Raw genomic sequence first — 57671 nt, forward strand, 5'->3', positions numbered from 1 at the left:
CTTGTGGTGATGGGCGGATTCGAACCGCCGACACACGGATTTTCAGTCCGATGCTCTACCAACTGAGCTACATCACCGGGAAACTATTTTAGAGTCTTGTTTAACCTTTAGACTTGTGGTGATGGGCGGATTCGAACCGCCGACACACGGATTTTCAGTCCGATGCTCTACCAACTGAGCTACATCACCAGATACTAGAAAAGTACCTTTTTCGCTTAAAGCGATGCAAAAGTGGGGAAAAAAGTTGTTTAATCAAACTATCTGCCAAAGAAAATTTCATTTTTAATTAAACAGTAGTTAACAAGCTTTCTCGTGATTTAAGTTGTTAAGAAGTTTTACTTTGGCTAAGGAGTTGATTCTAAATTGTTTGCCGGTAGATTTTTCTGTGCATAAATAATACTTACGTAATTTTTTATTTCTAATAAAAATTCTTCCATCTTCCATAGAAAAAGCATCATTGTCATGAATGTCGTCTAAATAGATGGTGGTATGATCTTGTTCTTGGTCGTAAAATGCCAATGCTTTTTTTAATGTAATGTCATTTCCACTTGATGCAGAAGGATTTTTTTTATGCTCTTTTACTTCTTTGATTAAGTTGGAAGGGAAGATTTTATGGTCCAATAAAAAATCCAATAATCTTCTAAAATTACTTTTCCATTCTTTTCCATGAGGAGCAACCCTATTTTGGTATTCATCCCAAGTGAGGAGGTGTGCCACTTCATGGGTAAAAGTGATGATAAACTGATATGGATTTAAGGTCGAATTAATACTGATTTTATGGCCGTGCCCTCTTTGAGGAGGTCTATAATCGCCGTTGATGGTTTTTCTTCCTCCTTTAATAGTCACATAAATCTGATATTTCAATATCCAATGTGCAAAAATCGTTGCAGCCTCAGGAGTCGTATATTTAGATAAACGTTCTGTAATTTCTGTATGGGTCATTGATTGATTTTGAGGTTGTGCGGACTTCATTTTCATATAGAATTTATTGATTTCTTATTTCTTTATTCAATTTTTACTTGATTAGTACAATAATGTGTTTCTAATTGACAATATTAAACGGAATCTTTTGAAATAAAAGTAAAAAAAAATGAAAGGAGATATGACGATTGAAGATCCAAGGTTAAGAGCATTTAAAAGGTTGTTGGATATTATGGACGAATTGAGAGAAAAGTGCCCTTGGGATCAAAAACAAACTTTAGAATCACTTCGTCACCTTACCATAGAAGAAGTATACGAACTTTCAGATGCTATCATTGAGGATGATAAAGCAGAAATCAAAAAAGAATTAGGAGATGTAATGCTTCATTTGGTGTTTTACGCAAAAATTGGTTCAGAGACAGGAGATTTCAATGTTGAAAGTGTACTCAATTCTATTTGTGAAAAACTGATCGTGAGACATCCACATATATATGGAGATACAGAAGTTGCAGATGCTGAAGAGGTAAGTAGAAATTGGGAGTTGATTAAACTTAAGGAAAAAGAGAATAAAAATAAAACAGTGTTGGGAGGTGTACCAAAATCACTTCCAGCATTATTGAAAGCGTTAAGAATTCAGGACAAAGCAGCAGGTGTTGGTTTTGAATGGGATAACAAAGAAGATGTTTACAAAAAAGTAGAAGAGGAGTTACAGGAGCTTCAAGAGGAGGTAATAGCTAATGATAAAGGAGCTGATAATTTAGATAAAATGGAAGATGAATTTGGAGACGTCATGTTTTCAATGATCAACTATGCACGCTTTTTAAATATCAACCCTTCTGATGCATTAGAAAGAACGAATAAAAAGTTCATTGATAGATTTAACAAAATGGAAGAAAGAATGAGTCAGGAAAATGTTGATTTTGAGGCTCTTTCATTAGAAGAGATGGATAGGTATTGGGATGAAATCAAAAAAAATGAAAAAAAATAGGAACTTTTTTGTCTATATCTTAAATCTAATTGTCTAATCTATACAAAAGCTTTATCTGGATATTTATAAGTTTTTAGTCCAATTTGTTATTCGTTAATTATGGTGTTATGGTAACTTTTAACTTTAAAAAGAAAAACAATTCATCTCATTCTACAAAGCATAAAAACTATGCAGACCGTTTTGAGACTGCTATCAAAAATCTTGACTTGTATGTTGAGGAGGAAAAAGTTAGAAATAAGATGGAATTGAATAAAAAATTTGAGGGATATATCCTCTAATTCATTGTCAATCGAAAACTATAGATAAAGTATACTTTTATGTATACTGAGAAGGTTGCTTGTGAGTCAAAAACTTTACAAGCAACCTTTTGTGTTTAAAGAGATTTTGGTCTATTACTCTTCACTAGAGTCAATAATGTCAATATCCGAAATCAGTACTTTTTTGGAAATGCTCTTTCCTGTAGGAGTAGCTGCCAAACCACCTAAAGCAGTTTCTTTATAACGGTCTTCCATGCTTTGTCCTACTTCTCCCATTGCATCTACACATTCATCAACAGGAATGACACCGCTTACATTTGCAATAGCAATTTGTGCTGAAGAATTGGCAATCGCAGCAGCACTTGCATTTCTTACCACACAAGGAACTTCTACAAGACCTGCAACAGGATCACATACCAAGCCTAACATACATTGAGTAGTGATAGCTACTGCATTAAAAATCATGTCAATGCTACCACCAAGGCAATGCACAATTGCACCAGAGGACATTGCGGCAGCAGTTCCTGTTTCAGCTTGACACCCACCTACAGCACCAGCAATACCTGATTTTTTCTCCATAATTAGAGCTATACCGGCGGCAATGAGCAATCCTTCATAAATTTTTTCGTCCTCAATATTGTGGAGCTCTTGTAAAGTGACAAGTACACCAGGTAAAATTCCCGACGCACCAGCAGTTGGTGCTGCCACAACTCTACCCATGCAGGAGTTGACTTCTTTGGCGGCCAAAGCACGTGCTACCAAAAGTTTAAATTCTTCAGAAAGTACGTTGATTGGAGTTTTCATTACCTTTTTGCCTCCATTTTCGATCATTCCAGATCGTGAGGTCATATCTTCATGAAGACCTGTTTTTACAGCGTCTTTCATGACTAGGAAAGCGTTCTTTAGTGCAGCTTGGATTTCATCTTTGGTGCGCTCCTTTTCTCTGATTTCATACTCAAGAACAGGTTGATAAAGAGGAATATTTTTCTTTACACAATACTCTTTCCATTCTAAAAATGTCTCAAAAAGTACGGCCATGTTATGATAGTGTTTATATGGTTAGTATTTTTATCCCGAAATTTATACAAAAGAAATAATTCAACCTCGAATTTTCTATTTTTATGAGCAATCAAATCCTAACAGACTTCGGGAATATAGCTTTATTCGTCATAGTAGGTGTCATTTTTGTTTTAGGCGGTTTAATCGCTTCTAGTTTATTGCGTCCCAACAGACCAAGTCATGAAAAGTTGACTACCTATGAATCAGGAGAGGATCCGGTAGGTTCAGCATGGGGAGGTTTCAATATAAGATTTTATATTATCGCCTTGATTTTTCTTCTTTTTGAAGTAGAGATTTTATTCTTATTCCCATGGGCAACAGTATTTGGTGATGCAGAAAAAATAGAACAAACCAATGGCGTTTGGGGTTGGTTTGCTTTAGTGGAAATATTTCTTTTTGTGGGAATATTGATTGTGGGCTTAGCTTACGTTTGGAAAAAAGGCTTTTTAGATTGGGTGAAACCAACAACTACAGAAAGCTCTTCTCAAATCGCTAAAGGTTTTGATAAGAACCTTTACGATCAATTTAATAAGCAATACACTAAATAATATTAGTTTGAAATCTATTCATCTATTTTTTTATATAGCAATAGGGGTCTGTTTTTTTGTTTCTTGTGATCCTAAAGACGAGATCTTATCTTCTGACCCTAATATAAGATTATCGTTTTCTCAAGATACCATTTTCTTTGATACCTTGTATACATCAAAAGTGGATGAAGGGATAGATATGCCCAGTATTACACAGCGTTTTAAAGTCTATAATAGTAGCGAAAATGCCGTGAACATTGCCGAAATATCACTTTCCGATCCAGACAATGTATATCAATTGCTGATTAATGGTCAGGCATCGGATAAAGTAGAGAATGCTTTCTTAAGAGGTGGAGATAGTATGCTGATTTTTGCTGAAGCTAATATTCCACATGAAAATAACGATGAAATCCGAGAGTTTATCGGAAGTGTCAACCTCTTCACTAACGGAAACAGACAAGAAGTAATCTTAAGTGCTTTTGCAGAAGATCCCTATTACATCTCTGGCGGAGAAATAATTAATGGAAACGTTATTTGGTCAAAAGGAAGACCTTATGTGATTGTGGATTCTTTATTTGTTTCCGAGTCATCTTCATTGACGGTAGAGGCGGGTTCAAGATTAGTTTTTAATAATGATGCAAAAATCCATATAAGCGGTTCTTTAAAACTACAGGGTACAGTTGAAGATACAATTCGTTTGGAGAGTATTCGTGTAGATGGAAGGTACTTCAATTCACCTGGACAGTGGGGAGGTTTAATATTTGATTCATTGAGTAATAACAATGAGGTAAAGGGAGTTCATTTAAAAAATGCTACCTTTGGGCTCTATATTTATCACCCAGACGAAGATGATATTATTGATTTAACTGTAGAAAATTCTACAATTGAGAATATTTCTCAGGTAGGGATCAATGCTATTGGGGCAGATGTTTCTGTCGTTAATTCAATTATTAGCCATACAGTAAGTAATGCATATAGTCATTCGTCAGGCGGTAAATGTAATTTTATCTACAATACAGTCGTTAATGAGAATACAGGCTTCTTCAGAGAAGGACCATCTGTAAGTTTTGGAACATCGGAAGATGAAACAATAAATACTATCGATTTAACACTAAAGAACAGTATTATCTGGGGTAGTTTAAGAGAAGAAATATTAATTCTTGATGGGGTAAATAGTATAAGTGTAATGCATAATTTACTGAAATCACCTAGAGAGGATTTTGATCAATCAAATATTTTAAATACCGATCCCTTTTTTAAAGTACCCTATTCTTACAATTATCAACTATCAGAAGAGAGTCCTGCTAGAGATGCAGGAGTGGATGTTGTTGGGATTGAAACCGATCAAGTTGGTGTATCAAGAAACTCACCTCCAGATATTGGAGCTTTACAATATGTACCTGACCCGACTGCTGTTCCTGTAGAGTAAATAAATGCTTTTTAAATCAGAAACATAAGTACGTTTGTACTGTATAACTTTATCGAAATTGAAGAAACAAATTCTAATTTTATTTTATTTCCTATCTATCTCATTATTATCATTCGGACAGAAGATTCAGGAGCTTAAACTACTTGATATTAAACAGATGACTCAATATAAGGGTCGTTTCGATTTAAGTGGTATTTCTTATCAAGAAGATAATATTTATGTTATCGCCGATAAAAAGGAAAATAATCATATCTATAAGTTGAATTGGGAAGAAGAAAATTGGACTATTTCCCTAGAAGTAACTTTTGATTTAGGTGTTGATATAGATATAGAAGGTATTGCATTGTATAATAAGGATGCTTATTTGATAAATGAAGCCAATAATGAAGTTTATAAGGTGGATTTAAAAAATGGGAACTCTTCTAAATTGTCAATTGATTGGAGTAAATTAAAACTTCCTAAGAAGAAATGGCAAAAAAATGCTGGTTTTGAAGGGATTACCATTGACGAAGAAAAGCACATTCTCTACTTAGTAAAAGAAAGAGATCCAAGATTTGTAATAGAAATTGATTTAAAGAACAATACAATCATAGAGGAATACGATGTTAAGAAGACGTGTTCTAAAGATTTTGCGGATTTATATTTCTATGAAGGATTTATTTATGGAATAGAACGAAATGCTTTATGTATTGCTAAAATAGATCCTGTAACGCATAAGGTTGTACAGCATTTAAGTTATAAAAACGTTGCAAGCAGAGACGGAGAAAAATTATACGAACCTGTAAAATACGGTATGGCTGAAGCATTAATGATCAAAGATGGCGTGATTTGGCTCGGTTGGGACAATAATGGAGAAGAAGTTTCTGATTTTGCGAAAGAAAAATATAACCTAACAGGAAACCTTCCAGTGATAATGTTGCTTGAATTACCTGATGCTGAGTAATTAAATATTCAAACAAATGTCATTAAACCTAACTTTTTCTCACTAGAATCGGTTTGATTCATTAGCAAAACATAAAATTTGGCTGTTAAATGTAAAAGATTTTAAATTCATGTAGATATTTTCGCTAACTACTTGGATTACAAAAAAAAGTGTTATACTTTTGCAGTCCAAACCTCGGGAAACTACGTTTATAATTTAGACATGAGCGCAAGTCCTAAACTACTTAATAATAAGAAACATTGATTCTGTTATAAAAGAATTTAGCGTCAAACGCTTTAAGTTCTCCGAGAAGTTTGTGCACTTAGGCATAAGAAATCGCAGGAGGTCCCTGCGTGTAGGTAAATAACAGAACGAAAATGTTACAGCCAAAAAGAGTCAAGTTCAGAAAGAGACAAAAAGAAAGAAGTAGAAGCCATGGTATCGCGCAACGCGGTCATAGCGTTTCTTTCGGTAGCTTCGGTTTGAAAGCTCTTGAAGGTGGTTGGATCACTGCTCGTCAAATTGAGGCATCTCGTATTGCGATGACTCGTGCGATGAAGCGTGAAGGTCAGGTATGGATCCGTATCTTCCCTGACAAGCCAGTTACTTCAAAGCCAGCCGAGGTACGTATGGGTAAGGGTAAAGGTGCCCCTGCTTATTGGGTTGCTCCAGTGAAAGCCGGAACAATCTTGTTCGAATCTGATGGAGTATCAATCGAGAGAGCTCAGGAGTCAATGAGATTGGCTGCACAAAAGCTCCCAATCAAAGTGAAGTTTGTAGTTCGACCAGACTACGTAGGATAAGCTTAGAAGATGAAAACACTAGATTTAAAAAAGCAGGTGAACGCAATGTCTTCAGAAGAGTTAGCAGAGAACATCAAAACTTCTCAAAAGCAACTTGAAGATTTAGCTTATGCTCATGCAGTATCACCATTGGAGAACCCAATGCAACTTAGTTCACTAAGAAAGCAAGTAGCTCGTTTAAAAACAGCTTTACATGCGAAAGTGACTGTTGAGTTGGAGGAAAAGGTTAAAGCTGAGAACGTAACTCGTGAGTCAATCACTGAGTTTTTGAACAAATCAACGTTTTTAGCACCTGTAAACAAGAAGATGGTCTTAAGAGCCATCGAGAAAGTTAACAACTAAGATACCTGACAGAGGATCATGGAAAGAAACTTCAGAAAGCAGCGTACTGGAATCGTTGTAAGCGACAAAATGGATAAGTCAATCACAGTGCAAGTGGAAACACGTCAAAAGCACCCGATGTACGGTAAGTTCATCAAGACGACTAAGAAATTTATGGCGCATGACGACAGCAACACTGCAGGTATCGGAGATACCGTTAGAATCATGGAGACGCGCCCAATGAGTGCGCGTAAACGTTGGAGATTGGTGGAGATCGTAGAGAAAGCGAAGTAATTCCTTTTTCGATCCATCGAAAATTAATTTTTTACAATCACCAAAAAAAGAATCCTTAATAGGATAGGAGAATGATACAACAGGAATCAAGACTGTCAGTAGCAGATAACTCAGGAGCAAAAGAAGTTTTATGTATTCGTGTATTAGGCGGTACTAAAAAACGCTATGCTTCAGTAGGCGACAAAATTGTCGTTTCTGTGAAGTCAGCTATCCCTTCTTCAAACGTTAAGAAAGGGACTGTATCTAAAGCGGTTGTTGTAAGAACAAAAAAAGAAGTTCGTAGAAAGGACGGTTCTTACATTCGTTTCGAAGACAACGCTGCGGTTTTATTAAACCCGCAGGACGAGCCAAGAGGTACTCGTATCTTCGGACCAGTCGCAAGAGAGCTTCGTGAGAAGCAATTTATGAAAATCGTTTCGTTAGCACCTGAGGTACTCTAAGAGTTATGAATAAGAAATTCCATATCAAAAAAGGCGACAAAGTTACGATCATCTCTGGTAACCATAAAGGTTCAGAGGGTGTAGTACTTACTGTCGACCGTGAGAAGGAACGTGCTACTGTTGAAGGTGTGAATATGGTAACTAAGCACATCAAACCAACAGCTGAAAAGCCTGAGGGCGGTGTGAAAAAAATGGAAGCACCAATTCACGTTTCTAACATCATGTTAATCGATCCTGAAACGGGAGAATCAACTCGCGTAGGTCGTAAGCAAGACGAAAACGGTAAGTTGAAAAGATATTCTAAGAACACTGGAAAATTTATCGACTAATGGCTACAGCGACAAGATTAAAGGACAAATACCAGGAGGAAATCGTTCCAGCATTAAAGGAGCGTTTCAATTACAAGTCTGTAATGCAAGTTCCAAAATTGGAAAAAATCATCATTAACCGTGGTGTTGGTGAGGCAGTTGCAGATAAAAAACTTGTAGACATCGCAGTAGAAGAACTTTCTACTATCTCTGGTCAAAAAGCAGTTCCAACGATGTCTAAGAAATCAATCTCGAACTTCAAATTACGTGAGGAAATGCCAATCGGTGCTCGTGTAACATTAAGAGGTGACAGAATGTATCAATTCTTAGATCGTTTGATCACAATTGCTATTCCTCGTGAGCGTGACTTCCAAGGTATCAAAGATAAATTGGACGGTCGTGGTAACTACACTTTAGGTGTGAAAGAGCAGATCATTTTCCCAGAGATCAAAATTGATCAAGTAAAGAAAGTGACAGGTATGGACATCACGTTCACTACTTCTGCAAACACTGATGAAGAAGCTTATGAGCTTCTGAAATTATTTGGAATGCCTTTTAAGAAAAAGTAGTAAACACGAAAAATTATGGCAAGAGAAGCGATAAAAGCTAGAGAGCGTAAGCGTGAAAGACTTGTTGCAAAATATGCAGCAAAACGTAAAGCGTTAAAAGAAGCAGGTGACTGGGAAGGTTTAGATGCCCTACCAAAGAACTCTTCACCGGTTCGTTTACACAATCGTTGTAAATTAACTGGACGTCCAAAAGGTTACATGCGTAAGTTTGGTATTTCACGTGTTACATTCCGTGAAATGGCATCAGCAGGTAAAATCCCAGGCGTTACAAAATCGAGCTGGTAATTAAAATTTAGGAACCTACGACATTTAGTGTTGTAAAAATATTTGCAAGCAATGGCAATGACAGATCCTATAGCGGACTACCTTACGAGACTTAGAAATGCGATCAGCGCTAACAAGCGTATCGTAGAAGTTCCTGCTTCTAACATTAAGAAGCAGATGACTAAGGTACTGCATGAGAAAGGCTTCGTTCAAGGCTACAAGTTTGAGGATGGTGTAAATACTCAAGGCGTAATTAAAATCGCTTTGAAATACCACCCAGTAACTAAGCAACCTGCGGTTGTTGACTTAGAGCGTGTTTCACGTCCAGGTCTCCGTAAGTATGCTAACGCTAAGAGCATGCCGCGTGTATTAAACGGTTTAGGTATCGCAATCCTTTCTACTTCGAAAGGTGTGATGACTGACAAAGAAGCACGCGAATTAAACGTTGGTGGAGAGATTCTTTGCTACGTATACTAAGAGTAATAGAAATACTTTTATTAAATAATTGGCTGACCGCTTTCCTTAGTCGAAAGCCTTAAGCCTAAATAGTAAAAACCATGTCAAGAATTGGTAAAAAACCTGTTACTATCCCTTCAGGTGTTGAGGTAAAAGTTACTGACGCTAATGTGTTAGTAGTGAAAGGCCCTAAAGGTGAGTTACAACAGGAAATCAACAAAGACATCAATATTGAGATTGAAGGTTCTGAAGTACGTTTCGTACGTCCATCAGATCATAAAGACCACCGTTCATTACACGGTCTTTATAGAGCTTTAACTCAAAACATGGTGACTGGTGTGTCTGAAGGATACAAAAAGTCATTAGAGTTAATTGGTGTTGGTTTTAAAGCATCGGTACAAGGTCAATTATTAGACCTTGATCTTGGTTATTCACACCGTATCCTTTTCCAAGTTCCAGCGGAAATCAAGGTGAGTGCTGAAACAGCTAAAGGTAAAGCTCCAGTTGTTACTATCGAAGGTGTCGATAAGCAATTAGTTGGACAAGTAGCTGCAAAAGTTCGCTCATTCAGAAAGCCAGAACCATACAAAGGTAAAGGCGTGAAGTATGTTGGTGAAGAGATTAGAAGAAAAGCAGGTAAAGCTGCTGGTAAAAAATAACAAGTATGGCCACTAAGAAAGATCTGAGAAGACTGAGAATCAAAAGGGGCATTCGTAAGAAGATTTCTGGTACGCCAGAACGTCCTAGACTCTCTGTATATAAGAGTAACACTGCAATCTATGTGCAGTTGATCGACGACCTAAACGGCCGTACTGTTGTTGCCACAAGCTCTCGTGAGATTAATGCTGATAGCAAATCTGCGAATATTGCTTTGGCTTCAGAAGTAGGCAAAAAGGTTGCTGAAAAAGCTACAGCTGCTGGTATCTCTACGGTTGTATTTGACCGTAACGGTTACCTTTACCACGGTAAAGTGAAGGCGTTAGCAGAAGGTGCTAGAGAAGGTGGTTTGAAATTCTAAAGAAGTTGTCAGAGATGAAACAGAACGTAACAAAAGTAAAATCAGCCGATCTAGAACTTACAGAAAAAGTTGTTGCTATTAAGCGTGTTGCTAAAGTAGTAAAAGGTGGTAGACGCTTCAGCTTTTCTGCTATCGTAGTTGTAGGTAACGGTGATGGTGTTGCAGGTTATGGTTTAGGTAAAGCTAACGAAGTAACTGATGCAATCACTAAAGGCATCGACGACGCTAAGAAAAACCTTATGAAGGTTCCAGTATTGAAAGGTACTGTACCACACCCTCAAAAAGGTAAGTTCGGTGGCGGACGCGTGCTAATCAAACCTGCTTCTGCAGGTACTGGTGTTATCGCAGGTGGTGCGATGCGTGCAGTGCTTGAATCAGCAGGTGTTCATGACGTATTGGCAAAGTCGCAAGGTTCTTCTAACCCACACAACGTGGTTAAAGCAACTTTCGACGCGTTACTAAAAATGCGTGATCCACGCATGGTAGCGGAGCAACGCGGCGTGAAATTGAGCAAAGTTTTTAACGGCTAATCAAAAATTTAATCTGTTATGGCAAAGATCCGTATTACTCAGGTTAGATCGTTGATCGGTCGTCCTGAAAGACAAAAACGCACAATTAAAGCACTTGGTTTAGGAAAAATCAACAAAACTGTGGAAAAAGAAGTAAATCCACAGATCCTTGGCATGGTTAAGGCAGTTGATCACCTAATCAGTGTTGAAGAGTTGTAAATTCTTTGTACTTTTGCACAAGGCATTAGTACTTTAAAGGTATTAATTGGGAAACAGTCATGAAACTGCATACACTAAGTCCTGCGAAAGGCGGTAAAGTTCGCCAAAATAAGCGCGTAGGTCGTGGACAAGGCTCAGGCCGTGGTGGCACATCAACACGTGGTCACAAAGGTGCTAAGTCTCGTTCTGGTTACAGCCAGAAGTTTGGCTTCGAAGGAGGTCAAATGCCATTACAGCGTCGCGTGCCTAAATTTGGCTTCAAAGCTCCTTTCAGAGTTGAGTATAGCGTAATCAACTTGGATGATATCCAAAAGATCGCTACAGAGAAAGGAATTACTACTTTCGCATTTGAGACATTCGTGGAGTTAGGCGTTGTTGCTAAGAACGGTTTAGTTAAAGTTCTTGGTAATGGTGAGCTAACTGCAACAGTAGAGATTTCGGCGAACGCTTTCTCTGCATCTGCTAAAGAGGCAATCGAAAAAGCAGGCGGAAAAGCGATTACATTGTAAGAAGCTATGAATAAGTTTGTCAAGACACTGAAGAACATTTTTTCAATCGAGGAGCTCAGAGATAGGATTTTCTACACTCTGGGTTTCCTAGCGATTTTTAGATTGGGGTCGTATATCGTCCTTCCAGGAGTTGATCCAAGTGCACTATCTGATTCATCAGGTGGTCTTTTGGGGATGTTAAACATCTTTTTAGGTGGAGCATTTACGCGTGCTTCTATCTTCGCTCTTGGTATTATGCCTTACATTTCGGCATCCATTGTGATCCAATTGTTAGGTATGGCTGTCCCTTACTTCCAGCGTTTGCAGAAGGAAGGAGAGTCAGGACGTAAGCGCATGAACCAAATTACGCGTGTTTTGACGATCGTGATTACTTTAGCACAAGGATCAGGGTATTTATACTCTACAATCCCTAATGAAGCTATCGTAATCAGCCAGTCATTATTTTACCCAGCGTCAATGATTATTTTGACTGCGGGTACAGTTTTCTGTATGTGGCTTGGTGAGAAAATCACGGAGAAAGGAATTGGAAACGGTATTTCAATGCTGATCATGATCGGTATTATTTCAGGTTTTCCAACGGCAATTGTTCAAGAATTCCAAACACAGGGATTCAGTATCATTTTGGTAGTTGAATTAGTTGCTTTATTCTTTATCGTAATGGGAGTTGTTTTATTAAACGCTGCCGTTCGTAAAGTACCAGTGCAATACGCACGTCAAGTTGTTGGTGCTGGAGGTAAGAAGCGTACGCTTGCTACAGGTCAACGTTCATACATTCCCTTAAAAGTGAATGCTGCGAACGTGATGCCTATTATCTTCGCTCAATCGCTTATGTTCCTTCCTTCATTGATTGCTGGTGTTTGGGCAGACGATAGTGATGCCGCTAGATGGGTAATGCAGAATTTCTCTGATTACACATCTTTTGCGTATAATTTCACTTTCGGTATGCTTATTCTTATTTTCACTTATTTCTATACTGCTATCACGATCAATCCTGATCAAATGGCAGAAGATTTAAAGAGAAATAACGCATTTGTTCCAAATGTCAAGCCAGGTGAAGAGACTTCAAGTTTTGTAAGTTGGATTCTAGATCGTATTACTTTACCTTCAGCTATCTACTTAGCAGTAGTAGCTATCTTACCTGCTTTTGCAAGTATGTTAGGTGTAAGTTCAGCCTTCTCAAGATTCTATGGTGGTACATCATTAATCATTATGGTAGGTGTGATCTTGGATACATTACAACAAATTGAATCGTACTTGCTAATGCAAAACTATGATTCAATGATGAAGTCTGGTAATATCAAAGGCCGCCAAAATGTGGCAACAGTCTAATGGTATACTACAAAACAGAAGAAGAGATCGAACTTATGCGCAAATCGGCTGATTTACTCGGTCGTGCTCATGGTGAGGTCGCAAAAAATATTAAAGAAGGGGTTAGCCTTAATGCTTTGGATAAAATCGCTCAAGAATTTATCCAGGATAATGGGGCTTACCCCTCATTCTTGAATTATAATGGGTTTCCTGGTACATTATGCATGTCATTAAATGACGTTATTGTACATGGTTTACCATCTGATTATGTGATTAAGAGTGGTGATGTCATATCTTTAGATTGTGGTGTCCTACTTGACGGTTTTCATTCAGATAGTGCCTATACTTATCCTGTAGGAGAAGTAGATGCTGAAACAATGAAACTTTTAAAGGTTACTCAAGAGTGCCTTCAAAAGGGAGTTGAGGAATGCAAAATCAATAACAGAATTGGTGATATCAGCCACGCAGTGCAGCAACACGCTGAAATGCATGGTTATGGCGTAGTTAGAGAATTGGTGGGTCATGGTCTAGGTAAAAACTTACATGAAAAGCCAGAAGTACCTAATTACGGTAAACGAGGAAGAGGTTTAAAAATCAAAGATGGATTGGTAATCGCAATTGAGCCTATGATCAATATGGGAACAAGAGCGATCACACAAGACCGTGATGGTTGGACAATCCGTACAAGAGATCGTAAACCTTCCGCTCATTATGAACATACAGTGGCTATTGTAAATGGTCAAACTGAAGTGTTGACAACATTCAAGTACATTGAGGAAGTATATCCATTTTAATTAATAATCAAATGCCAAAACAATCAAACATTACCCAAGACGGTACGATCGTAGAGGCACTTTCTAACGCCATGTTCCGTGTGGAGTTGAAGAATGGACACCAGGTAATAGCACATATTTCTGGTAAGATGCGTATGCACTACATTCGTATTCTCCCTGGTGATAAAGTGCGTTTGGAAATGTCACCTTACGATCTTACTAAAGGAAGAATTGTTTATAGATATAAATAATTCAAAAAAATGTCTATCTTTGCACGCCCGTATTTAATTTTATTCATTTAAGTTAACATACGGAAACAAAATAAGGGAATTATTCCCTCTATTTTTGCATTTAAGAAGGTAGGTTATGTGCATGTGATGTTTTTTATATGGATAAACTGAGCATGGATAGGCGACTTTCGGGTGCCTTGACATTTTAAATCAAGGATTTATAACGTTTTCTAAACAATTGGAGCAATGAAAGTCAAAGCTTCTATCAAAAAACGCAGTGCGGACGATAAGATCATCCGCCGCAAAGGCAAATTGTACGTTATCAACAAGAAAAACCCTAGACATAAACAACGTCAAGGTTAATTGTTAGTACAATAAGCGATAGTTAAAATTTAGTTTTACAAAGTAACCGTTCACAGTAAAACATGGCACGTATTGCAGGTGTTGACATCCCAAATAACAAAAGAGGTGTAATTGCATTAACTTACATCTTTGGAATTGGTAGAGCGTCAGCGGCAGATATCCTTGCTGAAGCAGAAGTAAGCCAGGATAAAAAAGTTCAAGATTGGACTGACGAAGAATCACAAAAGATTCGTGAGCTTATTACAGAAGGTCACAAAATCGAAGGTGAGTTAAAATCAGAGATTCAATTAAACATCAAACGTTTAATGGATATCGGATGTTACAGAGGTCTTCGTCACAGAAGAGGTTTGCCAGTTCGTGGTCAACATACCAAGAACAACTCACGTACTCGTAAGGGTAAGCGTAAGACAGTTGCAAACAAGAAGAAATAATTTAGTTTTTAGCGCTTAAGCTGAACAATAAGAATTATGGCTCAAAGAAGAAAAAACGAAAAAGCGAAGAAAAGAGTAGTTAATGTTACTCAGGAGGGAGAAGTACATATCAAAGCTTCTTTTAACAACATTATCATCTCTTTCACCAACAAAGAAGGACAAGTGATTTCTTGGTCTTCAGCTGGTAAAATGGGCTTCAGAGGCTCAAAGAAAAACACTCCTTACGCTGCACAACAAGCGTCATCAGATGCTGCTAAAGTAGCTTATGACTTAGGTATGCGTAAAGCAGAGGTTTTTGTTAAAGGTCCAGGATCAGGTCGTGAAGCGGCTATCCGTACCGTACAAAACTCAGGTATCGAAGTAACAATCATCAAAGATGTTACTCCTCTACCTCACAACGGTTGTCGTCCTCCAAAGAGAAGAAGAGTCTGATACGACCTTCTCATCTTTTTGAGAATACAATCATTGAGTGTGTTAAAACATTATTTGTAAGGTCTGTCGTCTTAAGCCACGGCAGAGATCATTAGCACCTCCTGAATTAAATTATTATAGACACTCCTAAAATTCTAGAGAAAAATGGCTAGATATACAGGGCCTACGTCGAAGATTGCTAGAAAGTTTAATGATCCAATCTTCGGGGCATGCAAGGAACTTAAGAAAAAGGCGTATCCTCCAGGACAGCACGGTAAAAACAGACGTCGTAAGCAGTCTGAATATGCTATCCAGCTTGCTGCTAAGCAGAAAGCTAAATACACTTACGGTGTATTAGAGCGTCAGTTCCGCAACGTTTTCGAAAAAGCTGCCAACAAATCAGGCATCACAGGTACTAACTTGCTTCAATTGTTAGAAGCTAGATTAGACAACACAGTATACCGTTTAGGTTTCGCTCCTACTCGTCGTGCTGCTCGTCAGTTAGTATCACACAAACACATTACTGTGAACGGTAAAGTAGTGAATATTCCTTCATATACTTTGAAGTTTGGTGACGTAATTGGTGTTCGTGCTAAGTCACAAACAAACAAAGTGATCAAGGAAGCAACTTCTGGTAAACAACGTACTGCATACTCTTGGTTAGAATATAACTCAGAGAATATGACAGGTAGATTCGTTCAGTTCCCAGAACGTGATGAAATTCCTGAACAAATTCAAGAGCAACTTATCGTCGAGTTGTACTCTAAGTAATATAGATCTTTGGAAAAAGCTTCTAAGAAGATTATCTTTAATTTTCTTAGGAGCTTTTCGTATGAGCTCTTATTAAATTTATTAAAACCACAACTTTTATATGTCCATTCTTGCTTTCCAAAAACCTGATAAGGTGGTAATGGAAAAGGCTGATGATTTTAAAGGTCTTTTCGAATTTAAACCACTAGAAAGAGGTTACGGTTTAACAATAGGTAACGCGCTTAGACGTATATTACTTTCATCACTTGAAGGGTATGCTATTGTAGGAATTAAGTTTCCAAATGTTCTTCATGAGTATTCTACAATCGATGGTGTTGTGGAGGACGTGACTGAGATTATTTTGAACTTGAAAAAAGTTCGATTTAAAGCTGTAAGTGAAAACCCTTCACAAAAAATCAGCGTAAATCTTAGTGGTAAAAGCGAATTTAAGGCTGGAGATATTGCTCAGTTTACTGAGGAATTCGAAATCCTAAATCCCGACTTTGTGATTTGTAATCTTGACGAAAGTGTAAACTTACAAGTTGAATTTACAATTCATAATGGTAGAGGTTACCTATCTGCAGACGACCAAACAGAGAGCGAAGCTGACGATATTATAGGTTTTATTCCAATTGACGCTATTTTTACGCCAATCAAAAATGTTCAGTACAGAGTAGAAGATCTGAGAGTTGATGACCGTACTGACTTTGAAAAATTAGTGATTGAAGTAGAATCTGATGGTTCAATTCATCCTGAAGAAGCGTTAAAAGGAGCTGCCAATATCCTGATTCAACATTTCATGTTGTTCTCAGACAAAAACATGATTATGGACGATCCTACAGATGGAAGTGCAGTTGAAATTGATGACGAATACTTAAGAATGCGTAAGCTACTTAAAACGTCATTATCTGACCTTGAATTATCTGTACGTGCATATAACTGTTTGAAGGCTGCTGATGTGAAAACATTAGGTGATTTAGCCTCTTTAGAAATTTCTGATATGATGAAGTTTAGAAACTTTGGTAAGAAATCTCTTACTGAGTTAGAAACTTTAATGTCTGACAGAAATTTATCATTCGGAATGGATGTATCTAAGTACCGTTTGGACGAAGATTAATCTTTTCTGATAGGGAATTGTACCTTGGACACGGCAATTTCTGAAATCACCGGTAGAAATTAAGCTAAGGCTTAGTTGATACTTACAAGTCCTAAAAATTATTTTTAAAATTTGGTAAAGTTCCTAATACGGCTTTATCATTCATTAAGGTGAAAAATGAGACACGGTAAAAAATTCAACCACTTAGGTAGACAAAAGAAGCACAGAGAGCTAATGTTAGCGAACATGGCTTGTTCATTAATCGAGCACAAGCGTGTATTTACTACTGTTGCTAAAGCGAAAGCTCTTCGTACTTACATTGAGCCATTAGTAACTAAGTCTAAAAACGATACAATGCACTCTCGTCGTGTAGTATTCTCTTACTTAAGAGACAAAGAAGCTACTACTGAGCTTTACACTACAGTTCGTGATGCTGTTATCAACCGTCCAGGTGGTTATACTCGTATCATCAAAACAGGTCGTCGTTTAGGTGACGGTGCTGAGATGGCAATGATCGAGTTTGTAGACTTCAACGATATCTACAACGTGAAAGAGACGAAAACAAAAACTCGTCGTTCTAGAAAGAAATCAGCAGCTCCAGCAGAGCCAACTGCAGAAGCTGAAAACAATAACGAATCAGCAGAGTAATCTGATGAGGGTTTATTAATATAAATAGGGAAATAGTTCTTGTAACTATTTCCCTTTTTTTAGGCCTAAGTATTTTGACATCACCGCCCAAACAATTGAATTAACATTAAAAAATGTTATTCAAATGGCTATAACTGAAAAATGTTAACATACTTAAAAATAAACAATTCGTTTATTCCTATTTTTTTTTAAATTTGCACAATCTAAGTTCAATAAGACTGTAATAATCAATGGAGAAGAAGACTGCGATACTAATGCTACAAGATGGCACAACCTACACAGGTACTGCTATCGGTGCAATTGGTACCACTACTGGAGAAATTTGTTTCAATACAAGTATGACTGGCTACCAAGAGATCTATACAGATCCATCATACTACGGACAAATTATTGTAAATACTGTTTCTCATATTGGAAACTATGGAACAGTTCACAATGAGAATGAATCCTCTAAACCTCAAATTAATGGTCTTGTTGTAAAAAGCTTTTCAAGTGTTTTTTCAAGAAATACAGCTGAAGGATCTTTGCAAGATTACCTAGAAACTGCCAATTTAGTAGGTATTGCTGATATTGACACTAGAGAGCTTGTGAAGCATATCCGTACGCAAGGAGCAATGAATGCAATCATTACTTCAGAAATCGAGGATTTAAAAGAGATCAAGAAACGTTTGGAAGAAACACCAAATATGGATGGTCTTGAATTATCTTCAGAGGTATGTACAAAAGAGCCTTATTTTGTTGGTGATCCTCATGCAGCAGTAAAGGTTGCAGTTTTGGATCTAGGTGTTAAAAAGTCAATCTTAACAAACTTCACTGAAAGAGGCATGTTATGTAAAGTATTTCCATCAAACACTACTTATGAACAAATGAAGCAGTGGAAACCTGATGGATACTTCTTGTCAAATGGACCTGGTGATCCAGGAGCAATGGATTATGCAGTAGAAACTGCTAAAGCTATTTTAGAGGCAGATAAGCCTTTATTCGGTATTTGCTTAGGGCATCAAATTATTTCAAGAGCTATGGGCCTTGAGACTTATAAGATGCACCACGGTCATAGAGGAGCAAACCACCCAGTGAAAAACTTGGTTTCAGGTAGATCTGAAATTACTTCACAGAATCATGGTTTTGCAGTGAAAATGGAAAGCATTGATAGCAGTGATGTAGTTGAGTTAACTCACACTAACTTAAATGACGAAACTGTAGAAGGAATTAAAGTAAATGGAAAAAAGGCATTCTCGGTACAATATCACCCTGAGGCATCTCCAGGACCTAATGATTCAAGATATCTTTTCACAAGATTCTTAGAACTTATTCAAGGCAATTAATTCTACATAGAATATAAATTTAAAAGTCCAATTAGTAATTCTAATTGGACTTTTTTAATTTGTAAAAAAACAATTATTGTATACTTTTTGTATTAATATGCGTTTATAAATATGACTTTTAGTTTGATACTTAAAATGTTATATCATTATTCTATCTGATCACAACCACCTATTCTGATCAATCAATATACTTTATAACTAATGACTTTTTCCTCTTTTATTAGATATATATATACTTCATTTCTAATCATCACTTTAACTAATGGAGTTTCTACTACTTTATTTGCTCAAAATGGTCCATTAAGTTCAGGGCAAATTTTTAAGTTAAAAGTAGAGAAAAATGGTGTCTACAAAATTGATAAAACCTTACTTGATGAATTAGGCGTATCAACTTCAGGTTTGAATACGAATAATATTGCCGTTTTTGGTTTTGGAAATGGAATGCTGCCTCAGGAAAACGCAGAGGAAAGACCAGCTTCATTGACTGAGGTACCTCTTTTGTTTGTTGGTAGTAATTCTAATTCTTTTCAGGAGAATGACCTTTTATTATTTTATGGAGAAGGACCAGACAAGGTTTATTATAATGCTGCTGAAGAATTTATCGATTATGAATTAAACTTATATGATGTTTCTAACTACTATTTTTTAAGAATAGGACCATCTAGGACAAAGAATATTGATATTGAAAATGCATCAATCCAAAACCCTGATATATTAAATTCTTTGATACAAGTATATCATCATGAATTAGAGGAATCAACTGCTTTAAGTGATCCTTCCGGTCGATATTGGTTTGGTGAAAACCTTACAAGTACTACTTCAACATCCGTGAATCTTCAAGTTAATCCTTCATCAAATGCTCTGAAATTAAAAGCTGGAGTGATGGCAAAGTCAAGAGAGGAAAGTACTTTTACATTTAGAGTAGGTGGAAGTGAAGCTGGAACTATTGCAGTAGAGGGTACTAGATATTTTAATAGTGACCGATATAGGAGACAAGGTTTTCTGGAAAATCAGGTTTTCACTGAGAGAAGTATCAACTTATCTTCTAATTCTATAACAGTTGATGTAAGTTTTAGTAAACCTCAAAGTGATTCGGAAGGTTATATCGATTATTTGACCTTTAATGCGAAAAGCCCAATTTCGAAGGATAAAGAAAATCTTATTTATTATGGAATTTTTAATGAAAGTAGCGATGGTGCAGAATTATTCACATCATTAAACTTTGATTATGCTTGGGATATTACGAACCCTTCAGATGTAAAAGCTATCACAAAACAATCTAATCAATACTCATTAGCAAAGAGTGATGATTATTTCGCCTTTGTATTATTTGATAACAACGATATTCTAAGACCATCTGCTGTTGGTTCAATTCCAAATCAGGATTTAAGAAATAGTTCCGTACCTGATTTATTGTTGGTGACTCATTCAACTTATTCAAGTTATGCTAATAAGCTAGCAACACATAGATCATCCTATAGTGGCATGGACGTGGAGGTTGTTGATATCAACTCGATTTACAATGAATTTTCATCTGGTAGACAAGATGTGTCAGCAGTAAGAGACTTTGCTCGACATCTTTACCTTAAAAACAATAAACTTAAATACATCTTACTTTTTGGGCAATGTTCTTATGATTATAAAGGGATTAAAAGCGAAGGTAAAAGTCAAGTACCTATCTATGAATCAAGAGATGTTTTAATGAGAACGAAAACGTTCTCTTCAGACGATTACTTTGGATTTATGGATGAAGATGAAGGTTTTTGGGGTGAGGATATTGATGGTAGAGTAGATAATTACGATATGGAAATTGGGGTCGGTAGATTACCAGCCCGAAATACTGATGATGCTGAATTTCTTGTCAATAAGATCATTCATTATGATACTTTGAAGGTGAACTCTACTGGATGGAAAAAAAATATCTTATTTGTTGCTGACGATGGTGATAGAAATCAACATCAAATAGATGCCAACAGGTTAGCTGTTTATGTTGAGGAAAGCTGTCCAGATTTTGTTTCAGAACGTTTGTTCATCGATAATCAACCTAAATTATCAACACCTTCAGGTGCAAGATCTCCTGAAACCAATGAAAAGCTATCTTCTTGGATTGATGATGCCGGTGTTTTGATCGTAAACTATAGTGGTCATGGTTCGATATCCCATTGGGCAGAAGAGTCAATTTTTACTCCAGAGATGGTATCGAATTTAACAAATGAACAACAGTTGCCATTGTTTTTTACAGCTACTTGTGAGTTTGGTCGATACGACAATCCTACATTTAAATCAGGTGCTGAAAGGTTACTTTTTAAAGAAACTGGAGGGAGTACTGCTCTAATGACAACGACTAGGCCAGTGTATGCTTCAAGTAACTTTACAATCAACAGAGCTTTTTATGAGTCAGTTTTTGAAAGGGATGAAAAAGGGAGTTATCGAACGCTAGGCGATATATTTAGAGAAACAAAAAATAATAGTTTAGAAGGGGTAAACAATAGGAATTTTGCATTATTAGGAGACCCTTCATCGAAGCTTAATATTCCAGAAAGAAAAGCTTCGATTGTATCAATCAATGATAAAGACCTCGCAGATCTTGAACCGCTGGGAGCTTTAGATAAGGTAAAACTGCAAGGAGAAATTATTACAGATGGTTCAATTGATCAATCATTTAATGGAGATGTCTTTGTGACTTTATTTGAAAAGTCCACAGAATCAGAGACTAGAGGAAATAATGGTCCAGAGACTGTTTTTAATTACTTTGAACGAAAATATCAGTTATTTAGAGGCGTTACTGATGTAGAAAATGGTGAATTTGAAATTGAATTTGTGATACCAAAAGATATCCGATACGCTTTTGATATGGCAAAATTTAATATACATGCAGTCAGTACTGTAAATGAAGAAGCATTAGGGAGTGATTTGTCAGTAATGCTTGGTGGAACATCTAATACGCCTGTTAATGATACAACTCCTCCTGAAATAGAAATGTCTATCTATTCAGAAAATAACTCTAATGTAGTTTATCCTGATACCTATATCACAACACAAATCTCGGATGATTATGGAGTGAATATCTCAGGGATTGGAGTCGGTCATGATGTGAAAATGATTTTGAATCAAGAAGATACAAGCTGGATTCTCAATGAGTTTTTAGTGCCTGTAAAAGGAGATAAACCAACATATTCTTTAGTTTTTCCTTTGAAAAATCTACCAGAAGGTGAAAATACGCTAACGATTGAAGCTTGGGATGTTGCGAATAACAGGAGTGAACAAACGATTTCATTTTATGTAAGCCCTGTTTCACAAATCAACCTTTCTAATTTTATATTATTTCCAAACCCTGCGGAGAATGATGTCAATATCCGATTTACACATAATCTATTAGGGCAGGATTTAGAGATTCAGTCAAACATCATATCAATGAATGGCAATACAGTTGCATCCAATGATTTCAGCATTGACAATGCCGAATCAGATATTTTATTAACCTATCAAGGATTAAAATCAAACTATAATCTAATAAGTGGAGTGTATGTTGTGCAATTAATTATTAATTGTCCTGCATTAGGAATAAAAACCTACCAAACTGCTAGGATTATGTTGAAATAAACCTTGATTTCATATTTTTTAATAAATCTTTAGTATCTTTAAGGGTTGTTAAAATTGAATGCCTATAGTCTAACTTTTACACTTTCACACACCTTAGCGTGACTAAGGGAATTTTTTATTAAGACTTTTTGATAAGTACATTGGATAATTATGAACAACAATAAATTAAAACCCCTATTCATCTTACTGATTATTTGTGGTAGTTTTGGTTCTATTTATGGACAAGGTAATAATGGTTCACCATCTACAATCGTAGGACAAGGAAGTAGTAGTAACCCTATTATTACTGCTGTACCATTTTTAACAATTGCACCTGAAGCTAGAGGTGCAGCAATGGGTGATATGGGTGTGGCAACCTCATCAGATGTGAATTCAGCACATTGGAACCCTTCAAAATATGCATTTATTGAAAATGACTATGGTGCATCTTTATCTTACAATCCTTGGTTACAGAAGATTGTAGGCGATATGTCTTTAAGTTACCTTGCAGGTTTCTTAAGGCTCAATGATCGACAAACGGTAGGTTTGAGTATGAGATACTTTGACCTTGGTAGTATTGATTTTACAGATGGGTTAGGAAGTGTTACAAGAACTTTTAATCCTAGAGAATATTCATTTGACGGGCATTTTGCAATGAAGCTTTCTAACAGATACAGTATGGCTGTTTCAGGAAGGTACATTTATTCAAACCTAGCAGGTTCAATTTCAACAGGAGCTCAAGATAGTAGACCAGGACACGCTTTTGCAGCAGACATTTCGGGTTACTGGGTAAACCCTGATGTACAGTTGGGATCATATGATGCTACATTTGCCTGGGGTTGGAATCTTTCGAATATCGGTACAAAAATGAACTATTCGAATGAGTCACAAGAAGATTTCTTACCGACTAATTTACGTTTAGGTGCAACATTAACAACAGAATTGGACCCTTACAACAAGATTACATTTGGTATTGATGTGAATAAATTATTAGTTCCGACACCTGATTCTACTTATGATTATAAATCAGTAGGTGTATTAGAAGGAATGTGGTCTGGTCTAACAAAAGCTCCAGGTGGTTTTTCTGAAAAAATGAAGGAATTTATGTGGAGTGTAGGTGCCGAATATTGGTATAATGATTTATTTGCTGCCAGAGTAGGTTATTTTTATGAGCACCCTGATAAAGGTGATAGACAATACATGCAAATGGGCTTGGGTATTAGATATCAAGTGGTGAGCTTAGATTTCTCTTATCTATTGTCATTCAAACGTAATAACCCACTAGAAGATACATTAAGATTTACTCTAGCGTTTAACTTTGGAGAATCTAAAACGGGTAACCAGAAATCTAAAAGCAAAAAGAGCAGCGGAAGTAGTACAAATACTTTAGATGCAGATGATATTTAATAGATAATTATGAATTCATAATATAGTCTGTTAACTTAAAGTGAGGTAATTTCAAGAAAATTATCTCACTTTTTTATTTCATTAAAGATAAGTTATGAACGTATTAGATAGGTCAATACCTCCAAAATCCTATTCAATTAAAGATTTTTCATTACCAAAACCTGCTGAATATACGTTAGATAATTCATGTAAGGTATTTAGTATCCCTAATAGTGCACAACCTATCATACATTTTTCACTTTATATTAAAGGCGGAAAATTACTTGAAAAAGAAAAAGGTGCAGCTGCTCTTACTGCGAAAATGATTGGGGAAGGCGTCGAAGGGATGGATAGTAAGGCATTGCATCAAAAGTTAGAATCAAATGGTGCTATACTAAGTACTTCGAGTGATATAGACTCTTTTACGATTAGTGGACATTGCTTAAAGAGATACTTTTCAGAGGTAATACAGCTCGTGAAAAAGTATTTAACAGTGTCAACTTTTGCAGCAAAAGACTTTGCTCATATCCTTCAAGTGATGCTTCAACAACAGCAACTTAATGAGGAAAAAACATCTTATTTGTCAACTAAATTATTTAGGGAAAATTTTTACGGGGATCAACATCCTTATGGTAAATCTCTATCTTCTGAGGCTTTAAAGAATTTTCAGTTAGAAGAGGTCAATCGATATTATGTTGACAATATATTAGGAAATCCCTTTCAACTCTTTATTACAGGAGATGTAACAGATACTGAAATTCAGGAAATTAATAAAAACCTTGGCTCTATCACTGTTAGAGAAGACGCTATCTTTACCTACCCAGATTTTGTAAGTAAAATTAGTTCTCCTCAACTGAATATATATCAGGAAAAAGAAGATGCTGTACAGACAAGTATCAGAATTGGTTGTCCAACTTTTACATTGCCCAATCCTGATTTAGAAGCATTCACTATTCTGAATGAGGTTTTAGGAGGATATTTTGGCTCAAGATTAATGAAAAATGTGCGTGAGGAAAAAGGTTTAACCTATGGAATTCATTCCTCTTTTAGAAATGAAACGAATCAAGGTTACTTTTTGATAGCGACGGATCTTAAAAAAGAGTCAAAGGATTTAGCTCTTCAAGAGATCTATAAAGAAATGCAGATTTTAACCGAAGAAGATATTTCAGAAGAGGAATTGGATACTGTAAAGAATTATATGACAGGGAATTTTGTAATGTCTATAAATTCCAATTTATCCCTTTTGGAAGTGACAAAATCATTGTATAAAAAAGGATTGCCTTTTAATTATTATGATGATTATGTGAGCAGAATTCAGCAGATAGAGTCGCAGACATTGAAAAGAGTCGCTAAAAAATACTTCAAACAAGATATGTTGGAAGTTTGCGTAGGATAGAAATAGGTAGTGTAGTAAGCCTTCCTTGGCTTACTACATTCCCATTGTTGAAAGTGAAGCTTGTATGATTTCTTTTATAAGTAAAAGATAAAAGTATAGTTCTTTAATTGAGCTAGTATATCAAAAAAATTGGGTGCAAATTTAGTTTATAGAAAAAAGTTGAAAGTTTGTTTTTGCACTTAGTTTTAAAAAATGTAGTAATGTTTGCTTTATAATCTATTAAAGTGGAACGAAAAAACTAATAATTGTTTTATTTCTTACTGAGTCATTTCGTTGATGCAATAGTATTAAAAACAATTTAAAAGCACAATGTTTGTTAACAAAATTCTTGATATTTATTAAATTAATAATACTATTTGTTAAAATTATTATAAATACTATTGTTTTAGAGCCTAAAAATAATTTTTAAATCTTCTTTTACCTTTTTATTCAAATATTCAAAAAAGTTAATTTATTACTTAAATCTTACATCTTGTGATGTATGTTTAAATTCCCAATAAATATTAACTAAATCATTCTTATTTTCAGTAACAGCGTATTCTTTAAATGTGTTTTTAACTTAATTTTCCCAAAAATATGGCATCATTCGACAATTTAGAAATGGCTACCCTAGTAGGAAGCTCACACAAAAATTTCTCTAAATTAGAAAACCAATATAAAATTGAACCGCAGTATCAGAGCAAATTCAACAAAGCAAAATTAATTGGAAATCTTTGTTACCCTGTAGAGGCCATCAATCAAAATTGGCTATACAAGAAGGTAGATAAAATTGAAACTGATAAAGATCCTGTATTTGTATTAGGGCATTGGAGAAGTGGAACAACTCACTTACATAACTTATTAAGTAAGGATCCTCAATTTGGTTTTGTGAATACGTTTCAAAGTGTGTTTCCAAATGCGTTAATGTTTGGAAAGAATATTTTCAGACCTATTATGAAAATGATGATGCCAAAAGAAAGACCTGCTGATGGTTTGAAACTAGATCCTGCTTTTCCACAAGAGGAGGAGTTTGCTTTAGGTAATTTACATGATATGTCATACTATTACTTTTGGTACTTCCCTAAGGATACTATAAAAATCTTTGATAAATTCTTGTTAGGAAAAGGGCTGTCAGAAGATGAAAAGCAGCATTGGAGAACAACATATGAACGTTTTGCTAAACTTGCTCTTTGGCAAACTAAAGGTGAGCGTTTCTTGTCAAAAAATCCTCCTCATACTGCTAGAGTAGATGAGTTATTGAAGATATACCCTAATGCCAAGTTTATATATATCTACAGAAACCCGTATGAAGTGTATGGTTCAACTTTTAGATTCTTCAAAGGGGTTTTACCTAGTCAACAGTTCCAATCGATTACAGATGAAGAACTAAGTGATAATATTTTGAAGGTATTTACTAAGATGTATGATAAATATGAGCAAGATAAATTATCGATTCCTTCAGAGAATCTTGTAGAAATCAAGTATGAAGAATTTTCTAAAGATAACCTTGGATATCTAGATAATATCTACAAGCAATTGGACTTAGGTGACTTCAGTAAGGTAAAAGATACAATGCAAAACTATTTGGATAGTTTGGGGTCACATAAAAAGCATAATTATAATTTCCCGCAGGAAACTATTGATAAAGTAAATTCTAATTGGAGTTATGCTTTTGAAAAATGGAATTATGACATGCTTTAGACATTGAAAATAGATAGAATAAAAAAATGGAGTAGGCTACAAACCTACTCCATTTTTTATTGCACATTATTCATTATAAATTAATTATTTCCTTGAGCTTCCTGTTGTTCTTGAGGAGTAATCCAACCTCCACCTAAAGCTTTATACAATTGAATGTAAGCCGCTAAGATATTACTTTGAATCTTTACAAGGTTTAATTCAGCATCAAAGGCTTGTCTTTGTTGTTCAAGATATTCCAAGTAACTAGTAACACCTCTGTCATACCTTTGTTTTGAAAGATACTCGGCGTTACGTGCAGCTCTTGTATGTTTTTCTCTGGCAACACGCTCTTCTTCATAATATTGAATAGAAGCTAATGCATCTTCTACTTCTCTAAAAGCTAGAATAGCACTTCGTTCGTATTCTTGTATAGAAGCTTCAAGCCTTGCCTTTTCAACCTCAACTTGTCTCTTATTTCTTCCCCATTGGAATAAAGGACCTGTTAAGCCAGCACCAATATTCCAACCTCCAGCTGGCCCATTTGCCGCATTATTTAAAGCTTGAGAAGCAATACCTCCTACTCCGGTAATACTAATTGTAGGAAAACGATTAGCAATAGCGGCACCTACTTGAGCATTTTGAGCAACAATATCTTGCTCGGCTCTTAGTAAGTCTGGTCTTCTCTTTAATAGGTCTGAGGGAATACCTGCAGGAATCACTGGAGGCTTAATTTGATTCTCCAAAGCCAAACCAGCTACATAGCTTTTAGAACTAGTACCAATCAGCACCGATAGTAAGTTTTCAGATAATGCAATACCTCTTTTATAAATTGGAATACTACTTTCGGCAATTGCTTGCTGAATCTGTGCTTGATTAAGATCAAGTTCTGGAATAATACCTTGTTCGTATCTTGCTTCCATAATGATCATTGAACTGTCTCTTGAAGCCAGTGTCTCTTGTGCAACCACTAGGCTGGCTCTATTTTCGAGTAACTGAACATAGGCTGCTGTGACTTCTGAAATTAAACTAATTTGAACAGCTCTCAGTCCGTATACTGTACCTAAATAATTGGCATTTGCAGCTTCAGACAATCTTTTATTCTTTCCCCAAAGGTCAATTTCCCAGTTGAGACTTGCACCTGCGAAATAATTCCCATTCGCTCCCTCAGGTAATATAAAACCACTGTAAGTTCCGTAGGAATAATTGGCATCATAACTCAATTGAGGTCTTGTATTTACTTTTTGAATTCTGTAAAGTTTTTCGGCTTCAACAATTCTTTGCATCGCCACTTTTACATCCTGATTGTTTTCTAGAGCGACAGTAATCAAGCTGTCTAAAACTTGATCCTGAATCAATGTCCACCAACCGATAGTATCATTTTCTGTTGATACAAGACTATCAACTCCAAAACGATATTCAGAAGGCGAAGTGATGTCTGGAGCCTCATAATTCTTTCCCATTTTACAACTCCATAAGGAGAGTAAAATCATGCAACTGGCTAGGAGACGGTTTCGATTTGATATAATTAAGTTTTTCATGATTTATGCCTCTCCGTTAGTTTGAATTTCTTTATCTCTTTTTTCTTCGTATTTCGCAATTTTACCTACAAGGACGAATAACATTGGATATAAGAAAAGCCCTAAAATTGTGGCCATACCCATGCCTCCTAGTAGTGCCATACCCATTACTTTACGAGCTTCAGCACCAGATCCTGTTGCTACAACAAGAGGAAGAACCCCCAGGATAAAAGAGAAGGCTGTCATAAGGATAGGTCTAAAACGTAATTCTGCAGATTTGATAGCAGCATCGAATAATGATAGCCCTTCATCAAACTTTAACTTTGCAAATTCTACAATTAGAATGGCATTTTTTGCAGCCATGGCGATCAACATTACTAGTGAAATTTGAGCAAAAATGTTATTCTCATAACTTTCACTGAAAAATCTTGCGACCCATATCATTAAAAAGGCTCCGAATATAGCAAAAGGAGTTCCTAGTAGAATACTGAAAGGCATTGACCATGATTCGTACTGTGCTGCAAGGATTAGGAATACGAATAGTAAAGAGAAAGCAAAAATGATAAATACTGAACCTGATGCTTTCTTTTCCTGGTAAGACATACCATTCCAAGCATAGGTCATATTATCTGGTAATACTTCTGCTGCTACTTCTTCTAATGCATCCATTGCTTGACCAGAACTATATCCTGGTGCAGGAGAACCAGTTACTTCTACTGATCTTAGAAGGTTAAATCTATTGGTGAATTCGGGACCACTAATCTTTTCAACGGTTACTAATGTTGAAAGTGGAACATTGGAACCGTTTGAAGATTTAACGTAGAACATATCCAATTGCTTTTCGTCGTTTCTGTATTCTGGTTCGGCTTGTACATAAGCACGATAAAGACGACCAAAACGGTTGAAGTCATTGATATAGGAACCTCCCAGGAATGCAGCAAAGGTTGTATAGACATCGTTTAAGTTCACACCGAGTTTTAAGATTTTATCTCTGTTGATATCAATGAAACGTTGTGGTACACTAGATTCAAACGTCGTAAATGCCATTCCGATTTCAGGTCTTGCATTTGCTGCTCTGATAAATTCATTCGTAAAGTTGGCCAAGTAGTCAGGGGTGTTACCTCCTTTATCTTGTACCATAATACTAAATCCGGAACCATTACCTAAACCTGGAATTGCAGGAGGACCAAAGGCAAATACTTTTGCTTCGGTGATTTGAGTAGCAAATAAGTAGTTTAATTTCTGTACAACTTGTTTTGCTGTCAATTCCCTCTCGTCCCAATTCTTAAGAGTTACAAAGAAAAAGGCGGAGTTGGTAGACATACTACTTGAAAGAAGTGAATAACCAGCTACTGTAGTGTTCATTTCGATTTCAGGAACTTGAGCTGCAATCTTTTCTATTTTCTTAGATAACTCATTTGTTCTCTGTAAGGAAGAAGCAACAGGTAATTGGGCATTAATAAAGATATATCCTTGATCTTCTTCAGGAATAAAGCCTACAGGGACTTTCACTCCTAACCAACCAGCTGCTAATAATGTACTTCCAATAAATAGACAACTCATTAGTATTTTACGTGTAGCGATTTTTGTTACATTTAAATAAGAATTTGTTGATCGATCAAAAATATTATTGAATACCTTAAAGAAAGCACCTAGAGGTCCACCAACAGGTTCTTTCTTCCTTAATATTAAACCACAAAGTGCGGGTGATAATGTTAAGGCATTAAGTGATGAAAAACATACTGAAACGGCTACCGTAATGGCAAATTGTTGATAAAGTCGACCGGTTATACCAGCCATAGCTGCCACTGGAATAAATACAGCTACAAGTACTAAAGTAGTGGCAATTACAGGCGCAGTTACCTCACCCATTGCTTTATTAGTAGCGTCCTTCGGACTGTATCCTTCTTCTATATAAACTTGCACGGCATCAACTACCACAATGGCATCATCCACTACAATACCGATGGCGAGTACCAAACCTAATAATGATAATACGTTGATGGTAAAACCTAAAAGCGGGAATAGCATAAATGCTGCTACCAAAGAAACAGGGATCGCCATAGTAGGTACTAAGGTTGCTCTCCAGTCTTGGATGAAAACATATACAACAAGTACTACTAATAATAAGGCAATAAATAATGTTTCAATGATTTCATTGATACCTGCTGTAATAGGTTTGGTAGAGTCAAGGGATACTTCGTACGCGATTCCATTAGGAAAATCTTCTTTTAAAGCATCCATCTTTGTGATCATCTCTTCTGCCAATGCTACTGCATTTGAACCTGGAGCTTGATAAACGGCAATTACGGCACAATTAGCACCATTCAGACGTGTAAATGCAGAATAAGTTTCTACACCAAGTTCAATACGAGCAACATCACTTAAATGAACTTGACTACCATCTTTGTTGGTTCTTACTACAATATTACCAAACTCTTCTTCAGATTGAAGACGGTCTGGAAGAAGAACTGTATAAGTAAATTCAGTTCCTTTTGGGGCTGGTTCCGCACCAAATTTACCACCTGGAACGATTACGTTTTGATTATTAACCGCAGTTGTAATCTCCGGTATTGTTAAATTCAATTTTGCTAACCGATCGGGTTTAACCCAAATACGCATCGAATAATCTGAAGTACCTAATACGGATACACTACCGACCCCTTTTGTTCTTGCCAATACATCTTTAATATTGATCAAAGAGTAATTACCTAAGAAGTTTTGATCAAACCTACCATCAGGAGAGGTCAGTGTAATTAGCATCAAAATATTCGGCAATGATTTTTCTGTTTTTACACCTGTTCTTTTTACACCTTCAGGTAGTTTAGGAGTGGCAGTAGCAACACGGTTTTGTGTAAATACTGTACTCATATCAGGGTCAGTACCAATATCAAATGATGTCTGTATTTGTAGAGTACCATCATTGGAGTTGATGGATTTCATATAGATCATATTTTCTACACCATTGATTTCTTGTTCTAATGGAGTAGCAACTGATTGCTCTACGTTTAATGCACTTGCTCCTGTATAAGTTGCACTAATTCTTACAATAGGAGGAGTCAAGTTAGGGTACTGTTCAATTGGAAGTCCTGTAATTGAAACAGCACCAACGATGGTCATAATAATGGCAATGACCATGGCGACAATTGGTCGCCTTACAAAAAAGTTTGATTTTATTTGTTCCTTGCTCATTATACTCCTTCGTACTGTGATTCGAATTGAACTACTTTGTATTTAATTGTTGCTCCTTCTTGAACTTTTTGTAGTCCTTCCAAAACAATTTTTTCTCCCTTTTTAAGGCCTGATCTAACAAGGAAGTAATCTTTATAAGCATGTCTTGCTAATTCAATACTTCTTTGTGCTACTTTGCCAGCTTCATCTACAACATACACTGAGTAACGTCCTTGGAATTCCATTACAGCTCTTTGAGGGACAAGGATACCTTCTTTTACAACATCGATGATTGATCTAACCTTAGCAAACTGCCCTGGTCTGATTAAACCATCAACATTTGGGAAGGTAGCTTGAATAAGAATTGCTCCAGTATTAGCGTCTACACTTCTGTCGATAAAATCAAAATGTCCTTTTTGACTATATACACTATTGTCAGAGAAGATTAAATCAAGGTTGTCTTCAGGAGTTTTACTATTACTCTTTTTTCTTCTCCCTGCTTTTTCTTCTGCTAATGCATATCTGCCCAATCTTAGGTAGTCATTTTCATTAATAAAGAAGCGGACATTAATTGAATCGATTCTAGAAACTGTATTTAAGATAACTGGGTTAGGGTCTTTCCCAACAAATTCTCCAACTTTTGCTTCTGTTTTACCAATAATACCATTGATTGGAGAAGTAATTCTTGTATATCCTAATTCAATTTGAGCCATTCTTAGATTGGCTTCAGCAGCAGCAACCATAGATTCTGATGCTCCTTTTTCAGCTAAGGCAGCATCAAGATCTGATTTTGAAACAGCGTTTTGTTCTGCCAAAGGTTGAATACGCTCAAGATCATTAGATGCTCGAATTAAGGTAACTTTAGCCTCTGCTAGTTGACCTTCTCGCATGGCTACATTAGCAGAGTATTGCTTAGGGTCTACTTTATAAAGTAATTGTCCTTTTTTAACCTCACTACCTTCTTTGAAATAAATTCCTTCTAAATATCCTTCTACTCTGGAACGAATAGGGATATCTTTTGTACCATAAACTTGTCCAACAAATTCTTTAGTTAAAGGTACGTCTTGAATAATTACTTCAGTGATTGGAATTTCAACTTGTGGTAATTGTGTTTGCTGTTGTTCAGCATCTTTACCACATCCAAACAGTAAATTGATAGTGAATGCAAGGGTTATTATTTTACAAGTTGCATTCAAAAAATGTAATGTCATTATTTTGAGATATTATGTAGTTAAGTATGTTATTATAATTAGAGTAAATCTATTAAAATTTATTCTATAATTGAATATAACCAATGAAAACCATCTGTATATATTGTTATTGAATTATTCGGTTTCCCAATTAAAACTTCTTTGAACAGCTTTTTTCCAATCACTTCTAGCAATTGAACGGTTTTTATCACTCATTTTATTTTCAAAAGATTTATCCATTTTCCATATTTTATTGATTTCATCGATATCTTCCCAATAGTTCACAGCTAGTCCTGCTAAAAAGGCAGCACCCATTGCGGTTGTTTCAAGTATTTTTGGGCGTACTACATTAATGTTTGAAATATTACTTTGTGTTTGCATAAGTAAATTATTGGCACAAGCCCCTCCGTCTACTCTAAGTTCTTTTGCATGCTCTTGGGTATCGGCTTGCATTGCCTCAATGACATCTTGTGATTGAAGTGCAATAGCTTCCAGAGTAGCTCTTACGATATGCCCTTTTTGGGTTCCTCTTGTAATACCAATTAATGTACCTCTGGCATATTGATCCCAGTAGGGTGCTCCAAGACCGGTAAGTGCGGGAACAAAAGTTACTCCGCCATTATTTTTGACCTCTTTGGCTATTTTTTCACTATGATGTGCTTTTTTTATAATCCTCAATCCATCTCTAAGCCATTGTATTGCGGCACCTGCAACAAATACACTTCCTTCTAACGCATAATTGACCTGATCGCCAATTTTCCATGCAATGGTAGTTAGAAGTTGATGTTGAGAGGAGATAGCTTCTTTTCCGGTATTCATCATGATAAAACATCCGGTGCCATAGGTATTTTTTACCATTCCTTTTTTAGTACACATTTGACCAAACAATGCAGCTTGTTGGTCTCCCGCAATACCTGCAATAGGTATTTTACTTGCAAAAAGAGTTGTAGCTGTTAGGGCATAAACCTCGCTGCTACTTTTTACTTCTGGCAGCATACTTTTAGGAATATTAAAAATTTTGAGCAGTTTTTCATCCCATTTTAGAGTATGGATATTAAAGAGCATCGTTCTGCTGGCATTGGTGACGTCGGTTACATAAGCTTTACCCCTTGTGAATTGCCAGATTAACCAAGTGTCTATAGTGCCAAATCGTAGAAGACCTTTTTCTGCTTTTTTTCGAGCACCTGGTACATTTTCTAGTATCCAGTGAATCTTACTGGCAGAGAAATAAGCATCTATGACAAGGCCAGTTTTATCATGTATTACTTTCGCATATTTTTCCTTAAGAGAATCGCAGTATTTTGCAGTTCTTCTATCTTGCCATACAATAGCGTTGTAGATGGGTTTACTGGTCGATGCATCCCAAACAACAGTTGTTTCTCTTTGATTAGTAATACCAATACCGGCGATGTTCAAACCGTTTAGTCCTTCTTTGGCAATACACTCGGCAGCAACAGCCGCTTGTGTTGACCAAATTTCTTTAGGATCATGTTCCACCCATCCTGGTTTAGGGTAATATTGTTTGAACTCTTTTTGTGCTGAATTAACAATCTTACCTTTTTTATCAAAAAGAATAGCTCTTGAGCTTGTTGTACCTTGGTCTAAAGAGAGTATATATTGTTTGCTTTTACTCATAGATGATGCAATGTTTTTCGATTACATCATCTAAAATAGAAAATTAATTAGATTTTTATATGAAATCCCATCACCAATGTGTCATCGGTAGGCTTGTTTTGAGTCTTTATATCAGGATTCATCCAATGATATCTTTCTTCTTCAATACAACTTTTTTGTGAGCTATAGTCTTTTTCAGCATTATCAATAAGCAAATTACGAAGGTTTTTCTCTAGGAATTTTTTACCTCTACTACCTCCAAATTGATCAGGGAGACCGTCTGAATATAAATAAAACTTCAGATCGTTTGTAAGTGGAATTGTGTGTTTATGGAAAGTGTATTGGAATGGAGATAAAGAATCACAAACAGATCTTTTTGTGCCTTTTATGTAATTACTTTCTCCGTTTTCAATGTACAATAAAGGTCTCCTCGCTCCGGAATATTCCAAAGTGTGGTTTTTCATATTGATTGTAACTACAGCCATATCAATACCTACCATGTCTTCATTTTGATCAAAGATTTTACTCATCACTTCATCCAATTTCGTTAATATTCTGTCGGGAGCAGTAATACCGGATTGGATGATTTGATTCAAGGTTTTGATCCCCAATGTTGCTAATAACGCTGCAGGAACACCATGTCCAGCAAAATCCATCATTGAAATAATGATCTTATGATCAATAACAGAAATATTATAAACATCACCACTTACTTTTTGGGCAGGGCGTAATAAAATAAAGTAATCTTTAATGAAGTTATTGATCTCTTCGGGGATGCTATTCAGTGATTGCTGAATTTTCGAAGCATATTGTAAACTATCCGTCAATTCATCATTAATATCTTTGATTGCTTTGTTTTGTTTCCTGATTCTGGTGTGTGCCTTTCTTATCTTTTTATTATTGATAAAAACATAAATACCGAAAGAAGACAAAACAACAATAACTAACGCAAATGAGAAGTTTAATTTTTTTTGATAGTGAATCGCTTCTTCTTTTCTTTCTTTTTCTTTTTGAAGCTTATCAATTTTAAGTAGTTGATCTCTATTGTTGTACTTCTCGTGTATGACAGCGAGATCTTTTTTATTGGCATCTTCAGTGAAATTGATTTCAATTTTTTGAAGTATTTTTTGAGCCTCAAAAGCTTTACTGTAATTTCTTTGAGCGGCGTAAACTTCTACAAGGAGCTTATAAATATTTCTCTTTTCGGGAGTGAAATTATTTTCATCTTGATAACTATCGAGTGTTTTTAGAAGCTTTTGTAAAGCGATATCATATTTTCGAATGTTGAGATAAGCTTCTCCTTGAATTCTGTAAGCTCTATTTAACCCTCCATCAGATTTTATTTCTTGAAAGATCTCACCGCCTTTTTTACTAAACGCAATGGCGTCAGTGTACTTATCTTTGAGTAATAGAATATCGGCAATATTGAGATATACTTCTCCAACTCTGTATCTTGAATTAAACTTTTCGAAGGTCGCAAGGGCAACATAAAATTGATCCAAAGCCTTATCATACTCTTCAAACTCATGGTAGACAGCACCCAAATTATTAGAGACAAGTGCTAAGCCGTATTCGTCATTGAGTTCTAATCTTAAATCTTTAGAACGAGTGAAGAAGCTTTTTGCCAGCTCTAGTTCTCTAGTCAATAAGTGTATTTGCCCAATATTGTTGTAGGCAATGGCTAAATCTTTTGGTCTGTTCAGTTTGGAATTCAATTCAGCATCCTTGATATAGTGTTGAATTGCTTGAGTATATTTTCCTTGAATTTTATAGATAGCTCCTATGTTGTTAAGAGCAATGGATTCACTGGTGAAATCGCCATACTTTTTACTGTAATCAATAGCTTTTTGATAAGTTTCTATAGCCTCGCCATACTTTTTTAAGCCCTTCTTATTTCTAGCAACTTCCAATAATAATATGGATAATAATTCGACCTGATTTGTCTTTTTAGCCCAATACATGCTAGACATAGAGGCAGTTACCCCGTCTTTATAGTTCTGAGTTCTTCTTAGTGCTTTTGCTTGCACATTATAAGCCATAGCCAATGGTTTGTACATCAGCTGCTTTTGGTATCTTTTTATTAACAGCTGCGAATTTTGGACACAGCTGTCATATGCCCTTTGTTTGTAAAGTAGCTCTAATTTTTTTTGGTAAACAGTAATTGAATCAGAAAGTGTAACTTGACTTTTTGTTGCCTCCAAGTTTGTTTGATTACTGCTAGCGAATACCCAATTTGTTGTTAATAAAAAGAGGCAGTTAATTATTAGTAGTAATTTGTTTCCGATAGTAATTGTACAATTAGTAATATATTGTATAATTATATTAATATATTTTTGTAAAAAAAAAAGATTAGGTGTTTTTTTTTACCTAATCTTCTTATTTCTTAACTATGATGCGTTTTGATACTAAAACAAGGTGTTTTGAGTACCATCTGATGGAGGAACCATACCTAAATGTTCATAAGCTTTTAACGTGACTTCTCTGCCCCTTGAAGTTCTTTTGATGAATCCCTCTTGAATTAAAAATGGCTCATAAACTTCTTCAATTGTTTCAGCTTCGTCTCCGCAAGCAGTGGCAATTGTAGTGATACCTACTGGACCTCCCTTGAACTTTTCAATGATTGTAGATAAAATACGATTATCCATTTCATCTAATCCGCCTTGGTCTACATTGAGAGCACCAAGTGCCATTTTTGCAATGTCCAACGTAATGGTTCCGTCCCCTTTAATTTCTGCGAAATCACGAGTTCTTCTCAACAAGTTATTGGCAATACGTGGAGTGCCTCTACTCCTCCTTGCAATCTCAAAAGCAGCGTCATCATTGATGGGTGTTTCTAATATATTTGAAGATCTTTTTACAATGGAAGTCAACAATTTAGAATCATAGTACTGCAACCTTGCATTGATGCCAAATCGAGCTCTTAAAGGGGCTGTTAGAAGACCAGATCTTGTAGTTGCTCCAATCAGTGTAAAAGGATTTAGGTCAATTTGAATTGTCCTAGCGTTTGGACCAGAATCAAGCATAATATCAATTCTGAAGTCCTCCATAGCAGAATACAAATATTCCTCTACAACCGGATTCAAACGGTGTATTTCATCAATAAATAAAACATCATTGTCTTCTAAATTGGTAAGTAGTCCAGCCAAATCACTTGGTTTTTCTAATACCGGACCTGATGTGATTTTGATTTCGGCTTCCATTTCATTGGCAATGATATTGGAGAGCGTCGTCTTACCCAATCCTGGAGGTCCATGCAATAATACATGATCTAAGGGTTCTCCTCTTTTTTTGGCTGCAAGAACAAATATTTCTAAGTTTTCAACAATTTTTTGTTGACCGGTGAAGTCATCAAATGAGAGAGGTCTTAATGCTCTTTCAACATCCCTTTCTGCATCTGAAAATCCTTCATTATCTCCTTTTAAGTAATCTTCTCTCATTATTAGTGAAAAAACTTTCTTTGATGTTTTCCTTTGGTGAAATCGATCTGTTGCAAATTAAAATAGATGATTTCCATTGTTAAGAGCATGTTTAATGCATTATTTCTGATTCTAAGCATTGATTAAAACAGACTCTAAAACAAAGTTAGTAAAATGTTTGCTCTAATTTGAATTTGGAAAGTGGTATAGGTCTGCTAACTTTATATACTTATTATAAAATAACACAATGATAAAGTTCTCAGCGTTCGAATTAGATAACGGCTTGAAAGTTTATGTTCATGAAGACCATAATATCGCTTCGGCTGTTTTAAATATAATGTATGATGTGGGGTCGAGAGATGAGGATCCAGAAAAAACAGGTTTTGCTCACTTATTTGAGCACTTAATGTTTGGTGGGTCCATCAATATTCCTTCTTATGATACTCCTCTTCAGAAAGTTGGGGGGACTAATAATGCATTTACTTCACCTGATATAACAAACTATTATATTACTTTACCTGCTCAAAATCTTGAGACTGCTTTTTGGTTGGAAGCTGACAGAATGTTGAGTTTATCGTTTGACCCTAATGTATTAGAGGTACAGCGTAAAGTAGTAATTGAAGAGTACAAACAGCGTTATATTAATCAACCTTACGGAGATGTGTGGCATCATTTGAGAGATCTTGCTTATAAAGAACATTCCTATCGATGGCCTACTATTGGTAGAGAAATCAAGCATATTGAAGAGGCCACGATGGAAGATGTAAAAGCATTTTTTCAAAAATATTATGTACCTTCCAATGCAGTGATGGTAGTGGCAGGAAATGTGAAGTTGGAAGAGGTGAAACAGTTGGCTAAAAAATGGTTTGAGCCTATACCTTCAGGTAAAAAAACAAAAAGAAATATTCCAGTTGAACCTATTCAAGTGGCACCAAGAAGAAAGATTGTGGAAGAAAAAGTTCCATTGGATGTGCTTTATAAAGTATGGCATATGGAAGGGAGGTCACAAGATGGTTATTACACAACAGACCTAATTAGTGATCTTTTAGGAAGAGGGAAGTCGTCATTACTTTATGAGAAATTGGTGAAGGACACGAAAGTTTTTTCTGGCATCTCAGCATTTATTACTGGTTCATTTGAGCCAGGTTTGTTTTGTATTACTGGAAAAACAGCTGACGGAGTATCTTTAGAAGATGCAGAAGGTGAACTTCAAAATGTGATTGATGGCTTTATCGACTCAAAAGTAGATATAGAAAATTTAGAAAAAGTGAAGAATCAAGCGGAATTTTCAATGACATATGGAAAAACCGAAATTCTACCGAGGGCCATGTCCATTGCCTATGGAGCAATGCTTGGAAACCCAAACTTGATCAATGAAGAAGAAGAGAAGCTAAGAGGGGTCACAATCGATCAAATAGAAACAAAAAAGAGTACTTTATTCAATCCGAATAATAGCTCAACATTATTTTATAAGGCAAAACGATAATGAAGCAATTATCTATTTATCTGTACTTAATTTTTTTAACTTTCATTACTCCAATTCATTCAACATTTGCTCAATTGGGAGGAAGTGAAACCTATAGTTTTTTAGGAGTACCTACCAATGCACGTCAAGTTGGTCTAGGAGGTTTTTTAGTGTCTTCAGGAATTGATGATCCCAATGCCATGTTTTATAACTCGGCTCTTTTAGGAGATGAATCAGTCAACAAAGTCACTTTTAATTATTTTGATTATCATACTACCGCAGGCTTAACTTCATTAGGTTATGCTCATAAAGTTGGAAAAGGGATTGTTGGAGTCGGCATGGGATATATGGGGTATGGAAGTTTCGATGGTTTTGATGATCAAGGCAATTCCACGGGAACTTACACGGCTAATGATTTCTGGTTTCAAGGAAGTTATACAAGAAGGCAAGGTGTATTCTCGATGTCTGCAAATGTGAGATTTGCGGCCTCATCCATTGAAACTTATAAGTCAAATGCATTAATGTTTGATTTGAATGGAGCTTTTATACACCCAACAAAAGACTTAGTTGTGGGTTTAGTAATAAAGAATGCAGGTTTTGTAATGAGGGATTATCAACCAAATGATAATTCTGAATTACCATTTGATACTCAGTTAGGTATATCTTTTAAACCGGAAAGAATGCCAATCCGTTTTTCGATTACCTATCATCATTTGCATCAGTTTGATATTACCTATACTGACAGTTCATTGAAAGGAGAAAAAGACGCTTTTGGCAATGATCTTTATACAGAACCGGGTTTTGCTGACAAATTGTCACGTCATTTTAGCTTTGGCGGTGAATTTGTTTTAGGAAAAGTGCTTAACCTTCGTGTCGGCTATAATGTAATGCGTAGGAAAGAAATGGTAACCCAAGGCGTGAAAGGATTAGCTGGAATGTCAGTAGGAGCATCATTGAAAATTAAAAAGCACATTGACTTTGGATATAGTGCCGCTTGGTATCACGTTGCAGGAGCAACCAATAGTTTGACTTTAGCAGTTGCCACATCAGGCTGGGATAAAAGAAAAAAGACGGTCATTGAATAGGAGTAGAATAAAATTTTCTCATGAAGAGTTTCTCCGTATATTCAGAATCCATTGCTAAGAAATTGAAGTTATACAAAAGATAAACATAGCATGTTAGAGAACTCATCATATTTAACCCCAAGAGAGATTGTTGCAGAATTAGACAAATACATTATCGGTCAAGACGATGCTAAAAAGAATGTAGCCATTGCTCTTAGAAATCGTTGGCGTAGAATGAACGTAGCTGGCGATATGCAAAAAGAGATCATGCCTAACAATATATTAATGATTGGTTCTACTGGTGTTGGTAAAACAGAAATTGCCCGCCGTTTAGCAAAGGTCGCTAAGGCACCATTTGTAAAAGTAGAAGCATCAAAATTTACAGAAGTTGGTTATGTGGGTAGAGATGTGGAAAGTATGGTACGTGACCTTGTAGAACAAGCCGTAACAATGGTTCGAGACCAGAAAAAAGCATTAGTAGAAGAAAAAACAGCTCAAGCAGTAGAGGATGTGATCTTAGATGCTTTGATTCCACCTTTAAAAGGAACACCTTCAACAAATAATGGTGAGTATGTTTCTCAAGATCATGAATTGAATGAAAAAACGAGAGAGCGTTTTAGAGAAAAATTACGTACAGGAGAACTTGAGGAAAGAAAAATCGATGTAACTGTAGATAAAAACGGAGGAAATCTTGGTTTTATTGGAGGATCACCGATCGATGAAGGTTCAATGATGAACATTCAAGAAATGATCAACGGTATGATGCCAAAGAAAACGAAGAAGAGAAAAATGACGATTGCTGAGGCTCGTAAAATTCTTGTTGATCAAGAAAGTTCAAAATTGATTGACATGGACGAGGTGAAGGATGAAGCTGTTCGTTTAGCAGAAAACTCTGGTATTATCTTTATTGATGAGATTGATAAAGTAGCAAGTGGTGGCAATAAAAATGGTGCAGATGTATCACGTCAAGGCGTACAGAGAGATTTGCTTCCAATTGTAGAAGGTAGTACTGTAAATACGAAGCACGGTATCGTGAAAACAGACCACATGCTTTTTGTAGCAGCAGGAGCATTCCACGTTGCTAAACCTTCTGACTTGATTCCAGAATTACAGGGACGTTTCCCTATCAGAGTTGAGTTACAAAGCTTAACAGATAAAGACTTTAAAGTAATCTTAAGACAACCGAAAAATGCATTGACTAAACAGTATGAAGCATTATTAGGTTCTGAAAATGTTCAATTATCATTTAATGAAGATGCTTTAGATGAAATTGCACGTTTAGCTTATGAGATCAATGTTGAAGTAGAAAATATTGGAGCGAGAAGATTACACACGGTAATGTCTCACTTATTAAACGACCTATTGTTTGATGTACCAGATGTAATTGGTGCAAATGCTCAAATCGTAGTGACAAAAGAAATGGTCAATGAAAGACTTTCAAGTTTAGTGAAAAACAGAGACTTAAGTCAATACATTATCTAAGTCTCAAATTATAAAAGAGAATTAGAATAATAAATCCCAATCTCATTCATTTGAGGTTGGGATTTTTGTGTTTTAGCCTAAATATTAAATAAATACAATTTTTTCTTCTATCTATGTGAAGGATATTAAGATAAAATTATGTAATATTATAAAGGAAAATTAACCTTTTTTCATCTTCGATAGAAAAAGATATTACATTCTACTAAGACTTTAAACAAAATATAGGACTGACAAAGCGTTTTTCATGAACTCTTTCTACCATCAACACTCTATTGGCAAATGACCTATTATTGATTTGAATATAAGTTTTACTTTATAGTTCAAATTTCTTAATACATCACCCTCTGATAGATGAACCTATTACTTTAAGGCATTAATATAGAAAGTGCATATCTCTTCAATAAATGAACTGAAAGCAAATTATCAAAGATGAACTTAAATGTAGACTTCTATTATTAAACCATCCTTAACTAATGAGACTTAGAACAATCTTATGTTGCTTGCTCTCTGTATTATCGATCTCAATCTCACTTGCACAAGAAAGAGTAGTAACAGGCACAATTACTAGTGAAGGCGACCCATTACCAGGTGTAACCGTCGTTGTCAAGGGTACAAGGCGAGGAGCTGTATCCGATGTCAATGGAAACTACAAAATAGCACTTCAGCCAAATGATAAGGTGCTTATGTACAATTTTATTGGCTTAAAATCACAAGAAGTAGAAGTAGGAAATCAATCTAAGATTGATGTAGTCATGGAATCTGATACCGAACAATTAGATGAAGTGATTGTCACTGCGAATGCCATTGAACGTGAAAAACGAACACTGGGTTATGCTGTTACTTCTGTTAAAGGAGAAGAAGTGGAACGAGTAAAGTCAACGAACTTCTTGAATTCTCTTTCAGGGAAAGTACCAGGAGTACAAATTTCTCAAGCCAGTTCAAACCCTGGTGGTTCTACCAGAATCGTAATCAGAGGTACAAACTCATTAAGTGGAGGAAATCAACCACTCATGGTGGTAGATGGAGTTCCGGTGAGTAATGCCAATGTCTCGACAGGTAGTGGAATCCAAGGAGCATTTGATGCTGGTAATGGTGCAGGAGAAATCAATCCGGCAGATATTGCTTCTGTTACGGTATTGAAAGGAGCTTCTGCCGCGGCACTTTACGGATCGAGGGCGGCAAACGGAGCCATCATTATTACGACCAAAAGGGGTAAGGCTTCAGAAGGACCAACTGTGAGTATTAGTTCAAGTTTTAGAGCGGAAATGCCTAACCGATTACCTTCTTTTCAAAATGAGTATGCACAAGGTTCTTATGGCAAGTACGATAAACGATTTGAAAATGGATGGGGACCAAAAATAGAAGGTCAGATTGTTCCTTCGTATAATTATACAGCAGATACAGCAGATTTACCCGAAAGTCAGTGGCCTTTGGAGACACTGACTGCATATCCAGATAATGTAAAAGATTTCTATGAAACAGGTACTTTATTTATCAATTCTATTGATGTATCGAGTGCTACAGAAAAAGGCGATTATAGACTTGGTTTTACATCAATGAACCAAAAAGGTATTGTTCCTGGAGCTGGACTAGATAGATATACATTTGCGATCAATGCAGGACAGCAGTTGAATAAAGTGATTAAATCACGTGTTGGTATTAACTATGTAAAGTCGGAGACAAGAGGATCTGTTTCTCAAGGAGGCAACTCCCCAAATGTTTTGACGACGATTATTAATGGCATCCCAAGAACAACTTCTATTCAACGCCTTCAATTAGTAGATGGGGAACAAAATCCTATAGGGCGTTTCTCCAATAGCCCATATTGGGTAGCCGAAAAAAATGGTAATGATGTTAATTTAAATCGTTTCTTCGGTTTTGGAATGTTAGAAGCTGATGCAACAGATTGGTTAAGTTTTAGAGCAAGAGTAGGTTTAGATTATAGAGTCGATAAAAGGTTTAGAAGATCAGCAAAAGGAACATTAGGGGCAATTAATGGCTCATTTACTACAGATGATTTAGAAAATACAGAGCTGACAACTTCATTAATGGCTACTATTCAAAAAGAATTTGCAGAGCGCTTTAAGTTGACGGCAATTATTGGTCATGAATATAACAGTAGAACGTTTCAGAGAAGTACACTAAATGCTTCAGAACTTTCGGTCTCTAACTTATATGCTCCAACTAATGCTAAAAATACAACAAGTACAGCGGATTATGTGGAATCAAGACTCCTTGGATTGTATGGAGATATCTCATTGACTTACAATAATTATTTGACGTTGAATGTCACAATGAGAAACGATTGGTCGTCCACACTTCCTAAAAATAATAACTCTTATTTCTATCCATCAGCGAGTTTATCATTTGTATTTTCTGATGCATTTAAAATTCATAATGATATTTTCTCTTTTGGTAAGCTTCGTTTGAGTGCTGCACAAGTGGGTAATGATACTAATCCTTATCAATTGGATTATAATTACTTTCCACTATCATCTTATTTCGGTCAGTATGGCACCACAAACAACTACCCTTTTAATGGACAAACAGCTTACTCTGCAACAAGTGTGATTCCACCAGACAACTTGGTGCCAGAACGTCAAAATTCATGGGAAATTGGAACAGAACTTAGTTTCTTTAATGGAAGAGTGGGAGTTGATTTTACTTACTATAATATAGAAACAACGAATCAGATTTTGGCAGTACCAACACCAGAATCAACAGGGTATGCTAGTAAAAGAGTCAATGCCGGTTCAGTAGCCAACCAAGGAATTGAGTTATTACTTTCATTTATTCCGGTACAGACTAAATCATTTGAATGGACTTCTCAGATCAATTTTACTAAAAATGAGAATGAGGTGACTGAATTAACGGAAGGTTTAGAAAAACTTCAGATTGCCTCTGGTTTTAATGGTGTTTCTGTAGAAGCTGTTCCTGGAGAGTCACTTCAATTACAAGGTGTAGGGTTTAAGAGATCTGAGACTGGAGAAATACTAGTTGATCCAAAAACAGGTCTTAGAATGCAAGGTGATGAACAAACCTTTGGTGAAATACAACCGGATTTTCTTTTAGGCTTCCAAAATAGCTTTACATATAAAGGTATTACATTAAACTTTTTAATTGATTGGAATCAAGGAGGTAAAATGGTTTCAAGAACAGTTGGAGATTTAAGGTTTAATGGTTTAGCAGAAGAAACTGCTGTAAATAGAGAGCAAGTATTTATTGATAAAAACGCTTATATCGAAAATGGCGATGGATCAGTGAAGCCTAATGACATTGCCGTAACGCATCAAGATTACTGGCAAGCGTACGCTACAAGTGGCATAGCAGAAGGAGCTGTATTCAATAAGACATATGTCAAACTTCGTGAGGTGAGTTTATCTTATGCATTACCCAAAACGCTTTTAAAGAAAACAGGCTTTATTAAAAGTGTTGCAGTAGGTTTTGAAGCCAGAAACCTTTGGCTTATCTATAGTGAAATTCCTCATATTGACCCAGAAACCAGTTTGTTCCAAGCAGCAAGTGACGCTTCGGGAGCTGTTGAAATGGGTAGTTTGCCTTCTACGAGAAGTTTTGGTGGTAATCTTAAATTAGTATTCTAGAACAATGAAGATGAATAATAAATATAGCAACCTATTGACAAGAGTATGTTTGTTAGTTGCACTTACATTCAGTTACTCTTGTGATAGTATTTTAGATATAAATGAAGATCCTTTTGCTGCTGGTGATGATCAAATTGCCGAACAGCCAGGATTACTAATGACAACAATCATGACTAGAGTAAGTTCTGATAGAGTCATTGAAACCAATTTATTTAACCGTTGGGCACAACATTATGTAGGAGCTGGAGCTGGAGTTTTATCTTCGGCTGATAATTACTCAATTCCTTCTTTCCCTCAGACTAACACATGGTCAACGTATTATGTGAGTGCTTTGAAAAATGCGAGTAGGGGAGAACTATTGGCAAACCAAGTGGGAGAAATAAATACCGCTTCTCAATTCAAAATAATGCAAGCATTTGCCTTTTATCATTTAACATTGATGTTTGAAGATGTTCCTTTTACTGAGGCATTGAATACAGATATTCTTTTCCCGAATGGAGATTCACAAGAAGAGATCTTGAAAGGAATTGTAGATATGTTGGATGATGCTGTAAATGATTTTGACTTAGGTGACCCGGCAAAAGTAGGAGGAGAAGATTTACTGTTTCAAGGTGATTTAAACCGATGGATAAAGTTTGCAAATTCTTTAAAAATAAAAGCTTTAATTCTTATTGCGGCTAAAGATGAAGAATACGCTAAACCAAAATTAGAAACCGCTTTCAGACAAGAACATGTTGAAAATTTAGCAGACGAAGTAGTGCTTAATTATTATGAAGATCTTAATAATGCGAATCAGTTTTATAAACTTCACTTTCAGTTTGCAGGAGGTCAAAGTTTATTTTTCTATGCAAGCACTCCGTTCATCGATTTATTGCGAGGTACGAATGACCCTCGATTGGATATTTTTTATGATCGTCCAGAGGGTGTGGTAGATGCAGTTCCGCATAGAGGAGTAGATCCAGGTGCAAGCTCGTCTTTTACTTCAACCTCGGCTTTAAGTTTAAATTTTATTACAGCTACAACTCCCGATTTTTGGGTAACTGCAGCTGAACTGAAATTTATGAGAGCAGAGGCAATTCTTAGAGGTTGGATTCCAGGTACAACTTCCGATGCTAACGATTATTATAGAGAAGGAATTGTTTTCAATATCATTCATCTAAATTCATTAGCATCTGTACAAGACAATGGAAGAGGAATCACTCAATTTGAATATGATACTTATAATGGTGCTTTACCTGATTTACAAACACTATCTCCTAGTAATGCACTTAAAGCAGTTCACCATCAAGGATATGTGGAGACTTTCCATAGAGGAATGGATGCATGGACTTATGTGAGAAGGACTAATTACCCTGAAAATCCTCCACTTCCTGTAGATGCTGTATTAAGTGAACATATTGCTCGATTGCCTTATGCTCCGAGTGAGATTAGTGCCAATCCTAATATCCCAGAACAAAAACCTTTGGATTCTCCAATGTGGTTTATGACATCAAATTAAACCTAAGAAACAGATGAAAAAATTATTAACAATAGGGCTTTTATGTATGGGAGTTTTCTTCCAAAGTTGTGAGCTTTATGATACCTATAAAGATGAAGTAGCAGCAGAGTTTATTGGAGAAACTGTTGCTTTTTCAGTAGCGACACCAAGTGGCGAAGCAGATTCTGTAAAAGAAAATTCTGTTCCTTTGAGTTTGGAAGTTAGAATGCCGATGGCAATCAATACCACTAGAGGAATTGAGGTGACGTATTCCTTCGGAGGTGTTGCCACTTATGGGGTTGACTTCACCGCAAAAGCGATTGAAAGAAATAACCCTAATGCTGAAGATGTAACAGAAAAATTTGCGACAGCTGCAGGTGGTCAATTCATCATTAAAAACAGAACTATATCACAAGATGATGATGGTGAACAGAATTTTACCAATACTAGAAATACCGCAACTATAGAAATTTCTCCTTTAGTTGTACAAGGTGTGGATAAAGAGGGAGGTAAAACATTGGATATCATTTTGGAATCGGCAAGAAACTTAGATGATGGAGAAGAAATTACAGTCGGACAAGGTGGAATAAGAAAGGTTTATAATCTTGTTATTGAAGATATTCATTGTCCAACTCGACTAGATGGTACTTACTCGGCAAAAATGACAACAGAGGAAGGTACTGTAACAGTAGATGATGTCACACTTACTACGGTAGATCCATTAGCAAACCCCGATGATATTTGGGGATTGTATAATATTTCGAATATCGCAGGTGATTTCCAAGATATTCCTTTTCAGATCATAGACCAATGTGGTGAGTTCTTAGGTCCATCAGATAATTATATTTCTCTTCAAGGAGAAACGTTAGAAGGTGGTGAAATTTCCTTAGAGGTATTATTCTCAGATGGGACAACAACAAAACAATGGGTACTTGTTCTTACTAAAAAGTAAACAGCCATGAAAAAAGAATATATATATAAAATACTCCTATTCATGGGTAGTCTCATGTTGGGGGACGAGGTGTTGGGACAACAGCAACAATTGATGTCTTCTCCTTCGCAAAAGTGGATTACTCCTTCTATCCAAACTGCTCCTAAAAAGATTTTTGTGAGATTTAAAGACCCGAAAGATGTTTCATTTGCTTATATGAATGCTGGTCAACAACAGTTTGTAAGTAGTGAAAAAAGAAGAATTTACAACTTGTTGACTGATGCAAGAATCAAAAGGGTGATGGAGCCGATGTCTGTACTGAAAAATAGTGTTTCTGATGTATTACAGATTACCCTTTATGATGAATCAGAGGTGGAAAATTTCCGTAGAGAATTAAATAATGATCCCAATGTAGTGTACGTGGAAAGTGTACCGCTCCCTATACAGTTTAATGATCCAAATGATCCATTGGCTCAAGATCAATATCATCTTGAATTAGTAGGAGCGTTAGAAGCTTGGGGAAAAGCTAAAACGTTTGAAGGGCAAAGAGATGTTGTACTTGCAATAGTAGATGATGGGGTTCTAATTACACACGAAGATTTAGCAGCCAATATATTTATTAACGAGGGTGAAATTCCAAACAATGGAAGAGATGATGATAGAAATGGCTACATAGATGATTATCAAGGTTGGGATGCATCAGGAGATACCTATAGTAATGGAGATCCTGATCCGAATCCACCAAGAAGTGAAGCGAGTAGGTTTAATTTTTCTCATGGAACACATTGTGCCGGAATTGCTGGAGCAGTAACCAATAACGGGACAGGTGGTGCTTCGGTGACCAACAATGGTGTGAAAATTTTAGCAATCAAAGCTACTTCAGATGAAACACCTGATGCACGAGCGATTACAAATTCAACTGAGGCACTGATGTATGCTATTGAGATGGGAGCAGATGTGGTGAGTATGTCGTATGGAAGTTATTTTTATTCGGCTACCGTAGCTAGAATGATTAAAGAAGCAACAGAAGAAAAAGGGATGTTATTCATTGCAGCAGCAGGTAATGATAATGTTAATTTACCAAGTTATCCGGCAGGGTATGATAATGTAATTGCGGTGGCCAATACGACAAGTAATGATGTGAAAGCCCCTTCTTCACAATATGGCCCTTGGGTAGATATTTCAGCGCCCGGTACTGATATTATTAGTACTGTAGCCGCTGATAATGGTAATCCTGCTGGAGATTACGCTCCATATACAGGTACTTCGATGGCTTGTCCAATGGTAGCAGGAGCAGCTGCTTATTTAAAAACGCAGAATATAAACCTTACTCCGGAACAATTGACAGCGGTTTTAATGGGTACATCAACAGATATTAACCCAAGGAATCCAAACTTCCAAAATGCTTTAGGAGCAGGTAGAATCAATATGAGTGCGGCTATGGATGCCTTACAGTCGAATCGACCATTAGCCGCTTTTAATATTCTTTCAGATAATGGCATAATCAATCAAGCACTAGAATTTGAAAACCTTTCTTTTGGATCTAACTTAACTTATTTCTGGACTTTTGGGGATGAAACAACATCCACTGAAGAAAACCCTACTCATACTTATTCTTCATTGACGGATTTAGGTTCATATGTCATCACCTTGACAGTAAGAGATGATCAAGGTCGAGAGAATACATTTAGGAGAGCGATTAGAATGACAGAAGGACCTCCCAAAGGTCCTGAGGAGACAGTACCATTTTCGAATGATTTCCAGTTAGATACTGGAGGGTTTGTGACTGAGACTGTTTACTTAGATGGTGGCGATGGAGATGATATATGGGAATGGGGTCGAGCAAGAGGTGATCGTATTAATAGTGGTGACTCATTGACTTGGGCTACAACCTTAGCTGGAGGTGTTCCTTTAAGATCGTTTGAAGCCTACTTGTATACTCCTACATTTGATTTGACAGAGGAAGGATTTGAATATAAAATTAACTTCTTGAAAAGTATGCATATTACGTACTGTAATGCTCCTGCAGCAGCAAAAATGGAGTATACAACAGACAACGGAGGAACTTGGAAAGTATTAGGTGATGCTTTTGATGGCTATGGAACAGGATGGTATGATAAAAGTCCGGAAGATGCTTGTGCAATTCATCCGATTATTTTTCAAGATCAGTTAGGGTGGCTAGGGAATTATGATCGAGATTCTACTTCTTATAATGTCTCTTTCCTTACAGGAAATAAAGTCAGGTTCCGATTTATCTACAGAATGGAATCGGCCTTCTTGATTGAAGATACTGATGATGGATTTATGATCAATGACTTTAACCTTACGAAGAAAGAACCAACGGGTGAATTCACCTTGAATACAGACATTGCTTATGTGAACAGAGAAATAAATTTTGTGTATAATTCTGGTGGTGCAACAACTTACGCTTGGGATTTCGGCGATGGTGGTACTTCAACGGAAAGAGATCCTATGCATACTTATACAACACCTGGTACCTATATCATCAAACTGGAAGTGGATAATAATCCAGCCTCAGCCTATCAAGATACTTTAGGTATTTTAGGGGTGAAAGAAGCTCCATTCTTAGCTTCAGATGGAGGTGATTTAGAATCAGACGAATTATTATTTTATGCTTTAAACATCGCTGGAACAGAACTGGAGCTTGGTAACTCTACCATAGATGGAAAATCAGGGACTACAAGTGGTGATAATGCGTATGTATTAGGACCTGATACAGCAGGGTATGAAATTCCTACAGGCTTTTATTTATATACTTCCGTTTTCGATTTACCTGGAGACCAAGAAGACTTTGACTCCACTCAGATGTTTACTTTCCAATTGAAAATGGATGTAGCCAATAAGATTGATGGTATGAATGTAGATGTCACTGATGATTATGGAGAAACCTGGCGCCCATTGGGCTTTTTCAAGGATCAATCTTGGACAAATGAACTGTCTACTGAAGATTATTGGGGGGGTGAAAATATACCTATCATGACAGGCTCTACGAATGATGAATGGGTGACTAAGTTTATTCCTTTGGCAGGATTTGAAGGGGAAAAAGTAGCAATGCGTCTCTTCTTTGTTGGGGTATCGCAAGACTCAAGTGGAGGTATTGGTTTTGCTATGGATGATTTTGAAATAAAAGATTATACTCCAACAGTCGGTACTCTGAATTATTCAGTGGATAAAACAGTCGTAGGCTTAAACGAGAAAGTAACTTTTACAAATGCATCTACTACCGATGGAGCGTTGATTGGTTGGGCATTTGAAGATGATCCTAATGAAGACTTCATTGTTCGTTTTGGAGAAGGACCTCATGAAATAGAATACACCGCAGAAGGTCGAAAAAGCATGGCAATGTTTGTAGTAGGAACAAATGAGCAAAGAGAATTTTCAAATGTGGTCAATGTGACGACTTCATCATCTTCTTCAGTGACAAGTATAGAGGGAAATATCACTTATAAGTCACCGATCATTTATCCTAATCCAAGCCTTGGTAAAGATTTATTTATTCTTTCAGAGCTTGGGATTAATTCAGTAAGTTTATTTAAAACGTCTGGAGAAAAAGTAAATGTATCTATCGAGTTACTCAGTAATAAATTAGATATTTCCCAGTTAAATGAGGGAGTTTATATTTTACAACTTGAGAGGGAAGATGGGAAAGTTTTCCACAAGAAGTTTATCAAAAAATAGAAATTAGTGGAGAGCATGTTGAAAAGCATGCTCTTTTTTATAAGTACTAAGTCAAAAATAAATCATAGTTCATTCTAATTTATTTTTTGTGAGTACAACGCTAAGAAACGTATTAATAGTGGTTCTATTAAAAGTTTTTAGAAGGATGTAATCGCAAAACAATAAATAGAATTAGTATTTGATAATTTTGAATTTGTACTTATCCAATTTTAACTATTTCTAAATTGAGAAGGAGTTTGTTCTGTATTTCTTTTGAAGTATTTATTGAAATGGGAAGTGTCTTTAAAATCAAGCTTATAAGCAACCTCATTAATAGGAAGGTTAGTATACAATAAAAGGCGCTTAGCTTCTTTAATAATATATTCACTAATCACTTTTGAGGCAGCTACTCCAATAGCTTGTCTACAGATTGTATTGAGGTTTTGTGGAGTTGTATTTAGTTTTTCAGCATAATAGTGAACACTATTGTGAATAACTTCTTCATTTTCTAACAAACTTTTGAAATCTACAAAAATGGAAGGCAAATTAGTTTTAATGTTACTCACAATGGGTGAAATTGTGGTTAAAGTTTTAGCAAATAATGCTTTTAATAAACCTTCAACAATAGTTTGTTGATAACTATTGGATTTTTTCACTTCCTCTACCAACAATTCAAAGATGATGTTGATTTTTTCATATTCTTTGACATCTACACAAACCTGATTACTGAGTTGAGCAATTAATTTTTCAAGCTCTTTGTCTACTGATTTTTCCAAAAAATCTTTTTTTAGAATGATGACATACCCTTTAGGTGGAGAAGTAATATCCCAACAATGGAGCTGATCTTTACGCATAAAAAACATTGTTGGTGGCTGTATTTCGAATGTGTCGTTGTCAATAATGTGTGTGCCCGAACCTTCGTATAAGTAAATGATCTCAAAGTATTTTAGATGCTTGTGAGGCTGGGTCTTTCTTATACTACCTTTAAAAGGCTCAATTTTGATATTGCCTTTACTTTGCAGTTTATCTTTTATTTCTATTTCCATTTCCATTTCAAAACTAGGTCAATGTATTTATGGTGGACAAAAGAGCACTTTGTTCCACTACAATTGGGCTTTTAATACGTATTGAAGAATCAGATACAAAAAAGCGAGAGTACACCGAAGTCTACTCTCGCTTTTAAAGTTAAAACAATTCTTACAGAATACCATCAGTAGCTTCTGTAGGTTGTATATATTCATCTTTTAATGTAGAATCTGGTTCAGCCCCAAACTCTCCAAAGTTTTCAACATCATATTTGCTACAATCTAGCTCTACATTAATAGGCTTAGATGGTTCTGGGAATAAAGACCTTTTGTAGCCTAATTCATTCGTCAGCTTTTTGTCAGCATAAACATCTTCCATGAAATAAGCAAAAGCAGGAAGTGCTTGTCTTGCACCTTGACCGTATTTGATTGTTCTAAAGTGAATACTTCTGTCTTCACCACCACACCAAACACCAGTTACTAGGTCGTTAGTGAAGCCCATAAACCAAGCGTCTGAGAAGTTAGCAGTTGTACCCGTTTTACCTGCAACGTGGAAATCTTCTCTTGTTTTTTGATCTCTTCTGAAGTTATAACGAGTTAATCTTAATGCTGTACCTCCTGCTTCTTCTGAAGTACCTCTTAACATATAAGTCATTAACCAAGCCGTTTTTTCATTAAGAACTTCCTTTTTCTTAGGGATAAATTCTTTGAGCACACGACCATTTTTATCTTCAATTCTAGTGATGAATAAAGGTTCTGTCCAAACGCCTTTATTAATAAAGGTAGAGTACGCAGTAACCATTTCATATACGGAAACATCTTCAGTACCTAAACAAAGTGAAGGCACACCTTGGATAGGTTTTTTATTATACCCTGTTCTTCCTCTTTTCTTATCTTCATCAGTAAGCATGTATTCGAACATCTTATCTCTGATGAACTTGAAACCAAACTTATCCGCAGAGTAATTTGCCAATTCATTTGCTGTTAACTCTTTTACTAAATAAGCTGCTGCTGTATTGATCGATCTAGACATTGCCTGTCGCATTGTAAAAGTCTGACCACTGTAACGATCTGCATTTTTAGGAGTCCAAGGTTTATCTGATTTTGCTTCTTCAGCAGTGAAAGTAATTGGAATATCTACAATTGGGGAACAAGGTTGGAATCTATCTTCTAACGCTCTTGAATATAAGAAAGGTTTGAAAGTTGATCCAGGTTGTCTGTAGCCCAATCTAACGTGGTCGTATTTGAAATATTTGTAGTTAATACCTCCAACCCAAGCTTTAATTTCACCTGTTTTAGGTTCCATTGACATCATACCAATCTGTAAGAACATCTTATAATACTTTAGAGAGTCATAAGAACTCATCACGGTATCAATTTCATATGTTGGGCTATTCCAAGAGAAGACTTTCATCTTTTTCTTCACTTTCAATTGTTTATCAATTGCGAGTGAATCGTTTCCAATCTGCTTTCTTAAAGTTTTATAGACTTGAGTTCTTTTAATCGCTCTACCCATGAAGTTTGGAATTACTTTTCCTTCTCTATCTCTCCATGGTTCTCCTTGTCCTTTCCAGTGCTCGGCAAATAATGCTTGTTGTTCACGCATGTGTTTTTCAACAGCTTTCTCTGCATATTTTTGAACTCTAGAATCAATTGTTGTATATATTTTCAGGCCATCAGCATAAAGGTCTAAATCTTTTTCTCTACAGAATTTTAAAAGGTCCTTTACAACCTCAGCTCTGAAATAAGGAGCAATACCCTTATTATGGTTTTCTACATTATAATTAAGGACCATTTCTTCGGCCATTAATTTTTGTTCTTCCTCTTTTGTAATGTAGTTGTACTTCTCCATTTGAGAAATAACCTTATTACGAACGTAAACCGCTCTATCAGGATGATATCTTGGGCTGTAATACGAAGGTGCTTGAAGAATACCAACAAGAACAGCTGCTTCAGGAATACTTAATTGATCAGGGTCTACACCAAAGAAAGTTCTTGAAGCCACATGAATACCAAATGCATTTGAACCGAAGTCAACCGTGTTCAGATACATTGTAATAATTTCTTTTTTAGTATAAGAGGTCTCTAACTCAACCGCAACAATCCATTCTTTGAACTTATTGATCACTAGATTCAATCCTCTTACATCAGCAAGTCTACCTCTTAAGTTTTCCTCTCTCCTGATTTTGAATAGGTTTTTTGCAAGCTGTTGAGTAATGGTAGAAGATCCTCTTTTTGGGCCTTTCAAAACCACATGCTTGAACAAATAATAAGGCACAGCAAGGGTAGCTTTAAAGTCAATACCAGAGTGATCTCTAAAACGGATATCTTCAGAAGCTAGAAGTGCATTTAATAAATTGGGAGATAAATCCTCATATTCTGATCTTGTTCTGTTTTTACGGAAATACTTTCCTAAAAGTACTCCATCTGCAGAGTAAAGTTCAGAAGCTAGCTCACTTTTTGGGTTTTCTAAAATACTTGGATCAGGCAATTCACCATATAGATTAAACCAATTGTTTTTTAATGAAAAACCTAACAATATCATACTTATTACTCCGATGATAAATAGGATCCAAAGTGTTCGTATAGCTTTTAAATACATAAGTTTTTATTATTCATGGCTTAAGTAAAAGGACCAATAAAAATGACTAAACAAAAGTAAAAATTGTAATCAGTTGTGTGCTAGGACTTAAGCTAAATTGAGTTCAGACATTGTAACTTCAGCGAGCAATTTAATCAATCTATTTTAAAAGAGAATAAATGCCTCTTGAAGAAAAGAGAATTAAAGTATATTTGAAGTTCTCCTTATAGTGACAATTTAATCTAGAAGCTAGACCTCAAAAACTTTATTATTCTTCAACAGTGATATCAAAGTCATGGTATCGACCAGGAATATAACCGTTTTCAAGTCGACGTTCAGTGATTTGTTTCAGCATTCCTTCTGAAATTTCTTTAAACTCACTTTCTGGATACCTCTTTTGGAAATTGAGAATAGCCTCCTTGAAATTTTTATAATACTTAGTAGTTCGACCTACCAATAGCACTCTCAAGAAACGTCCTTTTTCTTCATAAGAACTTTGAGGAAAATCATTGAGTAGTTCATTCAGTTTTTTATCTGATGCATTATAGTCACCTTTATTATATAAGGCATAAGCATCTACATACAAATCTCTGATATAATTTTCTCTTTCATTGGTTTCTTTCACATAGTTAGGATTGACCAAAATCTTGGAGTATAAACAATCAGGGTAGTTGTCGATTAAATACTTTTTTGAAGTTTCGGCATCACATCCATCGTATTCTTGACAAATTACATAAACCAAATAAGCGACTTCATATGCATTTTCATCTTCAGGATAAGTGGAGAGGAAACGGTTGAAGTTGGCCAATGCATTATCAGGGATTTTAATCTGATACATGTAGACTTTACCAAGTTCAAAAAGGGCATCAGCCAATTTTTTATGAACGGCCTGTAACTCTTCTTCTGATTTAGGTATTTCTTGTTTTCTTTCGTCTAGTGATTTTACACCGGCAAAAAGGTTTTCATCAATACCTTCAGCCTCCTTATCTTTTTTAGAAGGAGCATTTCTAGGAGAAGGTCTATTATTGTTTAATGTATTTTGGTTGTTGTTGGTCGCGAAGTCTAATTTATTAGATCTTCTCCAATTGTCCTCAAGTGGTCTTGATCCCCAAACTCTTAAAAATTGAGATTTTCCTTGGGCAATTGCGGCAGTATTATAAAAATAAAACTCTTTAGATGCTTTTGAATTGAAGGTTGTAGATTTACTTACTTCAGGTTTAGTTTTTCTTTTTTCGTTTTCCTTAGCATACTGTTGTTTTAGTATGATTTCTTCTTTTTCGTTTTCAATTTCCTCTTCTAAGAAAGAAGTGACTTCCTCTTCAGGCATATCAGCAAGCTTTATCAATCGTTCTTGCTCCATGATAATTTTAGTGTACTTTGCTAAGTCTTGAAGGTTTTCTGATTTCTTTTTGATTTCTTCAAATCCGTATACACTTTCATCAAAATTTTGAACCGCACTATCGTAATAAGCAGCAGCGGCGATATAATCTTTTTTAACGTCATAATAAATGTCACCTGCCGTCAAGTAAGAATGCCCTTTTTGGATTTTGTTGGTGGTACTTACTTGTACAGATTCATTCAACTCAATAAGAGCACGATCATAATCGGGCTTTCGCACTTGGAACTGTGCCATTTCATAATAGATTTTATCTCTATCGTCCCAATAATTGTGATTTTTGAGTTTTTTGTCGAAGTACTTCTTTATTTTTTTGATCTGCTTTTCATCATTGAAATCTACAGGCTGCATACTATAGGCACTGATATCAGATTGGAATTCCAATACATTGGTTTTCGATAGTTTTTCAGCTTTAATGTAAGCTTTATATGCCTCGTCTACTTTTCCCCTTTTCTCAAGCATTTGCCCAAGTATGAAATAATATCGTGCTTTATGATGTTTCTTTTCTTCAAGTTCTACAGCATAACGCAAATGTTGAATAGCTTGCCCATAATCCATCTTATTTCTGTAATAATGAGCAAAGTTAAGATGGTAATCTTTGGTGTTTTTATCGGAGAATGGAGCAATTTCTTGCTTTATAATATCTTTTACTAAAATGACATTAGCATCTTCCTCTTTTTCAATAAACATCCTCAACAAGGCATTGAGAGCTTCATGTCTACTGTCATTGTCAGTAGTTTTTGCATTGATGTATTTAAAAGTGGTCAAAGCATTTTCATAATCTTCTTCATATAATCTTACCCATCCAACAAGAAGATAGCATTCATCGATCCAGTCACTCGTTTGATGAAACTTAATAGGTCTAGATGATTTGGTAATGATATAATCAAG

At 35.9% G+C, this 57671-nt stretch carries 50 protein-coding genes and 2 tRNA genes (1 of these 52 running past the window's edge); 39 read left to right on the forward strand and 13 right to left on the reverse strand.

The genetic code is table 11. The features are described from left to right. Positions 1–4: 4 nt before the first annotated feature. The 3 genes from IC221_RS02200 to IC221_RS02210 all read right to left on the reverse strand — a co-directional run bounded on the left by IC221_RS02200 (position 5) and on the right by IC221_RS02210 (position 972). Positions 5–77 (reverse strand) — tRNA-Phe (locus IC221_RS02200). Positions 78–116: 39 nt separating this feature from the next. Further along, positions 117–189 (reverse strand) — tRNA-Phe (locus IC221_RS02205). A 108-nt stretch (positions 190–297) separates the two neighbouring features. Further along, entirely contained in the window at positions 298–972 is a 675-nt protein-coding gene (locus tag IC221_RS02210) for a SprT-like domain-containing protein (RefSeq protein WP_188167410.1), read from the reverse strand. 118 nt (positions 973–1090) lie between these two features. Here IC221_RS02210 and mazG point away from each other — a divergent pair, with 118 nt between their 5' ends. Next, entirely contained in the window at positions 1091–1909 is an 819-nt protein-coding gene (mazG, locus tag IC221_RS02215) for a nucleoside triphosphate pyrophosphohydrolase (protein WP_223241268.1), read from the forward strand. A 107-nt stretch (positions 1910–2016) separates the two neighbouring features. Beyond that, entirely contained in the window at positions 2017–2187 is a 171-nt protein-coding gene (locus IC221_RS02220) for a hypothetical protein (protein WP_156152273.1), read from the forward strand. A 114-nt stretch (positions 2188–2301) separates the two neighbouring features. On the opposite strand, the gene sdaAA is transcribed toward IC221_RS02220, so the two are convergent. Beyond that, positions 2302–3204: an L-serine ammonia-lyase, iron-sulfur-dependent, subunit alpha gene (gene sdaAA / locus IC221_RS02225; RefSeq protein WP_188167411.1), complete on the reverse strand. Its 903-nt coding sequence runs from the start codon at positions 3202–3204 to the stop codon at positions 2302–2304. A gap of 83 nt (positions 3205–3287) precedes the next feature. On the opposite strand from sdaAA, the gene IC221_RS02230 reads away from it, so the two are divergent. The 30 genes from IC221_RS02230 to IC221_RS02375 all read left to right on the forward strand — a co-directional run bounded on the left by IC221_RS02230 (position 3288) and on the right by IC221_RS02375 (position 27192). Further along, positions 3288–3773: an NADH-quinone oxidoreductase subunit A gene (locus IC221_RS02230; protein ID WP_188167412.1), complete on the forward strand. Its 486-nt coding sequence runs from the start codon at positions 3288–3290 to the stop codon at positions 3771–3773. Between the two features lie 7 nt (positions 3774–3780). Continuing rightward, positions 3781–5181: a choice-of-anchor Q domain-containing protein gene (locus IC221_RS02235; RefSeq protein WP_188167413.1), complete on the forward strand. Its 1401-nt coding sequence runs from the start codon at positions 3781–3783 to the stop codon at positions 5179–5181. A 157-nt stretch (positions 5182–5338) separates the two neighbouring features. Continuing rightward, positions 5339–6124: an SdiA-regulated domain-containing protein gene (locus IC221_RS02240; RefSeq protein WP_188167414.1), complete on the forward strand. Its 786-nt coding sequence runs from the start codon at positions 5339–5341 to the stop codon at positions 6122–6124. 356 nt (positions 6125–6480) lie between these two features. After that, positions 6481–6906, forward strand: coding sequence for a 50S ribosomal protein L16 (gene rplP, locus IC221_RS02245; RefSeq protein ID WP_044203083.1), 426 nt, complete (start codon positions 6481–6483; stop codon positions 6904–6906). 9 nt (positions 6907–6915) lie between these two features. Continuing rightward, positions 6916–7248 (forward strand): 50S ribosomal protein L29, encoded by a 333-nt coding sequence (gene rpmC, locus IC221_RS02250; RefSeq protein ID WP_063768999.1) that lies wholly within the window; start codon positions 6916–6918, stop codon positions 7246–7248. An 18-nt stretch (positions 7249–7266) separates the two neighbouring features. Beyond that, complete coding sequence (gene rpsQ, locus IC221_RS02255) at positions 7267–7521, forward strand: 30S ribosomal protein S17 (RefSeq protein WP_044203085.1); 255 nt, start codon at positions 7267–7269, stop codon at positions 7519–7521. Between the two features lie 71 nt (positions 7522–7592). Further along, the gene (rplN, locus tag IC221_RS02260) at positions 7593–7961 is read left to right on the forward strand and encodes a 50S ribosomal protein L14 (RefSeq protein WP_044203087.1); all 369 of its coding nucleotides are present in this window, start codon (positions 7593–7595) and stop codon (positions 7959–7961) included. 5 nt (positions 7962–7966) lie between these two features. Further along, complete coding sequence (gene rplX, locus IC221_RS02265; RefSeq protein WP_188167415.1) at positions 7967–8290, forward strand: 50S ribosomal protein L24; 324 nt, start codon at positions 7967–7969, stop codon at positions 8288–8290. Then, the gene (gene rplE / locus IC221_RS02270; protein ID WP_044203091.1) at positions 8290–8838 is read left to right on the forward strand and encodes a 50S ribosomal protein L5; all 549 of its coding nucleotides are present in this window, start codon (positions 8290–8292) and stop codon (positions 8836–8838) included. The genes rplX and rplE overlap by 1 nt, the downstream gene beginning before the upstream one ends. Before the next feature lie 15 nt (positions 8839–8853). Beyond that, the gene (gene rpsN / locus IC221_RS02275) at positions 8854–9123 is read left to right on the forward strand and encodes a 30S ribosomal protein S14 (protein ID WP_044203093.1); all 270 of its coding nucleotides are present in this window, start codon (positions 8854–8856) and stop codon (positions 9121–9123) included. 57 nt (positions 9124–9180) lie between these two features. After that, positions 9181–9579, forward strand: coding sequence for a 30S ribosomal protein S8 (gene rpsH / locus IC221_RS02280; protein ID WP_062619153.1), 399 nt, complete (start codon positions 9181–9183; stop codon positions 9577–9579). An 80-nt stretch (positions 9580–9659) separates the two neighbouring features. After that, positions 9660–10217 carry a 50S ribosomal protein L6 gene (gene rplF, locus IC221_RS02285; protein WP_169654179.1) on the forward strand — a complete coding sequence of 186 codons (558 nt, stop codon included), beginning with the start codon at positions 9660–9662 and terminating at the stop codon, positions 10215–10217. A gap of 5 nt (positions 10218–10222) precedes the next feature. After that, positions 10223–10576, forward strand: a complete 354-nt coding sequence (gene rplR, locus IC221_RS02290) for a 50S ribosomal protein L18 (protein WP_188167416.1) — start codon at positions 10223–10225, stop codon at positions 10574–10576. A gap of 5 nt (positions 10577–10581) precedes the next feature. Continuing rightward, the gene (rpsE, locus tag IC221_RS02295) at positions 10582–11106 is read left to right on the forward strand and encodes a 30S ribosomal protein S5 (RefSeq protein WP_052444226.1); all 525 of its coding nucleotides are present in this window, start codon (positions 10582–10584) and stop codon (positions 11104–11106) included. 18 nt (positions 11107–11124) lie between these two features. Further along, positions 11125–11304 (forward strand): 50S ribosomal protein L30, encoded by a 180-nt coding sequence (gene rpmD / locus IC221_RS02300; RefSeq protein WP_044203100.1) that lies wholly within the window; start codon positions 11125–11127, stop codon positions 11302–11304. A 59-nt stretch (positions 11305–11363) separates the two neighbouring features. Then, on the forward strand, positions 11364–11813 hold the full coding sequence (gene rplO, locus IC221_RS02305; RefSeq protein ID WP_044203102.1) for a 50S ribosomal protein L15: 450 nt from the start codon (positions 11364–11366) through the stop codon (positions 11811–11813). A 6-nt stretch (positions 11814–11819) separates the two neighbouring features. Then, the gene (gene secY, locus IC221_RS02310) at positions 11820–13142 is read left to right on the forward strand and encodes a preprotein translocase subunit SecY (RefSeq protein WP_044203103.1); all 1323 of its coding nucleotides are present in this window, start codon (positions 11820–11822) and stop codon (positions 13140–13142) included. Next, positions 13142–13915 carry a type I methionyl aminopeptidase gene (gene map / locus IC221_RS02315; RefSeq protein ID WP_188167417.1) on the forward strand — a complete coding sequence of 258 codons (774 nt, stop codon included), beginning with the start codon at positions 13142–13144 and terminating at the stop codon, positions 13913–13915. Before secY ends, map begins: the two co-directional genes overlap by 1 nt. An 11-nt stretch (positions 13916–13926) precedes the next feature. Then, positions 13927–14145: a translation initiation factor IF-1 gene (gene infA / locus IC221_RS02320; RefSeq protein WP_044203105.1), complete on the forward strand. Its 219-nt coding sequence runs from the start codon at positions 13927–13929 to the stop codon at positions 14143–14145. A gap of 225 nt (positions 14146–14370) precedes the next feature. Next, positions 14371–14487 carry a 50S ribosomal protein L36 gene (rpmJ, locus tag IC221_RS02325; RefSeq protein ID WP_082026427.1) on the forward strand — a complete coding sequence of 39 codons (117 nt, stop codon included), beginning with the start codon at positions 14371–14373 and terminating at the stop codon, positions 14485–14487. Positions 14488–14549: 62 nt separating this feature from the next. Next, entirely contained in the window at positions 14550–14918 is a 369-nt protein-coding gene (gene rpsM / locus IC221_RS02330) for a 30S ribosomal protein S13 (RefSeq protein WP_044203106.1), read from the forward strand. 36 nt (positions 14919–14954) lie between these two features. Then, on the forward strand, positions 14955–15350 hold the full coding sequence (gene rpsK / locus IC221_RS02335) for a 30S ribosomal protein S11 (RefSeq protein WP_044203107.1): 396 nt from the start codon (positions 14955–14957) through the stop codon (positions 15348–15350). A gap of 144 nt (positions 15351–15494) precedes the next feature. Next, positions 15495–16100 (forward strand): 30S ribosomal protein S4, encoded by a 606-nt coding sequence (gene rpsD / locus IC221_RS02340; protein WP_188167418.1) that lies wholly within the window; start codon positions 15495–15497, stop codon positions 16098–16100. A gap of 100 nt (positions 16101–16200) precedes the next feature. Next, positions 16201–17196 (forward strand): DNA-directed RNA polymerase subunit alpha, encoded by a 996-nt coding sequence (locus IC221_RS02345; RefSeq protein WP_188167419.1) that lies wholly within the window; start codon positions 16201–16203, stop codon positions 17194–17196. Positions 17197–17352: 156 nt separating this feature from the next. Further along, complete coding sequence (gene rplQ, locus IC221_RS02350; protein WP_044203110.1) at positions 17353–17823, forward strand: 50S ribosomal protein L17; 471 nt, start codon at positions 17353–17355, stop codon at positions 17821–17823. 230 nt (positions 17824–18053) lie between these two features. Beyond that, entirely contained in the window at positions 18054–19148 is a 1095-nt protein-coding gene (carA, locus tag IC221_RS02355; RefSeq protein WP_044203111.1) for a glutamine-hydrolyzing carbamoyl-phosphate synthase small subunit, read from the forward strand. Positions 19149–19349: 201 nt separating this feature from the next. Further along, positions 19350–22751, forward strand: a complete 3402-nt coding sequence (porU, locus tag IC221_RS02360) for a type IX secretion system sortase PorU (protein WP_188167420.1) — start codon at positions 19350–19352, stop codon at positions 22749–22751. A gap of 150 nt (positions 22752–22901) precedes the next feature. Beyond that, the gene (porV, locus tag IC221_RS02365; RefSeq protein WP_188167421.1) at positions 22902–24137 is read left to right on the forward strand and encodes a type IX secretion system outer membrane channel protein PorV; all 1236 of its coding nucleotides are present in this window, start codon (positions 22902–22904) and stop codon (positions 24135–24137) included. A 94-nt stretch (positions 24138–24231) separates the two neighbouring features. Further along, positions 24232–25512 carry a pitrilysin family protein gene (locus IC221_RS02370; RefSeq protein ID WP_188167422.1) on the forward strand — a complete coding sequence of 427 codons (1281 nt, stop codon included), beginning with the start codon at positions 24232–24234 and terminating at the stop codon, positions 25510–25512. A gap of 576 nt (positions 25513–26088) precedes the next feature. After that, positions 26089–27192, forward strand: a complete 1104-nt coding sequence (locus tag IC221_RS02375; RefSeq protein WP_188167423.1) for a sulfotransferase — start codon at positions 26089–26091, stop codon at positions 27190–27192. An 80-nt stretch (positions 27193–27272) separates the two neighbouring features. On the opposite strand, the gene IC221_RS02380 is transcribed toward IC221_RS02375, so the two are convergent. The 6 genes from IC221_RS02380 to ruvB all read right to left on the reverse strand — a co-directional run bounded on the left by IC221_RS02380 (position 27273) and on the right by ruvB (position 38100). Next, a complete protein-coding gene (locus IC221_RS02380) occupies positions 27273–28709 on the reverse strand; it encodes an efflux transporter outer membrane subunit (RefSeq protein ID WP_367397756.1) in 1437 nt (478 codons plus the stop codon). A 3-nt stretch (positions 28710–28712) separates the two neighbouring features. Further along, a complete protein-coding gene (locus tag IC221_RS02385; RefSeq protein ID WP_188167425.1) occupies positions 28713–31880 on the reverse strand; it encodes an efflux RND transporter permease subunit in 3168 nt (1055 codons plus the stop codon). After that, complete coding sequence (locus IC221_RS02390; protein WP_188167426.1) at positions 31880–33070, reverse strand: efflux RND transporter periplasmic adaptor subunit; 1191 nt, start codon at positions 33068–33070, stop codon at positions 31880–31882. The genes IC221_RS02385 and IC221_RS02390 overlap by 1 nt, the downstream gene beginning before the upstream one ends. Positions 33071–33184: 114 nt before the next feature. Beyond that, a complete protein-coding gene (glpK, locus tag IC221_RS02395) occupies positions 33185–34684 on the reverse strand; it encodes a glycerol kinase GlpK (protein WP_188167427.1) in 1500 nt (499 codons plus the stop codon). 47 nt (positions 34685–34731) lie between these two features. Further along, a complete protein-coding gene (locus IC221_RS02400) occupies positions 34732–36720 on the reverse strand; it encodes a tetratricopeptide repeat protein (protein ID WP_188167428.1) in 1989 nt (662 codons plus the stop codon). 348 nt (positions 36721–37068) lie between these two features. Continuing rightward, complete coding sequence (ruvB, locus tag IC221_RS02405; protein ID WP_188167429.1) at positions 37069–38100, reverse strand: Holliday junction branch migration DNA helicase RuvB; 1032 nt, start codon at positions 38098–38100, stop codon at positions 37069–37071. Between the two features lie 226 nt (positions 38101–38326). Here ruvB and IC221_RS02410 point away from each other — a divergent pair, with 226 nt between their 5' ends. The 7 genes from IC221_RS02410 (at position 38327) to IC221_RS02440 (ending at position 51799) form a co-directional block, all read left to right on the forward strand. Beyond that, positions 38327–39565, forward strand: a complete 1239-nt coding sequence (locus IC221_RS02410) for a pitrilysin family protein (protein WP_188167430.1) — start codon at positions 38327–38329, stop codon at positions 39563–39565. Then, a complete protein-coding gene (gene porQ / locus IC221_RS02415; protein ID WP_188167431.1) occupies positions 39565–40629 on the forward strand; it encodes a type IX secretion system protein PorQ in 1065 nt (354 codons plus the stop codon). The genes IC221_RS02410 and porQ overlap by 1 nt, the downstream gene beginning before the upstream one ends. A gap of 90 nt (positions 40630–40719) precedes the next feature. Next, on the forward strand, positions 40720–42090 hold the full coding sequence (gene hslU, locus IC221_RS02420) for an ATP-dependent protease ATPase subunit HslU (RefSeq protein WP_188167432.1): 1371 nt from the start codon (positions 40720–40722) through the stop codon (positions 42088–42090). A 473-nt stretch (positions 42091–42563) separates the two neighbouring features. Beyond that, positions 42564–45692: a SusC/RagA family TonB-linked outer membrane protein gene (locus IC221_RS02425; RefSeq protein WP_188167433.1), complete on the forward strand. Its 3129-nt coding sequence runs from the start codon at positions 42564–42566 to the stop codon at positions 45690–45692. Positions 45693–45702: 10 nt separating this feature from the next. Next, complete coding sequence (locus tag IC221_RS02430) at positions 45703–47190, forward strand: SusD/RagB family nutrient-binding outer membrane lipoprotein (RefSeq protein WP_188167434.1); 1488 nt, start codon at positions 45703–45705, stop codon at positions 47188–47190. Positions 47191–47203: 13 nt separating this feature from the next. Then, the gene (locus tag IC221_RS02435) at positions 47204–48121 is read left to right on the forward strand and encodes a hypothetical protein (RefSeq protein ID WP_188167435.1); all 918 of its coding nucleotides are present in this window, start codon (positions 47204–47206) and stop codon (positions 48119–48121) included. A 6-nt stretch (positions 48122–48127) separates the two neighbouring features. Next, positions 48128–51799, forward strand: coding sequence for a S8 family serine peptidase (locus tag IC221_RS02440; RefSeq protein ID WP_188167436.1), 3672 nt, complete (start codon positions 48128–48130; stop codon positions 51797–51799). A 209-nt stretch (positions 51800–52008) separates the two neighbouring features. On the opposite strand, the gene IC221_RS02445 is transcribed toward IC221_RS02440, so the two are convergent. The 3 genes from IC221_RS02445 to IC221_RS02455 all read right to left on the reverse strand — a co-directional run. Then, positions 52009–52824, reverse strand: a complete 816-nt coding sequence (locus IC221_RS02445) for a helix-turn-helix domain-containing protein (protein WP_223241269.1) — start codon at positions 52822–52824, stop codon at positions 52009–52011. Between the two features lie 151 nt (positions 52825–52975). Next, entirely contained in the window at positions 52976–55405 is a 2430-nt protein-coding gene (locus IC221_RS02450) for a transglycosylase domain-containing protein (protein ID WP_188167438.1), read from the reverse strand. A gap of 247 nt (positions 55406–55652) precedes the next feature. Then, positions 55653–57671, reverse strand: the 3' portion of a protein-coding gene (locus IC221_RS02455; protein ID WP_188167439.1) for a tetratricopeptide repeat protein. Its footprint extends 111 nt past the window's final position; 2019 of the gene's 2130 nt are visible here — the last part of the coding sequence; the start codon falls outside the window, past its right edge; its stop codon occupies positions 55653–55655.

It is taken from the genome of Flammeovirga sp. EKP202 (assembly GCF_014534745.1).
Classification (GTDB): Bacteria; Bacteroidota; Bacteroidia; order Cytophagales; family Flammeovirgaceae; genus Flammeovirga.

Coding starts and splice junctions, on each gene's coding strand:
- IC221_RS02210 (WP_188167410.1), bottom strand. CDS start 972: ATGAAGTCCGCACAACCTCAAAATCAATCAATGACCCATACAGAAATT.
- mazG (WP_223241268.1), top strand. CDS start 1,091: ATGAAAGGAGATATGACGATTGAAGATCCAAGGTTAAGAGCATTTAAA.
- IC221_RS02220 (WP_156152273.1), top strand. CDS start 2,017: ATGGTAACTTTTAACTTTAAAAAGAAAAACAATTCATCTCATTCTACA.
- sdaAA (WP_188167411.1), bottom strand. CDS start 3,204: ATGGCCGTACTTTTTGAGACATTTTTAGAATGGAAAGAGTATTGTGTA.
- IC221_RS02230 (WP_188167412.1), top strand. CDS start 3,288: ATGAGCAATCAAATCCTAACAGACTTCGGGAATATAGCTTTATTCGTC.
- IC221_RS02240 (WP_188167414.1), top strand. CDS start 5,339: ATGACTCAATATAAGGGTCGTTTCGATTTAAGTGGTATTTCTTATCAA.
- rplP (WP_044203083.1), top strand. CDS start 6,481: ATGTTACAGCCAAAAAGAGTCAAGTTCAGAAAGAGACAAAAAGAAAGA.
- rpmC (WP_063768999.1), top strand. CDS start 6,916: ATGAAAACACTAGATTTAAAAAAGCAGGTGAACGCAATGTCTTCAGAA.
- rpsQ (WP_044203085.1), top strand. CDS start 7,267: ATGGAAAGAAACTTCAGAAAGCAGCGTACTGGAATCGTTGTAAGCGAC.
- rplN (WP_044203087.1), top strand. CDS start 7,593: ATGATACAACAGGAATCAAGACTGTCAGTAGCAGATAACTCAGGAGCA.
- rplX (WP_188167415.1), top strand. CDS start 7,967: ATGAATAAGAAATTCCATATCAAAAAAGGCGACAAAGTTACGATCATC.
- rplE (WP_044203091.1), top strand. CDS start 8,290: ATGGCTACAGCGACAAGATTAAAGGACAAATACCAGGAGGAAATCGTT.
- rpsN (WP_044203093.1), top strand. CDS start 8,854: ATGGCAAGAGAAGCGATAAAAGCTAGAGAGCGTAAGCGTGAAAGACTT.
- rpsH (WP_062619153.1), top strand. CDS start 9,181: ATGACAGATCCTATAGCGGACTACCTTACGAGACTTAGAAATGCGATC.
- rplF (WP_169654179.1), top strand. CDS start 9,660: ATGTCAAGAATTGGTAAAAAACCTGTTACTATCCCTTCAGGTGTTGAG.
- rplR (WP_188167416.1), top strand. CDS start 10,223: ATGGCCACTAAGAAAGATCTGAGAAGACTGAGAATCAAAAGGGGCATT.
- rpmD (WP_044203100.1), top strand. CDS start 11,125: ATGGCAAAGATCCGTATTACTCAGGTTAGATCGTTGATCGGTCGTCCT.
- rplO (WP_044203102.1), top strand. CDS start 11,364: ATGAAACTGCATACACTAAGTCCTGCGAAAGGCGGTAAAGTTCGCCAA.
- secY (WP_044203103.1), top strand. CDS start 11,820: ATGAATAAGTTTGTCAAGACACTGAAGAACATTTTTTCAATCGAGGAG.
- map (WP_188167417.1), top strand. CDS start 13,142: ATGGTATACTACAAAACAGAAGAAGAGATCGAACTTATGCGCAAATCG.
- infA (WP_044203105.1), top strand. CDS start 13,927: ATGCCAAAACAATCAAACATTACCCAAGACGGTACGATCGTAGAGGCA.
- rpmJ (WP_082026427.1), top strand. CDS start 14,371: ATGAAAGTCAAAGCTTCTATCAAAAAACGCAGTGCGGACGATAAGATC.
- rpsM (WP_044203106.1), top strand. CDS start 14,550: ATGGCACGTATTGCAGGTGTTGACATCCCAAATAACAAAAGAGGTGTA.
- rpsK (WP_044203107.1), top strand. CDS start 14,955: ATGGCTCAAAGAAGAAAAAACGAAAAAGCGAAGAAAAGAGTAGTTAAT.
- rpsD (WP_188167418.1), top strand. CDS start 15,495: ATGGCTAGATATACAGGGCCTACGTCGAAGATTGCTAGAAAGTTTAAT.
- IC221_RS02345 (WP_188167419.1), top strand. CDS start 16,201: ATGTCCATTCTTGCTTTCCAAAAACCTGATAAGGTGGTAATGGAAAAG.
- rplQ (WP_044203110.1), top strand. CDS start 17,353: ATGAGACACGGTAAAAAATTCAACCACTTAGGTAGACAAAAGAAGCAC.
- carA (WP_044203111.1), top strand. CDS start 18,054: ATGGAGAAGAAGACTGCGATACTAATGCTACAAGATGGCACAACCTAC.
- porU (WP_188167420.1), top strand. CDS start 19,350: ATGACTTTTTCCTCTTTTATTAGATATATATATACTTCATTTCTAATC.
- porV (WP_188167421.1), top strand. CDS start 22,902: ATGAACAACAATAAATTAAAACCCCTATTCATCTTACTGATTATTTGT.
- IC221_RS02370 (WP_188167422.1), top strand. CDS start 24,232: ATGAACGTATTAGATAGGTCAATACCTCCAAAATCCTATTCAATTAAA.
- IC221_RS02375 (WP_188167423.1), top strand. CDS start 26,089: ATGGCATCATTCGACAATTTAGAAATGGCTACCCTAGTAGGAAGCTCA.
- IC221_RS02380 (WP_367397756.1), bottom strand. CDS start 28,709: ATGAAAAACTTAATTATATCAAATCGAAACCGTCTCCTAGCCAGTTGC.
- IC221_RS02385 (WP_188167425.1), bottom strand. CDS start 31,880: ATGAGCAAGGAACAAATAAAATCAAACTTTTTTGTAAGGCGACCAATT.
- IC221_RS02390 (WP_188167426.1), bottom strand. CDS start 33,070: ATGACATTACATTTTTTGAATGCAACTTGTAAAATAATAACCCTTGCA.
- glpK (WP_188167427.1), bottom strand. CDS start 34,684: ATGAGTAAAAGCAAACAATATATACTCTCTTTAGACCAAGGTACAACA.
- IC221_RS02400 (WP_188167428.1), bottom strand. CDS start 36,720: ATGTACAAACCATTGGCTATGGCTTATAATGTGCAAGCAAAAGCACTA.
- ruvB (WP_188167429.1), bottom strand. CDS start 38,100: ATGAGAGAAGATTACTTAAAAGGAGATAATGAAGGATTTTCAGATGCA.
- IC221_RS02410 (WP_188167430.1), top strand. CDS start 38,327: ATGATAAAGTTCTCAGCGTTCGAATTAGATAACGGCTTGAAAGTTTAT.
- porQ (WP_188167431.1), top strand. CDS start 39,565: ATGAAGCAATTATCTATTTATCTGTACTTAATTTTTTTAACTTTCATT.
- hslU (WP_188167432.1), top strand. CDS start 40,720: ATGTTAGAGAACTCATCATATTTAACCCCAAGAGAGATTGTTGCAGAA.
- IC221_RS02425 (WP_188167433.1), top strand. CDS start 42,564: ATGAGACTTAGAACAATCTTATGTTGCTTGCTCTCTGTATTATCGATC.
- IC221_RS02430 (WP_188167434.1), top strand. CDS start 45,703: ATGAATAATAAATATAGCAACCTATTGACAAGAGTATGTTTGTTAGTT.
- IC221_RS02435 (WP_188167435.1), top strand. CDS start 47,204: ATGAAAAAATTATTAACAATAGGGCTTTTATGTATGGGAGTTTTCTTC.
- IC221_RS02440 (WP_188167436.1), top strand. CDS start 48,128: ATGAAAAAAGAATATATATATAAAATACTCCTATTCATGGGTAGTCTC.
- IC221_RS02445 (WP_223241269.1), bottom strand. CDS start 52,824: ATGGAAATAGAAATAAAAGATAAACTGCAAAGTAAAGGCAATATCAAA.
- IC221_RS02450 (WP_188167438.1), bottom strand. CDS start 55,405: ATGTATTTAAAAGCTATACGAACACTTTGGATCCTATTTATCATCGGA.